Here is a 56121-nt window from a genome sequence, read left to right as displayed (position 1 = left end):
GGTCTTCACACCGAGGAGCCCCATGTCGATGTTGGACATCGCCGCGTAGTCGCCGCCGAGCTTGAAAAACTCGTACCAGGCGTCGCCCGCGGTAACCCAGGCGTCGGTGTTCTTGCGGAGGGCGTCCGGTACGACGTAGTAGCCGGTACCTTCGATCTGAGCCAAAGTCGTTCTCCGTTCAGCGGGGGCGCGAGGCCGCGAGGGCCTGCTGCCTGAGTTCCTGCGCGTGCTCCTCGGCGGCGACGATCGCCTCCAGCAGGCTCGCGCTCAACGCGGTGGCCGTGGTGTAAGGCAGGTTTTCGAGGTCGATCTCGATCCGCTCCAGCCGTCCGGTGCCGGAGACCTCGATGACGCCGAGGTCGTCGGGGATGTCGACCTCGATGGTCTGCGCCCGGACGTCCGCTAGCGCCCGCGTCCGCGCCGCGTCCTGCTCTTCGATCTCGCTGACCAGGTTCTCCAGCCTTTGCCTGCGGCTCACGCGGACACCTCCGGCAGGATCCCCACGAACTTTTCCCGGCCGGCGGCACCGGCCGCCGCGCGCGCGGCGGCGATGGCCTCGATCGTGTCCGGGCCGATGTTCTGCGGGTAGGCCTGACGCAGCGCGTCCGCACTGACGTCGAGGTCGGTCAGCCGTCCGTTCCCATCCACCTCGGCCTCGACGAGCCCACTGTCCGAACGACCAGAGAAACGTTCTTCGGCCTGTTCGGCGGCAAGACGTTCGAATTCCGCGGCCGTCGCCTCCCAGGCTTCCATTTCCGCAGCCGTTGGCGGCTCCCAGTCGTATCCGTTCATGCGGTGCATGTAAACACCGTTGACTTTGCCGGGCGGGAGTTTCAGGACATCGCCGGAAACATTGTGGCCCAGATCACTCGGACGGTCGCCTTCCGGCGGTACCGACCAGGAACGCGAGGCTGCGCTCGGCCTCCGCGACAGCGGAACCGCGCTCGACGTGGCCGTCGATCACGAGCGTGGCCAGCCCATGGAGCAGGCACCAGAGTGTGACGGCGAACCCGCCCGGATCGTTCCGCTCACCCACCCGATCGGCCAGCACCGCACAGGTCTCCCGATGCGCCTCGCCGAGTCCGGGATGCGCGGCGCGGTCACAGATCCCGGCGCCCGCCATCAGCCGGTACAACGCGGGATTCTCCAGCGCGAAACCGAGGTAGGAATGCCCGAGCGCGGTCACCGTACCGGCGCCGCAGCCCCGCAGGCAGTCCTGCAGTTCGGCGTGCCCCTCCAGCGCGACCGCCACCAGCAGCGCGTCCTTGTCGCGGAAATGCCGGTACGGCGCCGCGGTGGACGCGCCCACCTTCGCGACCGCGCCGCGCAGGCTCACCCCTTCCGGACCTCGCTCGACGAGGGCCTCCCGTGCGGCCAGGACGAGCGCCCGACGGAGGTCCCCGTGGTGATAGGAACGTTTGACGATCATGGCGGACCCCCCCAGCCCTTGATGCCACGCGAACGCCCCACCTTAGCCGAGGGCCGAAGGGCGCCATACCCGCGTCAGACGTGCCGAAGGGGCCCTTCACCGCATCTCATGAGGGGAAAGTCCCCTTCAGCTCACGGATGATCCGCGAGGTCCTTGGCCGCGACGTACCCGAAGGTCATCGCCGGGCCGATCGTCGACCCGGCACCCGCGTAACTGTTGCCCATCACCGCCGCGCTGGCGTTCCCGGCGGCATACAACCCGGAGATGACCGAGCCGTCCGCTCGCAGGACCCGCGCCCGCGCGTCGGTGCGCATGCCACCCTTGGTACCGAGGTCGCCCGGGACGATCTTGAACGCGTAGAACGGGGGTTCCCAGAGCGCGGCGAGGCACGAGTTCGGCAGGACGTACGGGTCGGTGTAGTAGTGGTCGTAGACACTGGCGCCCCGGCGGAAGTCACTGTCCACACCGGACAGTGACTGGCCGTTGAACCGGTTGACCGTGGCACGCAACGCCTGCGGCGGAACGCCGATCGCGGCGCCGAGCGCCTCCACGGTCCACGCCTTCTTGACCGCGCCCGCCGAGTACCACTCATCGGGAAGCGGCAGCAGCGGCGCGACGTCGCGGAAGAGATACCGGTTGCGGTAATGCTGATCGACGACCAGCCACGCCGGGATGGTGGGCGAACTCGGGTTCCGGTCGTACATCGTGTGCACGACGTCGCTGTACGGCGCCGCTTCGTTGACGAACCGTTTGCCCGCCGCGTCCACCATCAGTCCGCCGGGAAGCGTCCGCTCGGCGAGGCAGAAGTAGGGCTCGCCGGGCAGCGGGATCGCCGGGCCCCACCAGGCGTCGTCCATCAAGTCCAACGCCGCTCCGGCCCGTTTTCCGGCGAGGATCCCGTCGCCCGTGTTCGACCGGGCGCCGACCGTCCACTGTGTACCGATCGGCTGGCGCTGGTATTTCGCCCGCATGGCGGCGTTGTGCTCGAACCCGCCGGAACCGACGATGACGCCGCGCCGCGCTTTCACCACACCTGCCGCGACGGTCACACCGGTGACCTTCCCGTTCTCGATGACGAGATCGGTCAGAGGCGTGTTCAGCCAGACCGGGACACCGGCGCGCCGCAACCCGGCCCGCAGGCCGGCGGCCAGCGATTGCCCCATGGTGAGCGGTTTCTGTCCGGCGAGCGCGGCGGCCGTGCCGCGGGCGAGGCAGGTGGCGGCCACCGCGGCGCCCTTCGGGTTGACCGCGGCCAGCGCGAGCCATTTGTAGTCCGCGCTGAAGACGGCCATCCCCGCGGGCGTGGCGAGATAGGGCGGGTTCAGGTTGGCCAGTTCAGCGCCGAGGACGTTCCCGTCGAGTTGATCGGGTTCGATCGAGCGCCCGCCCGGCTTCCCGCCCGGCAGTTCCGGGTAGTAGTCGCTGTAGCCCTCCATCCACCGGAACCGCAGCGGGCTGTTGGCCATCACGAATGAGAGCATCGCCGGGCCGTTGGCGAGGAACGCCTGCTGTCGTGAGGCGGGGATCGACGGGCCGACCACGGCGGCCAAGTACCGTGCGGCCTCTTCCGGGGTGTCGCGGACGCCGGCCGCGGCGAGCACCGAGTTGCCAGGAATCCAGATCCCCGCCCCCGACCGGGCGGCCGAACCGCCGAACTTCGCCGCTTTCTCCAGCACGACACAGCTGAGCCCGCGTTTGGCCGCCGTCAGCGCGGCGGTCATCCCGGCCGCTCCCGCGCCAACCACGACGACGTCGTACTCGCCGATCACCGCGGCGTCGGCCGAAGCCGTTCCGGCGAACGGTAGTCCCGAAGCGAGCGCGATCCCGGCACCGGCGGCGGTACCGCGCAGAACCTGGCGCCGGGACAAGCGGGGGTCGGGACCCATGAATCCTCCTCGCGTGGGGACCGAGCGAGGTCATGTTCTCCAGCCGGGCACAAAAGTGAAACAAGTTCTACCCGCTTGGAGCAGGCGGGAACGGCCGCGCTCGGCCGGTCACCTCAACCGGCGCGGGCATTCAGCCCAGCGCGCGGACCAGGTCCAGTGCGCGACCGAGGGTGGCGAGCCGGTCGGCGACCGTCTCCCCCGCCGGGTACAGCCGGACCGTGTCGACCCCGGCGTCACGCCAGACACTCAGCCGTCGCGCCACCATCGGTTCGGTGCCGATCAGCGTCGTGCCGAGCACCATTTCGTCGGTCACCAGCGCGGCGGCGCCTTCCCGGTCGCCCGCCTGCCAGCGCTCCCGCACCGCCGCGGCGGCCTCGGCCCAGCCTTGCCTGCTGTAGGCGTTGTTGTAGAAGTTCGTCTTCGCCGAACCCATCCCACCGAGACTGAACGCGAGTTCGGCCTTGCGGCCCGCGACCATGCCACGCAACTCGTCCTCGTCCCGGGCGAACGCGACCTCGGCGCCTTGGCAGACTTCGAGGTCCGCCCTCGACCGGCCAGCCTTCGCGAGGCCGGCGTCGAGATGCGAGAAGTAGGCCCGCGCCCCCTCCGGGACGAAACTGGTGCCCAGCCAGCCGTCCGCGACCTCGCCGGTCAGCTCCAGCAGCTTCGGTGAGAGCGTGGCCAGGTGGATCGGGATGTCCGGATTCGGCGTCGTCGACAGCCGCATCGGCTTGGCATCACCCGGCAGCGGGATCTCGAACTCCTTGCCGGTGAACGAGATCTTCTCCCCCGCGAACGCCTGGCGGATGATCGCGACCGTTTCGCGCATCCGCGACAACGGGCGGGCGAACGGAACGCCGTGCAGCCCCTCGATCACCTGCGGCCCCGAGGCCCCGAGCCCGAGGGCGAACCGGCCGCCGGAAAGCTCCGAGAGCGTCAGCGCGGCCTGCGCGATCGCGACCGGGCTCCGCGTGCCGAGCTGGATGATCCCCGAGCCGAGCCGGAGCCGCTCGGTCCGCGCGGCGAGATAGCCGAGCACGGACGGCGCGTCCGATCCCCACGCCTCGGCGACCCAGCAGTCGTCGAGGCCGAGTTTTTCCGCCTCCAGCACGAAATCCAGCGTGTCCCGCCAGCCACGCGAGGCCTCGACCGTGGTCGCCGTCCGCATCACGCGCCTGCCGCCTCTGCCCGCTGCTTGATCGCGGCGAGGGTCCCGGTCATCGCGTTCTCGAATTCACGCAGCCGGACGAAGACGATCTTCTCCTCCTTGTCCGGCATCTGCTCGATCGCCAGCGAAAGGCCCGACCGGCCCGGCCCCAGCCGCATCCACTGCCGGAGCTTCGTACCGCCGTTCTCGGGTTCCAGCGTGAACCGCCACAACGCGGTCGGCGTCTCGGGATCATGGACCGCCCAGGTGAAGGCGCGCGGCGCCTCGCATTCGACGACGTGCGACGTCGTCTCCCATTCGCCGAGCGCGTCGTGCTTGCTGCGGCCGACGAACCGCCTGCCGACCGCGGCGTCACCGGCCGCGCCGTCGCACCATTCGGCCGACTGGAGTTCCTGGCTCATCTCCGGCATCAGCCGCACGTCCGAGACGATCGACCAGACGCGCTCCGGAACGGCATCGACCCAGACCTGGACCTCGACCGTCGGTTCGTCGGCGTATTTGGCGCCGGTCCACTCCATCGCGGCCACCTCTCCATCCTCGTGACCTCGATAGTTGCGTAGATGGACTTACGTTGTCAAACCTTGCTGTGTGGCGAAGCGGCGCACTACATCGGGACGATTCGCCAGCTTTGGCGGGTAGCCCGGCCCGAGCCGCGCCCGGGTGTTCTCCGCGGTGAGCGACCCGGCGCAGTGCGCGCAGACGACCTCCGCGTGCGTGTCATGCCCGCAGGCGTCGTGGTGGAGGGTGATGGGCGGTCCGGCCTCGCCGGAGAGCCAACGGTCACCCCAGCGCGTCATCGCGGCGAGCACACCGTAGAAATCGGCGCCCTTCTCGGTCAGCACGTAGTCGTAACGGACCGGATCGGCCTGGTAGGCCCGCTTCTCCAGCAACCCCTCACCGACCAGGCGGCGCAGCCGGTCGGCGAGGGTGTTCCGCGCGATGCCGAGTTCCTGCTGAAACTCGTCGAACCGGCGGATCCCGTAGAACGCCTCCCGCAGGACCAGCGGCGTCCACCAGTCGCCGAGCAGGTCCATGGTGCGCGCGATCGAACACGGCCACTGCGCGAACGAAGTCCGTTTCATGCCCGCGAGCCTACGCCCAGTGCAATTGATCCGGTCATTCCTCCACCTATTCTCCGGCGCTCAGGCGCTGGCACGAAATGTCGCGATCCGGTCAAGGAGATCCCGCGCGTTAATGTCATCCACTCGCCTACGCACGCATTCCGACAGCGGCCGCAAACGATCCCGCGTACGCGCGGAACGGATTCCGTTTGCGATCTCCATCGCGGCGAGGCCGACCTCCGCCGCGCGGTCGAGGTCGCCTTCCAGGGCGTGGTCGACGGCGAGCCAGATCATCGTCAGCGACCGGCTGCGCACCATGTCCGGGCCGTAGCCGTCGATGGCCTCGGCGAGCGCGGGGATGGCCTCCCGGCTGTGGCTGACGTCGACGAGCCTGGCGAGTTCGGTGCGCACCATGCCGATCATCGCGGCCATGTCATTGGCCGTGAAGAAGGCGGACCACGACGGGGCGGCGTCGCCCGAGAAACTGGCGAAGTGCTCCGGGGCAAGGGAAAGCTCGTCGAGCGCCTGGCGGACATCACCAAGCAACGCGTAGGCCCAAGCCTCGTTCGCCGACAGGATCGCCTGCGACAGCGGCGTTCCCGCCCGGCGTGCCGCGAGCTGCCCCTGAGCGAACTGGGCGAGCGCCTCCGCCGGAGAGCGGTGATGCAGGTACATCCGGCCGAGCCGGTAGTGGATGTTGGCGGCCAGGTCGTCGTTGTCCGCCTCCGCCGCGAGTTCGAGCGCACGACGAAAGTGCCGCTCCGCCCGGACGGGGCGGCCCGAGTCGAATTCCGTCCAGCCCACCAGGTTGTGCAGATCCGCGACCACGCCGGCCAGCCTCCGCGCCAGTGCCTCGGACATCATCCCCCGCCGCAGTGCCACACCGTAGGGTTCCAGCACCCGCAGAAGTTCGCGGCACGCCCCGCCACCCTCCCGGTAGTCGCGCGCGCGGAGCGTGCCGATGACGCCTTCGAGCCGATCGATGTCGGCCTGTCCGACGCGCATCGGGAGCCGCTCAATCACCGCGGCGTCCTTGGACCTTCGGCACAGCCGGTTCGGTCCCGTTGCCTGCCCGAGGCGTGGGCAGCACGCAGCCCTGGAGCTCCCGCCGCCGCGACGACCCGTGAACGGCCTCACGCCTCCGGAGCTCTTCCTTCGGAATGGTGACGGTGATTCGCACACCCATTACTCGATCTCCTCCCCGATCCGCAACGACCAAGCTCGTCGAGGTCCAGAACGGGGCCACGTCGGACTCCCGAATTTAGCGAACGACGCAGTGCCGATGCTAACCTCGAAGAATACCGATTCCATCCGCCGAATGGTTGGCTATTTTCATTCACCGGAATATGCACGTGCGGAATCTCTTTCTTTTGCACGGATGATCGCTTATCCCGCTTGCTCACCGCACGTACACGGCTGGAACCGTCCGTGAGCACATGAGACACAGCTCTCAGCCGAACGTGTGAAAGTTGTCGACTCGGGTCACGAAAAGGCTTCACATTGCGTTATCCATAGCTGAAGATCAACAGCAACCGAACGTAAGGGGCTGAAGCGTTGGACAAGGAAACTGACCTCATCCGGGGGACGATCGTCTTCGGTCTGCGCACTTTCGGTGCGGACCCACTCCCCGTCCAGGCCGATCTCGAGTACGACCCGGAAGACCCCTACGCCGTTGTGGTGGCCTACCACTCGGGCGGCGGGACGGTCCGCTGGATGTTCGGCCGTGACCTGCTCGCGGACGGCCTCCTCACCCCATCAGGTGAGGGCGACGTGATCATCAGCCCGGCAGACGACGCCTCGATCGTGATTTTCGCGCTCAGCGCGCCCGACGGCAGCGCGGTGCTCGAAGCTCCGGCGCAGGAGCTGGCCGAGTTCCTCGACCTCACCTACGACGTGGTGCCCGCCGGTTCCGAGCCGGAATGGTTCGACTTCGAGCAGGAACTCGGCAAGCTCGTCACCGAGTCCTGAGCGACCTGGACGAACGCTTCGACGGCTTCCCGGTCGTCATCGGCCCGCCGGACGACACAGTTCGGCGGGTGGCAGACCCGCGACGCGGCGATGGACCCCGTCGTCGCGGTGGCGCGCGAGACCGCAACTAGAGGACTAATCGCGGCGGTAACGGGCGCCTGGGTGGTCGTCACGAAACCGCACCTGACCGGGTTCCTGGATGCTCTCCCGCAGGGTCTCGCCTTCCGGCACCACGAGGTCGATCACCGACGGGTTCGAGGATCTCGATCAGCGAATAGCCGGAAAGGTCGATTCCGGTCCACCCGCCGAACAAGGTGAACGCGGCTTCGTCGGTCTCGGCGACGATCGGGGTCACGAGCGCGAAGAACTCGACGCTCTCGGATCGCGGCCGAATTACGCCGCCTGACGGCGGACGTCGGTCGAATGCCCATGATGAACACAGCTCGGCGTGTTTGGCGGCGAAGGAACACCGGTGTCCGCTGTGGCGACGGTTCGGCGAGGAACTCCTCGCCGATCTCATACCGGTTGTCGTACGTGATCTGCTGATCGAGGCCGAGTTCATCGCCGCACTGTCCTCGTGACCGCGGCCATCGCCGAAACCCGCGTCGACCCCGAGGGCGCCGATGCGCCTGATTGTCGGGATGGCCATGCCGAAAGCGCGGGCACGGACGAAAGGAAACCCAGCGGCGACCGGAACGGTCGGCGAGGTCTCACCAGCCGGGTGGCGGCGCCGCGCGACCGGTGCCGCCACCCGTACCGGATCAGCCGAGTTCGCGGAGACCAGGGACGACCTGTTCGGAGAACGAGCGCAGGAAGCGCTCCTGGTCGTGGCCGGGGCCGTGGAAGACGAGGTGGTTGAAGCCCGCCTCGACGTACGGCTTGATCTGCTCGACGGCGTCGGCCGGGTCGGACGTGACGATCCAGCGTTTCGCGACCTGCTCGATCGGCAGCGCGTCCGCGGCCTTCTCCATCTCGGCCGGGTCCTCGATGCCCGCCTTCTGCTCCGGCGTCAGGGAGAGCGGTGCCCAGAACCGGGTGTTCTCCAGCGCCTGCGCCGGATCCGGGTCGTAGGACAGCTTGATCTCGATCATCTTGTCGATGTCGCCGGTGCTCCGGCCGACCTGCTCCGCGCCTTCCGCGACCGCGGGCAGCAGCTTCTCGGTGTAGAGGTCCATGCCCTTGCCGCTGGTGCAGATGAAGCCGTCACCCTGCTTGCCGACGTACTTCGCCATCACCGGACCGCCGGCCGCGATGTAGATCGGCACGCCGCCCTCGGGACGGTCGTACACGGTCGCGTCGGTGGTCTGGTAGTACTCGCCTTCGAACGTGACACGCTCTTCTGACCACAGTTTGCGCATCAGTTCGATCGCCTCGCGCAGGCGCGCGAACCGTTCCTTGAACGCGGGCCATTCGATGCGGGCGACCGCTACCTCGTTGAGCGCCTCACCGCTGCCGACACCGAGCAGCACCCTGCCGGGGTACAGGCTGCCGAGGGTGCCGAACGCCTGCGCTACCACGGCCGGGTTGTAGCGGAAGGTCGCCGTCAGCACACTGGTGCCGAGAACGACCCGCTCGGTGCGCTCGCCGACCGCCGCCATCCACGCGAACGAGAACGGCGCGTGCCCGCCCTGGTGCCGCCATGGCTGGAAATGGTCGCTGACCATCACGCTGTCCAGCCCGACCTGTTCGGCGAGCACGGAGTACTCGACGAGGTCGCGCGGGCCGAACTGTTCGGCCGACGCCTTGTAACCGATCTTCAGTGCCATCCGGGTCACCGCCTGGGCTCTTGGGGTTGTTCCGCTCTTCACCTTGGCACAGAGTCGATCAGGTCCGCCCATGCCTCGACGAGGCGGAGGGTGTCAGGAACACCACTCGGATGACGGGAATGCGACCGCAACCAGAGGACTACTTGCGGCTCGGCGGAGCGCGCAGCAATTAGAGGACTACTTGCGGAACGTGGAAAGGCCCCGTACCCACCCTCGCCTTCCGGGACCGGCACGTGGTGATGAGCTGTGCCGTTTGCGCCGTCACCTGTGCGTCGTGCTGGGCGGAGTTGTGATCGGGGAGTCGAACCCCACGCTGCCCGCCACGTGCCAGGAGGTGAGCCGGTGAACCGCCGGCTCTCGGCTTGTGCCCGCTTCCCGGAGGGCTACCTGCTTTCCACGTTCAGTCCAGGAGGTCGGTCTCCCAGTTGGTGCGCTGGATTTCGACGTCGACCACCCGGATCTCCCCCGCGACCCGATCCGCGCGGGACCGCAGTTCCGCGACCGGGAGCGCGGAGAGATACCGGAGTTCCGAACGGAGCTGACGTCCGTAGCCGCCTTGGTTGCGGCCCGCCGCGGCGTCGGCGGCCGCGGTGAGGACGCCGTGCCGGAGCCGGAGGACGTCGCGGCGCGCGATCGCGTCGGTGATCGTGCCTTCCCCGAGCGGGGTCGCGGCGTTGGTCCGGTTGATCCGCTGGATCAACGATTCCAGTTCGCCCAGCGCGGTTTCGGCGTCGACGAGCAGGGCGGCCGCGTTCTCCGCGGGCTCCTCGCCCTCTTGGTGCCGCGCGTTGTCGACGATCCGGGCGCGCAACGCCTCCACCTTCTTCGTCGCGTCGGCGCGCAAAGCGAGCGCTTCGGCCAGTTTGATCCGGGACATGCCGGGAAGTATCGCCGAGATCGGCGGCCGAAGCATCCGGTTTTTCAGCCTGCCAGGGAATGCTTCCGGTAGTCCGCACCGGGCTCCGTGTACTCGAGCCCGTTCTCGTCCATGGCGTTGAAGACGGTGAACCGGCCGCGCGGGAAGACGAAGCCGAGTGCGACCATGCTCCCGGCCACGCCCTTGTACGTGGATTCGAGCAGTTCGACGTCCTGGAGCACCTGACCTTCCAAAGCGGACAGTTCGGGGTAGATGTCCTGCCGCCACCGGAGCGGGCTCGGTTCCGCCGGGTCTCCCCAGTCCCATTCGGACCTGCCGTACGGGTCGATCGTGTTCCAGGTCAGGGAAAGCTCGTCGAACTTCCAGTGCGTGACCTCCAGCCGCTCGTCACCGAAGTCCACCACGACAGGCGCGTCCTGGAGCCACTCGCCGTATTCGACATACCAGGTCAGGTAAACGCACTGGAGCCGCTTGCCCACCAGTGCGCGCAACCGGTCCCCGTGTGCCCTCCGGATCGTCTTGAGCCCGAAGAGCCACACGGGTTCGTAACCCTCGATGTCGAAGAAAGCCATCAGGCGAGTATGCCGGTGATCAGCAGGAACTCGGCACTGGTTTCCCGGCGAGCCGGTCGTTGACGTAGGCCAGCGCGCCGGGTGCGCCCTGTACCGCCACGGTGACGTGTTCGCCGACGGGGATCCGGTCGTACTTGATCTTCACCCCGGCCGCGCAGTACTTCGCGACCAGCTTGTCGACCGGCGGGATCGGTGTCAGTTCGTCGAAGATCCCTTGGTAGAAGTACGTCGGCGAGCCCGGCTTGTGCCCGCCCATGACGTTCTCGGCGATCACCTGTTTCACCGCCGGGACGTCGAGCAGTTCCGGCACGGTCACGTAGTCGGCCATGCGACGGAACGCCTGCCCGACACTGAACCGGTCGATGCACTGCTTCCCGACCTCGACGAAAGCCGCCTTGCCGCGCGCGTTGAGCAGGGTCTCGAGGTCGATCTCCGGATACGCCCGGCTGAGTCCGACGGCCGCTCCGATGTAGACACCCGACAGCGGCCCGCCGTCGATCTGCCGCGCGATGTATCCCATGTCGGCCGGGACCCCGCCCGCCGCGACACCGGCGAACTTCAGTTCCGGCGCGTACGACGGCTGGATCTCGTTGGCCCACTGGCTCGCCAGCGCACCACCGGAGTAGCCCATCAACGCCGTCGGTGTGGCCGCGCCGTTCAGCCGCGCGGGCGCGAAGCGTTGTGCCGCACGGATTCCGTCGAGGACACCGTGCGCGGTGTTGAGCCCGGCCGTCCACTGTGAATCGGGGCCCTCGTAGTCCGCGGTGACGACGGTGTGCCCGGCGGCGAGCAGCGGCACCATCAGGGCGAGTTCCTCGGCGGGCAGGGCCAGCCCGGTCCGGAGCACGTACGAAGGCGCGCAATCGGTGGTGAGACCGTCCTGCGCGGTCTGGTACGAAACGAGCTTGCGCGGCCCCGGCGGTGGGACGAGCGGCTGCAGGACGGTCGCGACGTCGGCGATCGGCCTGCCCCGGGTGTCGGTGGACTTGTACTTGACCTGCCAGGCCCGGATCGGCAGCGGCAGGGCGAGCGCCCGGACGATGACCGGCCGGGAGTCGAGCACGGTGCCCGGTGCGACGTCAGGGAACGGCGACGGCTGGGCGTAGAAGGGATCGTTCCGGGGATTCGGTGGCAAATCGGCGGCACGGACGGGTGGTGCGGCGACCACCAGGGTGGCGAGGGCGACGAAGGCCGCGGCCAGGACGGCCATGGCGCGGCGCACATCGACGGTGACTGCGAACACGGGACCTCCAACTCAATACCGAGCGGTATCGAGTTGCCTCCCTACCATATGAGCCAGATCACAGTCAATGTCCGGAGTTCGAGTTCAGCGGGTTGTACCCTCCGGATTTATGGCCGCTTCCCGTCCTCCGCGCACCCGCCCGAGCCGGGCCGAAACCCGGCGGCGCGTGCTCGACGCGGCGACCGCCGTGTTCGCCCGCCAAGGCATCGCGGGGACTTCGCTCAACGACATCGCGGCCGAAGCCGGGCTCACCAAAGGCGCCGTGTACTCGAATTTCAGCGGCCGCGACGACCTGGTGCTGACGATCATGGAAGAGCACATCGTCGACCGGATGGGCGCCGCCACCGCGGTCTTCGACGAGATCGCCGATCTGAAGGAGGCGACCGCCGAGGCGGGCGCGCGGTTGCTGAGCGGAATCGGCACCGACGCCACCTGGCACCGGCTGCTGCTGGAGTACTGGGGCCTGGCGATGCGGGATCCGGCGATCCACGCGGGTTTCGCGGAACGCCGGGCCCGGCTGCGGGAGGCCATCACCCGCGCGATCCGCAAGGCCGCCGGGGCGCACTCGGTGGAATTGCCGCTTCCGGCCGAACAACTCGCTGTGGTGATCCTCGCGCTGTCCAACGGCCTCGCCGTCGAGCGCGGGGTGGACGCCGACGCGGTCCCCGAAACGCTCTTCACCGACGTCCTGCGGCTCTTGATCACGCCGCGCCCCACCTGATCGGCGAACCTCGCCCTTCCGTGGCACCTTGAAGGGATGCGAACCCGGATGCTCGCCGTCGCCGTCGACTGCCGTGAAGCCGAAGCGCTGGCCGCGTTCTGGAAGGAAGCACTCGGCTTTCCCGAAACCGAGCGGTGGACGGACGGCCACGGAGTGACTTACGTCGAGCTGAAGAGCCCGGACGTCCCGAGTCTTCTCTTCCAGCCGGTGCCCGAGGAGAAGTCCGACAAGAACCGGCTGCACCTCGACATCGCTCCCGTCGAACTCGACCAGCGCGAAGAGGTCGCCCGGCTCGTGTCACTCGGCGCCAAGATCGTCGACGACCCCGAGGCGGACCCTTGGGTGGTCATGACCGATCCGGAAGGCAACGAGTTCTGCGTCCTCCCCCGGCGCTGAAGCGCCCGGTCCGGAGTGGACTCAGGCGGCCTTGTCGTCGGCTCGGGCCGCGGGCCGGGAGTGCAGCCCGAGCATCTCCAGCAGCATCCGGCAATCCGTCGCGTCGCGGGCGTTCGCGACCACCGCCTCGGTCGCCTTGCGCAGCACCACCGCGCGCACGGCCGTCGCCCCGCCTTCGACCAGTTCCCCTGCCGGGCGCAGTTCCTCGTACGGGTTCCCCATGACCCCACCTCCGTCTTCCCTGTCGTTGATACCCGATCCAGGCTGAGAAGACCCCCTGTCTTCGTGCGGTCCCGGTGGGTTTCTCCCTAGAATGGCGCCATTCGGACGAGCGGACGGAGCGGGGAACTGATCACCGAGTTACGCGGGGAGATCGTGATCCTGACCCCGGTCACCGAAGCCCACGTCCCGGAACTGCGCCGAATCCGCGGCACGGCCGAGGTCAGGGCGCGCTGGGGTTCGGTCGAAGACTCCCCCACCTGGCCGTTCGACGATCCCACGACGGCCCGCTTCACCGTCCTGGAGGAGGGTGTCGTCCGGGGTTTCGTCCAGTACGGCGAAGAGGACGATCCGATGTACCGGCACGCGTCGCTCGACCTCTTCCTCGACCCGGCGGCGCACGGCCGGGGGCTGGGCACGGACACCGTCCGCGCGATGGCCAGCCACCTGGTGCACGAACGCGGACATCACCGGCTGGTGATCGATCCCGCAGTGGACAACGACGCCGCGATCCGCTGCTACAAGTCCGTCGGCTTCCGGGAGGTCGGGGTGCTGCGCCGCTACGAACGCGACACCGAGGGCGACGGCTGGCACGACGGGCTGCTGATGGATTTGCTCGCCGAAGACCTCACGTAGCGCGTCAGGACGACTCCGATCAGCACCACCGCCATCCCGGCGAGCACCCGTGGGCCGAGTTCCTCGTCGAGCACGATCGCGCCCAGCGTGACCGAGACGACCGGCAGCAGGTAGCCGACGGTCGCCGCGGAGGTCGCGCCTTCGTCCTCGATGAGCCGGTAGTTGAGGTAGAAGGTAATGCCGGTGCCGAAGATCCCGAGAACGACGACGGCGACCAACGCGGTCACGTTCAGCGGCCCGGTCGGTGAGGCGTCGAACGGCAGCGCGAGCGCGCTCAGCACGGTGGCGGTCAGCAACTGCGCGGCGGAGAGCGCGATCGGGCCGCCCTGCCCGACGAGTTTCCGGCCCAGGTAAGCGAAAGCGATGGCGTAGCTGATGCCGGCACCGAGCAGGGCCAGCGTCCCCCAGCCGAGCAGGCCGCTCTTCTGCCAGGGCGCGAAGATCAGCAGGATGCCGGCGAAACCGAGGATCAGCCCGCCACCGCGGATCGCGGTGATCCGGCGTTCGCTGCCGATCCCGATGCCGATCAGCAACGACCACAACGGGGTCGTCGCGTTCATCACGCCGGCGATGCCGGAATCCACGGTCAGCTCACCGATGCCGAACAACGCGAACGGCAGGGCGTTGCAGAAGAAGGCGGCGACGAGGAGCCTGCCCCAGATCCGGCGCTCACGCGGAAGGCGTTGCCCGGCCCAGCGGCTCAGTACGAGAAGGACGGCCGCGCCGAGTGCGCAGCGGATGACGGTGACCTGGATGGGCGAGAGCCCGGCCAACGCGAGTTTGATCCAGAGGAACCCCGATCCCCACAACAGGGCGAGAACGCCCATCCGGACGAGGGTTCCTGGCGCGCCGATGCTCACTTCGTTCCTTTCGCCGGGCCGCTCGATACCTCTCCAAGCTGCCTCGGACGACTCATCAGGACAAGTGAAAAGATCTACACCGACGTTAAGCGGTCCTACATGTTCCGAAGGGTCACGGTCGTGGCCGCCGGGAAAAGACGACCACGACCGGCAAGCGAGGAGATCAATACTCGCCCGGTTGTTCGCAAGGCGGAACAGGGCCTGCTCACATTTCGCGGTCGCGCATGATCCACCTCCCTTTCGACTGGTGCGCCGGTGGGGAACGGGCGCGTTCTCGCACAGTTTGGGGGCTGTCTTCGCACCTCCGTATACCCGGTGGCCGTCTTGTGACCCATGTAATGGGAAGGTTGTCTCACGCGGAGCCGTTCCGCCCAGCGGCGGTTCGGCAGATGGCCCTGCCGGCCGTCGCGCCGTTGTGGCACGATCTGCCGCGGGCAGGGAGAAAGGTGCTTCTGGTGACCGAGAATTCCGGCTCGGCCAGATCCGGGGAGACCGGGAAAGCACGGGCGGAACCCAGGCCGGTTTCGACGGCCGCGTGGGCTTTCGGACGCGCGCTGCGCCAACGGCGGCAGGCCAAAGGACTGGCTTTGCGCGAGCTCCAGAAACTCGCCTATGTCGACAAGAGTCTCATCAGCCGGGCCGAACGCGGCCTGACCCCGCCGAGTGCTGAATTCGCCGAAGCCTGCGATCGCGCGCTGGAGGCGGGCGGGACGCTGATCGTGCTCGCCGAAGCCGCCCGCGCGGAACCGTACGTTCATCTTCCCCCGCCACCGAGTCATTTCGTCGGCCGCGAAGAGCACTTCGCCCTGCTCGACGAGAAAGCACTCGCCGGACCGGCCAAAGTGGTCTTCGTGGCCGGGCCGCCCGGAGTCGGCAAGACCGCGCTCGTGCTGAAATGGGCGAACCGGCGGCAGGAGGAGTTCGACGGCGTTCTCTGGTCGGATCTGCGTGGCTACGCGGCGGGCTCACCCGCGCAACCCGCGGACATCCTCGACGACCTCCTCCGCTGCGTCGGCGTCCGCCCCGACCGCATCCCCGCCGAGGACCACATGCGGCTCGCGCTCCTGCGCGGCCTGCTGCGCGGCCAGCGCACCCTCGTCGTGCTGGACAACGCCCTCGACTCGCACCAGGTGCGGCCGGTACTGCCCGGCACCCCCGACACCACCGTGCTGATCACCAGCAGGCGACGGCTTTCGGGACTGGTCGTCGGCAGCGGCGCGGTCCAGGTTTCCTTGGACCCGCTGGAAGAACTCGAAGCGACCCGGCTCATGGCAGACCTCATCGGCGACGAACGCGCGGCGAGCGACCCCGAAGGCGTCAACAGGCTCGTCCGGCTGTGCGCGGCACTACCGCTGGCGGTGAACATCGCCGCCGAACGGGTCGCCACGCATCCGCATCAGAGTGTCGGCGACCTCGCCCGCGAACTGGTCGCCGAGGGACGGCGGCTGGAACTGCTCGCGGTCGACGACGACGCCGTCGGGGTCCGGGCCACCTTCAGCTGGTCCTACCGCGCGCTCGAGGCCGACACCGCCCGCATGTTCCGGCTGCTCGGCCTCCACCCCGGCCCGCGGTTCACCGCGGACGCGGCGGCCGCGCTCGCCGGGCTGCCCGCACACGACGCGCGACGGCTCGTGGACAAACTCGTGCAGGCGCATCTCGTCCAGCAGGTCGGCGCTCAGTATTACCGGTTCCACGACCTGCTCCGCGTCTACGCCGCCGAAGAAGCCGCCTCCGAACAATGGCGGGAAGAGCGGCAGGCCGCGGTATCCCGGCTGACCCACTGGTACCTCTACGCGGCCAACGCGGCGAGCTGGACGCTGACGCCGGCCCGCGATCACCACATCGACCTCGGCCCCGCCCCCGAAGGTGTCGAGCCGATCCGGTTCGACACCTTCGACGAGGCCTACATCTGGTGCGCGTCGGAGATGCCGAGCATCACCGGCGTCGCGCGGCTGGCGCTGGACCACGGGCTGTACGAGATCGGCTGGCGGCTGCCGGTGGAGATGTTCGACTACCACCTGCTCGGCAGGCCGTGGCAGACGTGGATCTCCAGCCATGACGTCGCGATCGAGTCCGCGACGGCGGGCGGTGACCTCGGCGGGCTGGCGTGGTCGGCGATCAACCTCGCCGAGGCGCACCGGCGGCGCGGCGACCTCGACCGTGCGCACGAGCTGTACGGCCAGGCCGTCGACATCTCCGGCGAGATCGGCGAGAATCCGAGCCTTGGCTGGGCGCTGGTGGGGCTCGGCAATATCGCGCACGAACGGGAGGACTACGCCGAAGCCGTGCGGCTGATCGAACAGAGCGTGGCGGTGAACGCCCGGATCGGCTACCAGCTCGGTGAAGCGACCGCGCGGGTCCACCTCGGCCGCGCCTACCGCGACCTCGGTGAACGAGACCTCGCCCTCGACCACGGGCTTCGCGCCTTCGACGCGTATGCGAAGGACGCCGACCAGCACGGCATGGGCTTCGCGCTGGTGCCGCTCGCCAGGACCTGCCGCCGCTTCGGTGATCCGGAGCAGGCGCTCGGGTACTGCGAGCAGGCGCTCACCGCCTACCGGAACTGCGGCGACGTCTGGGGCCAGGCCGACGCGCTCGACGAACGCGGTTGCGCGCTGGCCGCGCAGGGGCGCACCGAAGAGGCCATGACGGTCTGGCGCGACGCGCTCCAGCTCGTCATGGACCTGGACGACCGAAAGGCGAGCGTGCTGCGCGGCCGCCTCGAAGGCGCCGCCTAGAGCGGGGAGCTGAAGGGGACTTTCCCCGCATGCGATGCGGTGAAAGCGCCCTTCACCGCATCGCATGCGGGCATGGTCCCCTTCAGCTCCCGCCGTCTAGAGCTTCACGGGCAGGTTGTGCAGGCCGCGGGTGATGGCGCTCGGCCACCACACGAGCCGGTCTTCGGGCACGGTCAGCGTCATCGACGGCGCGCGGGCGAACAGCGTCTCCAAAGCCGCGGACGCCTGCATCCGCGCGAGCGCGGCGCCGATGCAGATATGCGGGCCGAGCCCGAAGGCCACGTGCCGCACCGGCCGCTCGCCCGGGCGGAAGGCGAGCGGTTCGGGGTGGACCTCCGGGTCGCGATTGGCCGCCAGCAACGACAACAGGATCGGGTCGCCAGCCTCCATCCGCTGCCCGGCGAGTTCCATCGGCTCGGTGACGAAGCGCCAGCTGGTGTTCTGCAGCGGGGTGTCGCGGCGCAGGACCTCCTCGATGACGAGCGTCAGATGGGAGCCGTCGTCGCGGGCGCGGGCCGCCTCCTCGGGATGGGTGATGAGGGTCAGCGCGGTGGAGGCGATGAGACTGATCGTCGTCTCGTGCCCGGCGATCAGCGACAGGAACGCCGTCGCCGCGACCTCTTCTTCGGTGAGCTTGCCGTCGGCTTCCTGCGTGAGCAGGTCGCTGATCAGGTCCGCGCCGGGTTCGGCGCGTTTCCGGGCGACGACGTCGGCGAGCAGTTTGTCCAGGTCGTCGGTCGCCTTGAGCATCGACGGCATGTCGGTGACGTCGCCGGCGGCGACCACCAGCGCGGGCGGGCGGACCTCGTCCAGGAGGCTGTCCGGGATGCCGATCAGTTCGCAGATCGACCGGATTCCCAGCGGGTACGCGAAATCTTCGACGAGATCGCCCTCGCCGCGTTTCAGGATCGGGTCGAGCAGCTCGTTCGCGAGCTGATGTGTGCGGTCGCGCATGTGCTGCAATCGCCGCGGGCCGAACGCGCCGGCGCAGGCCTTGCGCAGCCGCGCGTGTTCGTCGCCCTCGACGTTGTTCATATGCCCGATGAGCGTCGGCCGGTGGTCGGCGGGCAACCCGAGATTGGCCTTGCGCCAGTGTTCCGCGGCCACGGACGGGCATTTGGACAGCCGGGGGTCGGCCATCGCGGAAACGACGTCCGCGTGCCGGGTCAGCAGCCAGGTCCAGGTGTCGCCGGGCAGCGGAAGCCGGAACGCCGGGGCGTTCACGCGCAACCATTCGTAGGCGGGCGACGGATCCCTGTCGAACTCCGGGCCGAACAGCACAGGGACCGCGGTGTCGTCGTATGCGGCATCGGACATACGAGCCACCCTGCCAGTTTGAGGCGGTTTCGCGTCCGGCGAACGCAGGTATTGGGCTGTCTCACGCGATCGTCAACGCGGTCCCCCTGTCACCCCCTTGTGGTGACCAGCAAGATCGAAGCGGGTGCGGTGCGTAACGGATGGAGGTGGCCCTCGTCAGCGAGTTGGGCAAGCAGGTCTCCGAGCGGCCCGGCGGTTCGCCACGGAGTTTCGCCGACACCGTCGGTCTCGCCGCCGCCCGCGTCTGGCGGCTTCGTGGCCGAGCCTCGAACACCCTGCGGCATCCGGCGGGGTGGGAACTGTGGCGCCTGCCGCCCGCGGCGGTCTTCTGGATGCTCGGCACCGAGATCGCGGTCGCGATCTGGGCCCTTTACAGCGCCTTCAAGGTCACTGTCACGACCACGGACCTCGTCCGCTTCGGCGTGATCGCGGGCTGTGCCGTCTGGTATCTCATCCAGACCCAGCATCCCGAGGAACAGCGGCGCGCCGACGACCGGCGCGGTGAGCACATCGACCAGACCGCCGTCTGGCTGGGCAGCGCGGCCGTCCTGCTGCCGCCGACGTTGTCGCTCGCGCTGCTGCTGATGGTGCGCGTGCAGCGGTACTCCATCGCGCACAAGGCGATGACGACGTTCCTCTTCACCACCGCCGCGCACGCCGCGTCCATGCTCGGCGTGCACACGATCACCGAACTGACGTCGCTGCACACCTGGCTCGCATCGGGCACGCTCCCCCAGCGAGCGGGCGACATCGTGTACGCCGCCGTCGCGCTGGTCGGCACCGCGCTCTGGTACTTCGGGTCGCAGACGCTTCTGATCAGCATCGCGCGCGGCCTGGCATGGGGCGGCTGGCGGCGGCAGAAGCTGGTCGGCAGCTGGGCGGACAACGCGGACTTCGTCTACGCGCTGCAACTCGCCGCGTGCACCACGATCCTCGGCGCGGTCAACATCGCGCTGGTGCCGCTGGTGATGATCGGCGTGGCGCTGCGCTCGACCCGGCTCTCGCAGGCGCTGGCGGACACGATCGCGCGCAGCCAGCGCGACCGGAAGACCGGGCTGCTGACCGAGGAGTCCTTCCACGCCCCGGCGGCGTTGCGGCTGCTGGAAGATCAGACCGACCGGCGGCCGACGGCGTTCCTGATGCTGGACCTCGACCACTTCAAGCAGTGGAACGACAAGTACGGGCATTCCGGCGGCGACATCGTGCTCGGCTGCGTCAGCGCGGTACTCCGGCAGAACACGCGCGCCTCCGACGTCGTCGGGCGCTGGGGCGGCGAGGAGTTCGCCGTACTGCTGCCGGACACCACGCGGGTGGAGGCCATGCGGATCGCCGAGCGGATCCGCGCGGCCGTCGCCGCCACCGCGATCACCGGCCTGACGGAACTCGCCAGCGGGCACGCCACCAACGAACCCCGTGCGGTGGGGCCGACCTACGGGTGCACCGTGTCGATCGGCGTCGGGCTCTCGCCGGAGAACTCCACGGACTACGGCGAGCTCTTCCGTGCGGCGGACTCGGCGATGTACGAGGCGAAGCGGGGTGGGCGGAACCGGGTCGTGCTGGCCCGTTCGGCTTTGGCGGTGAATCCTCCTTCACCGCGGGTTCCTGCGCCACCGTTGAGCCGGGCCGGGGACTCGCGGCGCGAGTGGTGAAGGACTGTCTTGAGTACGGGGCGATGGGGACTTTCGCCGCATGGCATGCGGGGAAAGCGTCCTTCACGCGGCGAGGTTGCGCTTCCCACGCCTTCACGCGCCGCCGTTGTGAGGTGACCGACTCGGTACCGGCGCCCCCAAACACCGATGTCACGTATGAGACGTAACCGTCCCATACGTGACATTCGGGGCACCTCGGACGACCCGCGTCAGCGGCGGGTCACGAGGCGAGTCTCGAGCAGGTCGTCGATCACCCTGGTCTCCACGACGGCCCGCCGCTCGAACGCGGAACCGCGCAGCGGCCACAGCGCGATCAGCACGACGCCCACCGCGGCCAGCGCGGCCAGCACCAGTGCGGCGACGAACTGGGCGGCGCCGTCGGTCGCCGTGCTCAGCACCGCGAACCCGATCAGCACGAGCGCCGTCGGCAGGACAGCGGCCATCGCCACGATCCAGGCGGGCGTGCGGCGCAGATCCCGGCGCAGGGTGGTCAGCCAGGCGGCGAGGAGGCAGGCGAACGACGCGCCCAGAAGGCAGGCGCCCGCGGTGTCGCTCAGCCGGTGCCAGCCCAGCGCGATGGTCGACGACGCGACCCAGGCGACGGCGACGCCGCCCATTCCGATGATCACCGGGCGGAACCGTTGGGGCAGAACGAAGGCGAGCGCCATCAGGATCGCCATGGCGGCGCTGACGTGTCCGCTCGGGAAGCTGTTGTGGGCCGGTCCGTAACCACCGTCGGGCAGCTCGGGGCGTTCGAGGACGTACAGCTTGAGCAGCTGCGCCGTGATGAGCGGAAGCACGAGGACGCTCAGCGCGGGGACGAGGAGGCCTGGTCTGCGGCGAAGCGACGCCAGGGCGACCAGGATGATCGCGGCGATGCCGAGCACGAGCACCATGTCCTGCTCCCGCAGCGGGCCCGCCCAGTCCATTGTGGACCACCGGCCGGACTGCGCGCTGCGGACGACGCCGTTCTCCGCGAGCTGCCCCGCCGACGTGTGCACGAAGAGCACGTACGTCACCACGAACGCGACGGCCAGTCCCAGTCCGGTGACGAGCTGGAACACGGCCCTGGACAGGGTGAGCCTGGTCTCGGCGTGCCGTCCCGGCTGCGGACGGTGGGTGTGGGCGGGCTTCGCTTCGTGGGTGAGTACGGCCATGCATCTCACTGTCCCCACGCCGTTTAGCGATGACGTCCGGACAATGTCATGGTTCTGCTACAAGATCGAGCCGAGTCGCACACGCGCGGAGATATCCGAATAATGACGACGTGGCAAGTGTCCTTTTGATCGAAGACGACGCGTCCGTCCGGGAGGGTCTGGAACTCGCGCTGCGCCGTCAGGCGCATACCGTCCACACCGCCGAAAGCGGTGAGCTCGGGCTGGAGAAGCTGCGGGTGTTCCAGCCCGACATCGTCGTGCTGGACCTCATGCTGCCCGGAATCGACGGCTTCGAGACCTGCCGCCGCATCCGCGCCGCCGGTGAGGTGCCGATCATCATGCTCACCGCCCGCAGCGACGATTTCGACATCGTGGCCGGGCTGGAGGCGGGCGCCGACGACTACGTGGCCAAGCCGATCGAGCCCCGCGTGCTCGACGCCCGCATCCGGGCGGTGCTGCGGCGCGCGGTGAGCGAGAAGCCCGCGAACGCCGACGACACCGCCGCCGAACGGCACGGCCGCCTGGTCATCGACCGGGCCGGGCTCGTGGTCACGAAGAACGGCGAGCCGGTCTCCCTCACTCCGACCGAGTTGAAACTGCTGCTGGAGCTGTCGCGCACGCCCGGACAGGTCTACAGCCGCCAGCAGATCCTTTCCGCCGTGTGGGATCACGACTACCTCGGCGACTCGCGGCTGGTCGACGCCTGTGTCCAGCGGTTGCGCGCGAAGATCGAAGACGTGCCCGCGAAACCCGACCACGTCCAGACCGTCCGCGGTTTCGGGTACCGGTTCGGCCGTTCATGAGGCTGCTCTCCGGGCTGCGGCCGCGACTCATCCTCGCCTTCGCGGCGATGACGATCATCGGGGCGGCGGCCGCGGCGGGGGCCAGCTACGTCTCGGCCCGCAACGCCATCCTCGAAGCGGTCCAGGACGCGGCGATGAACCAGCTCAAGGACCGGGTCGCCGCCTACGGCCGCCCGCTGTCCACGCCGCCGACCCAGGAGCAGCTCAACGACTTCGCCGGCAGCCTGCGGTTGAACGCCGTCGCGGTCTACCGGGACACGCGGTCGGTCAACGGACCCGATCTGACCACGTTCTCCCCCGAACTGAGGGAGACCGTCGCCAACGACGAGCGGATCCAGTTCCAGCGCCTTGACCGCGACGCCATCCCCGAGCTTCTGGTCGGTATGCCGGTGCTGGCACGGCAGCCGAACGGGTTGATGGGGCGCAGCGGGCTCCAGGTGTACTCGCTCACCTCCCTCGGCCAGCAGCAGCAAGCCATCGAAGAGCTCGCGAAGTACGCCTGGCAGATGGCCGCGCTGGCCCTCCCGCTCGCCGCCGCGCTCGCGTTGCTGGCCGCCAGGCAGGTCCTGCGGCCGGTACGGGCGCTCAACACCGCCGCGGCCCAGCTCGGCGAGGGCAGGCTCGACGTCCGGCTGCCCGCCAAAGGGTCCGACGAGCTGGCCGAACTGGTCACGACCTTCAACAACACGGCCGCCGAGCTGGAGCGCACGGTCGGCGAGCTGCGGGCCATGGAGGCCGATGCCCGCCGGTTCGTGGCCGACGTCTCGCACGAACTCCGCACCCCGCTCGCGGCGATGAACGCGGTCACCGACGTCCTGGACGAGGACGCGGAGGCATTGCCGCCGGACACCGCGGTCGCCGCGCGGCTGGTCTCCGGCGAGACCCGCAGGCTGACCCGGCTCGTGCAGGACCTGGTCGAGATCTCCCGGTTCGACGCGGGCCGCGCCGAACTCGTACTCGACGAATGGGATCTCGCGACGGCGATCCGCGACAGCCTCGACGCCCGGGGCTGGCGGGACGGTGAAGACCTGGTGACCGACCTGCCCGAGGGCGTCACCGCGCGAGTCGACCGGCGACGGCTCGACCTGATCGTGGCCAACCTCGTCGGCAACGCTTTCAGGCACGGCGCAGCCCCGATCGAAGTCCACCTGCGCGCCGAAGACGACGGCGTCACCCTGCGGGTCGACGACCACGGTCCGGGGATCGACCCCGAGGTCCTGCCGCACGTGTTCGACCGGTTCACCAAGGCGGACAGCTCCCGCGCCCGGTCCGAAGGCAGCGGGCTGGGCCTGGCGATCGCGTTGGAGAACGCCCGCCTGCACGGCGGTGACATCACGGCGGGCAACACCGGCCAGGGCGCCCGCTTCGTCCTGCGCCTACCGCATCGGGCCGAAGGAGGGACGCGATGAGGAAAACCCTTCTGACCGCCCTCGCCTCGGCGATGCTGGTGGCGGGCTGCGGCGTCCAGCCCACCGGCGTCATCCCGGCGGGACCGGGACCGTCGTTGCGCGCCACCTCGGGGCCGACGGTCGTCGGCGGGTTGACCTTGTACTTCGTCTCCGAGGGCCGGGTCATCCCGGTGACCCGGCCCAGCGAAGGCTTCATTTCCCCCGAAGGCGCGATCACGTTGCTGATGAAGGGACCGACGGAGCGGGAAGCCGCACAGGGACTCACCACGTTCATCCCGCCCGAGATGGGACGGGTCGAGGTGTACTCGGGCGACCCGGCGTCGATGGTGCTGCCGTTCAGCATGCGAAAACTGTCCAACCAAGCCATCAACCAGCTGATCTGCACCACGCTCGCGGCTGCGACGGCGATTGGACGGGCTGCACGCTCCCAGGGAGTGAACGTGACCTCGCCGGACGGGCAGATGTACTTCCAATCCTGCAAAGCGGACTGAACTCGTCACTCACAGTGGTCATATTAAAGCGCTTCTTGTGTCTGTACGGCTGTGAGCCCTGTTTGGTTCACCGATCAAGGTAACTGTGGGCGAGCACACTCGTGCGTGACATTGCCGTGTCCTTTTCGTAATGTTGCCCGGAGCTCGCGGCCCCCGACGCGAGTTCCCGTCCCCGAATTGGTGAGTGATCAGAGAAATGGCCGGCAGACATCGCAAAACCCATGCCCCGAAGTGGAAGCTCCCCGCGGGTATCGCGGCGGCGGTCGCCACGGCGCTCCCGGCGTCGATGTGGCTGACCACCGTGGGTTCCCCCGACGTCGAAGCGGCCAGTGCCGCGCTCGCGCTGCAGGCTCCCCCGGTCTCCAGCGTGACTCCCCCGCCGTCGGCCAGCAGCACCCCGCCCTCCAGCACGACCACCCCGCCCCCCTCGACCACCGCGGCTCCCCCGAAGCCGACGACGTCGAGCAAGGCCCCCGCCCCGGTGAAGAAGACCGTGCCCGCGGCGACGGCGTCGTGTTCGACCAGCCTCGCCGGCACCAAGCCACACGTGGCCCAGGTCGGCAACCACGTCAAGGCGAAGTTCGGCGTCAAGGACGTCGGCGGCGTCGCCGGCCGCGCGAACGCCAGTGACCACCCCTCCGGCCTCGCGCTGGACTTCATGGTGGACACCGCCACCGGCAACGCCATCGCCGACTACCTCCTGGCGAACCAGAAAGACTTCGGCGTCGCCTACGTCATCTGGCGTCAGCGCTACAACGACGGCAGCGGCTGGGACACCATGGAGGATCGCGGCGGCGCGACCGCCAACCACATGGACCACGTCCACGTGTCGTTCTCCAAGAGCGCCAAGGTCAACGTCAGCTGTTAACGACGTCGAGCGGACCGCTCGCCGGGCTGGACCACAGGCCGTCCCATGACCTCTTCCACGCCTTTGACGGCGAGCCGGTCCGCTCGCTCGTTCTCCGGGTGCCCGGCGTGGCCCTTGACCCAATGCCATTCGACGTCGTGCTGTGAAGCGGCTTCGTCGAGACGGCGCCACAGATCGGCGTTCTTGACCGGCGTCTTGGCCGAGGTCATCCAGCCGTTGTTCTTCCAGTTCCGCACCCAGCTGGTGATGCCGTTCCGGACATACGTGCTGTCGGTGTAGAGGTTCACCGTGACCCGGCGTTTCAGGCTTTCCAGCGCTTCGATGGGCGCCGTCAGTTCCATGCGGTTGTTGGTGGTCGGCCCGGCTTCCCCGCCGTAGATCTCCTTCTCGACGTCGCCGTACCGCAGCACCGCTCCCCAGCCGCCGGGGCCGGGATTCCCGCTGCACGCGCCATCGGTGTAGATCTCGACTGCTGCTTCCGCCACCGGGACACCCTAGCGATTGGACGGGCTCAGTCCGGCAGCAGTGGCACCCACGGCTCCTCGGCCTGCCCGAGGTGGACCGCCCGCGTGATGGACTTCGCGCCGAAGCGGTCCCGGACGGTGTCGAGTGTCGAATCGAGCGCGTCCCTCGGCTTCGCCCCGAACGGCAAGGCCAGCTGAATCGCGTCGTCCTTCGTCAGGTTCGTCAGCGCGAGACCGATCAGCGTGAGCCCGCGTTCGTCGATCAGCGGCCGTGCCGCGGCGAGCAGGTCGCGCGCCGCCGCGACGATCGCGCCGGTCTGTTCGGTCGCCTCCAGCAGGGTGTGCGAGCGCGTGGCCTTGGTGAAGTCGGCGAACCGCATCCGCAGCACGACCGTCCGGCACACGCGATGCGCCGCGCGCAGCCGCCGGGCGAGGCGATCGGCCAGCGCCAGCAGCATCGCGTCGAGTTCGGCCGTCGTCCGCGGCCTGCTGCCGAGCGCGCGCTGCGCCCCGATCGACCGGCGACGACGACCGGTCTGCACCCGCCGAGGGTCATCGTTGTGGGACAAGGCATGCAGGTGGGCTCCGACGCCGCGGCCGAGCATCCGGACGAGTTCCTTCTCCCCGAACCCTTCCATCTGCCCGACCGTCGTCACGCCGCGCTCGCGCAGCTTCCGCGCGGTCACCTTGCCCACACCCCACAGCCGCTCGACCGGCAGCGGGTGCAGGAACTCCAGTTCCCCGTCGTGCGGCACGACGAGCAGCCCGTCGGGTTTGGCGACACCGCTGGCCACCTTGGCGAGGAACTTCGTCCTGGCGACGCCGACCGTGATCGGCAGGCCGACCTGCTCCAGGACGTCCTTCCGCAGTTTCGCGGCGATCTGACTCGGCGTGCCCGCGATCCTCAGCAGCCCGCCGACGTCGAGGAACGCCTCGTCGATCGAGATGTCCTCCACCAGCGGTGTCGTGTTGCCGAAGACCTCGAAGACCGCCTTGCTCGCCTCCGAATACGCGTGCATCCGCGGCGGGACCACGATCGCGTCCGGGCACAGCCGCCGCGCCTGGCCGCCGCCCATCGCCGTGCGGACGCCGAACGCCTTGGCCTCGTAACTGGCCGCCAGCACGACACCGCCGCCGACGATGACCGGCCGCCCGCGCAGGCTCGGGTCGTCACGCTGCTCGACCGACGCGTAGAACGAGTCCAGGTCGGCGTGCAGGATGGGGCCCTCGATCGTCATAGAACACATGTTCGCATTTGGCGGCCTACCAGCCAAGACCCCCCGCTTCAGTCGAACGGTGGACCAGGCTGGGACGCGGTCGTTTCACCCGACCGACGAACGCGCGCGGCGAGGACCGACACGCGTGCGGAGGAAATCCGTCACCGAGCGCCCGCCGGTGAGACACCAGATCGCGATGACCGGGTCGCAGATGGCGCAGCCGAACGAGGAATCGTCCAGGAACGGGATGATCGGGGCGCCCTTGAGGTGGTGCACGACGTCCCAGGCGGTGTGCAGCAGCCAGCCGATGCCGATGAACGTCCATGACTCGAGGCCGCGGTACGCCACGTAGGCCATCACCGCGGTGAAGACCGGTTCCCAGATGCCGAGCCCGCCACCGCTGGCGTAGGCCGCGCCGGCGCCCGCGATCATGATCGCGTTGAAGCGGCGGCGGCGCGGTTCGTGGATGAGCGACATCAGGACGACGTAGGTGAGGCCGACCAGGATCGGCGCGATGATCGTCATGCCTCGACGCTAGAACCGGACGGCGCCCGCCCCCAGTGGCGTGAACGCCGCCTTCCAACGGGATCTCGCCACGCGCGCGCTAGATTGCGGATATGCACACCGTCGCCGTGCTCGCGCTGGACCAGGTGATCCCGTTCGACCTGTCGACACCCATCGAGGTCTTCACCAGGACCCGGCTACCGGACGGGAGCGCCGGGTACCGGGTGCTCGTCTGCGCCGAACACCCGGACGTCGACGCCGTCCACTTCACCCTGCGCGCGCCGTGGGGCCTGGAGGCCCTGCGCGAGGCCGACACGATCATCGTCCCTGGCACCGCCGAACCGACGCTGCCGGTGCCGGAAGCCGTCCGCGACGCGCTCACCTCGGCCGCGGCGAAAGGCACCCGGATCGCTTCGATCTGTTCCGGCACCTTCATCCTCGCCGCCGCGGGACTGCTCGACGGCCTCCGCGCCACCACCCACTGGATCGCCGCGGACCTGCTCGCCGAGACCCACCCGGCGATCGACGTCGACCCGGACGTGCTCTACGTCGACAACGGGCAGATCCTGACGTCGGCGGGCGCCGCCGCGGGTCTTGACCTGTGCCTGCACCTGATCCGCCGCGACCACGGCTCCGCGATCGCGGCCGACGCCGCCCGCCTTTCGGTGATGGCACTGGAACGCGAGGGCGGTCAGGCGCAGTTCATCGCGCTGCGGCATCCACCGGCTCCCCGTGGCGCGGCGCTGGAACCCACTTTGCTTTGGATGCAGGAAAACCTCGCGCGCGACCTCAGCCTCGCCGACATCGCCGCACGCGCCGGCCTGAGCACCCGCACGCTGATCCGGCACTTCCGCGAACAGACCGGGACGACGCCTTTGCAGTGGCTGCACCGGACGCGGATCCGGCAGGCGCAGCATCTGCTGGAGACCACCCAGGACGCCGTCGAGCGGATCGGCGCCGAGGTCGGTTTCGGTTCGCCCACCTCGTTCCGTGACCGGTTCAAGCGCACGACCGGCGTCAGCCCGGTCACCTATCGACGCGCTTTCCGTTGAGCGGGAACGGTTCTTGCCGGTAGCCGGGCTTCACGGCGGCAGGCTCACGCTGTCCGGAATCTTGTCGTGGGACCAGTACGACACCGTGTACAGGGTCGAGACCGGCGGCGTGCTCCGGCTCTGGCGTATCCGATCCTGTGCGTGCTCTTGTCGGTACTGGGCAGAAGCTCGTACTACTCGGCACCGTTTCTGTTGCTGCCTGCGTTGGCTCGACCGGACTCGGCAACGGACACGGGCTGGTCTCGACGGTCGCCGAGGTTCGGTCACAGTTCCCGGGTTGGGGTGTTGCCGAAAAACGACAACGAGCCGACAGTGGCCGCAAGAGCCCTGACTGTCGACCATCGTCGCCAGTGAAGCCAAGTGACCATCGATACCGGGGAACCCGACCACATCCGACTCGTGCAGTCACCAAAGCACGCCCCTGAAGGCCATTGCCGAAAATCGGCAATGAGCCGTTTCGAGTAACGGTTCGCGACGCTGTGTGATCTTGGGGTCAGGCCGGGCAGCGTCCGCATGTGAGCGAGGGACCCCTGCTACGAAGTGGTCTTCTTACAGATCAACTTCACAGAGGTCCCGCGTCGATGAGTGTTACATACACGGCTGCCCTGGAGGTATCCGAGGACAGTGTTCTGTTCCTGTCCGGTTTGCCGCACGCAGAGCGTGTCCGGCGTGGTACCCGCGAGTAGTGCACCTACAAGCAGGCAGTGCTGGTGCTGCGCTGGTTTCTCGATGACACCCGAATGTCTGCTCTGGCAAGGGATAACGGCATCGCACTGTCGACCGCGTACGAGTACCGCGACGAGAGCGTCGAGGTACTCGCCGTGCGCCGACCGTCGCCGCGTGGGGCATTGCCGGCGGCCAAGGCAGCTGGTCACTCGCATATGCTCGTGGACGGCACGCTGATCTATACCGACCGGATCTCCACACCTGGCCCCACATCCGGGGTGGACTTGTGGTGGTCGGGCAAGCATCACCATCACGGTGGGAACATCCAGGTCGTCTCCGCTCCGGACGGGTGGCCACTATGGACCTCGAACGTGCGGCCCGGTCGCGAGCACGACACCAGCGCCGCCCGCGCCGATCCCGACCTACCGGCCGGGATCACCGATTGGATCAGCGACGGCGCCCACGCACTGGCCGATCTAGGTTACGAAGGCGAACCCGAAACCTTCACGATTCCATTCAAGAAGCCAAAAAACGGGGAACTCACCGTCCACGAGCAGGCCTGCAACGCCCTCCGCGGCGCTCTGCGCTGTCTCGGCGAACGAGCTGACTCGCTACTCGAAACCACCTACAAAACCCTCCGCCGCTACCGCGGCCGCCCCAGGCGCCTCAGCGACATCGCCGCCGCCGCACTGATCCTGCTCCACCACGAACACGGCCACACCACATGACCACCACCATTGTCACGCAACGCAACACGACGTTGCGCGGAAGGCCTCAATGGCCGACAGCGCCGCAAAATCCAAAAGTGTCGGTGGTCGGTTGTACGGTTTTGTCCGTGGATACTCACAACGCCACTGTGGCGCTTCTCGAGGACCTAACCGATCCGAGTATTTTGGAGGATATCAACACTTCTGTTGGGTCCCTGGATGACAGGGATTCCGTCGCTGTCGCGCAGGCCGCGTCCGAGGGCATCGCACGCCTGGAAGCGATCCGGTTCCGCGCCTTGGCCCAACTGAATCGCCACCGGGACGGAGCGAGAAGCGTGACACAGGAAATCGCCTTCGTCTGTCCTTTGTGGACAATAACGCCGCCGCGATGGTCGCCGCCGCCGACGCGTTGACCACCCGCCTGCCCCGCACCCTGGACCTCACGGACCAAGGAAAGGTAAGTGGCTTCGGGGCGATGAAGGTCGCCGCGGCCACGGCGTGGCTGTCCGACGAGAACGCTCTCGCCGCTGATGCTTTGCTGGAAAATCGCCTGCCGGGGAAAAACTCTGACCAGATCCGGAAGGCGGCGGGTCATGCGGCGACAACGGTCGACCGTGAGGGTGAGGACAAGCGGTGCGAGCACCACCGCGGAGGCCGCCGGCTCGCGGTGCGGCAGGGCGAGACAGGGGTGGCGTCGATCGAGATCGAAGACGGCCCCGTCGAGAAGGTCAATGCCGCTTACCGTCGGATCGACCGTCAAGCGCGGGCACTCAAGACTGGCGACGACACCCGCACCCTCGACCAATTGCGCGCCGACGTCGCCCTCGACCTCCTGCTCAGCGGTGACGGCGGGACGAGCGAACGCACGGAGGTGTTTCTCTACATGGACCTGTTCACCTACCTCGACCTCAACAACGACCCCGCGGAGATGGCCGAACAAGGCCACATCCCCGCCTCACTCGCCCGGCATATCGCGACCGGCCCGAACACCGTCCTGCGCCGCATCATCACCGACCCACTGTCGGGACAGGTCACCGACCTCGCCCGAACCCGATACCGGCCCACCGCGGGCCTCGACGAATACGTCCGAGTGCGTGACCGCGAATGCCGAAGAGCCGGCTGCCACCGCCCCGCCCAAGCTTGCGACCTCGACCATTCCGTGCCTTGGCACTTCGGCGGCAACACCGACGCCGCCGACCTCATCAGCTTCTGCCGCCGCGACCACCGACTCAAAGACGAACCAGGCTGGACCTACCATCTCGCGCCCGACGGCACCCTGACAATCATCACGCCGACCGGACAGACCTACGACAGCACGCCTCCACCACTCCACGAACCCCGCCCGAAAGCACTCCAGACCGAAAATCCGCCACCGTTCTGATGGCAGTACCGGGAAACGGCCACACCGTCGGCGGAGCGGACCTCGACAACGGACCTCAACGGCAACGGCCCATCACCAGAAACCGGCCACCTGGTGTCCGACCCGAACAGGTCGCACCACCGCTGAGGTAACGCCACCATTCCGAGCCACTACCGAGAAACGGCGCTATCACGCGAGCAAACCTCGGCGCAGGACCAACGATGGCGCTCCCGCCACCGCTGCGACCCGTTACCGGAAACGACCACCTGCCGCCCCTGTAAGTGGACTCCGAGGTCGACGCCCTCACATCGTCACGACCCAGCAGGCAAGCTGCCGCGACCGTTCTGAGCCATTCCCGAAAACGACCACGCTTTTATCGCGGGAGACAGACCTCGGCACGGACCGGCGACAGCGGCCGACATCGCCGTGCCCAGCGACGCTTGACATCTACCCGCACACCCCGCCGACAAGCCGCCACCGAACCGCTGTTGCCGAAAAACGACCACCTGCTGCCCCCGCCCGAGCGGGGTCTCAGGGGCGACGATCTCGCATCGTCAAGACCCTGCCGACAAGCTGCCGACACCCTGTCGAGCCGTCACCGAAAAACGGCCACAGCCCCAGACCCCGTCCGCCGACCCCGGTGAAACCGGCGTGAACACCTGGTGACACGTCGCGAACCCGGCTACCGAGCCCAGCCCTCGATTGTCCACTTCATCACGTCATTCGGGCCCCCGACTAGGTGTTCCAGGACACTTTTTGGCGGGTTCCTACAACACCCGGCCCTCGGCATGCGTCACCGACGACATTCTCGTACCGGCCGGTAAGAGGCAGGCTGTAAGGCAGGTACAGGAGACTGTCCCGCGCGTGATCCGCGGGCCGTCACCTGTTGTGCTGCGTACTTGGGAGGCTCAGTCGGTGTTCAGTCGTGTCGCCATCGTCAACCGCGGAGAAGCCGCGATGCGGCTCATCCATGCCGCCCGCGAGCTTTCGGCGGAGACCGGACAGCGGATCGAGACCGTCGCTCTCTACACGGATGCGGACCGGTCGGCGACGTTCGTGCGGGAAGCCGACATCAGCTACAACCTGGGGCCGGCGTCGGCGCGGCCGTACCTCGACTTCGCCGTGCTGGAGCGGGCGCTGACCGAGACCGGGGCCGACGCGGCCTGGGTCGGCTGGGGCTTCGTGGCCGAGGATCCGGCGTTCGCCGAGCTGTGTGAGCGGCTGGGCATCACCTTCATCGGCCCGAGCGCGGACGCGATGCGCAAGCTCGGTGACAAGATCGGCGCGAAGCTGATCGCCGAGGAGGTCGGCGTCCCGGTCGCGCCTTGGAGCCGCGGCGCCGTCGCGGATCTCGACGCCGCCATCAAGGCCGCCGAGGAGATCGGCTATCCGCTGATGCTCAAGGCGACCGCCGGCGGTGGCGGCCGCGGTATCCGGGTCATCACTTCCGCCGACGAACTCAAGGACGCCTACGAGCGCACCAGCCTGGAGGCCGAGCGCGCTTTCGGCAGCGGCGTCGTGTTCCTGGAGCGCCTGGTCACCGGCGCCCGGCACGTCGAGGTCCAGGTCATCGCCGACGGTCAGGGCACCGCGTGGGCGCTCGGCGTCCGCGACTGCTCCGTGCAGCGCCGCAACCAGAAGATCATCGAGGAGTCCGCCTCCCCGGTGCTGAGCCCCGAGCAGGCCGACGAGCTCAAGCGGTCCGCCGAGCGGCTCGCGCTCGCGGTCGACTACTGCGGTGCCGGAACGGTCGAGTTCCTCTATCACCCCGGCGACAAGCTGTTCGCTTTCCTCGAGGTCAACACCCGCCTGCAGGTCGAGCACCCGATCACCGAGTCGACCACCGGCATGGACCTGGTCAAGGCCCAGCTGCACGTCGCTTCCGGCGGCAAGCTCGAAGGCCCCCAGCCCGCCGAGTCGGGTCACGCCATCGAGGCGCGGCTCAACGCCGAGGATCCGGACCGCGACTTCGCGCCGTCGCCCGGCCGCATCGCGCGCCTGACCCTGCCGACCGGTCCCGGCATCCGCGTCGACACCGGGGTCAGCGAAGGCGACACGATCCCGGCCGACTTCGACTCGATGATCGCGAAGATCATCGCCTACGGCCGCGACCGCGACGAGGCGCTCGGCAGGCTGCGCCGCGCGATGGCGCAGACCACGGTCATCATCGAGGGCGGCGCGACCAACAAGAGCTTCGTCCTCGACCTGCTCGACCAGCCCGAGGTGATCGACGCCCATGCCGACACCGGCTGGATCGACCGAGTCCGCGGCGAAGGCAAGCTGGTCACCCACCGCCATTCGGCGATCGCGCTCGCGGCCGCCGCGATCGAGGCCTACGAGGATGAAGAAGCCGTTGAGCGCCAACGGCTTTTCTCCACCGCGCACGGCGGCCGCCCGCAGGTCCAGCACGAGAGCGGCCGTCCGCTCGACCTCAAGCTGCGTGGCGCCGCGTACCGCGTGAGCGTGGCCAGGATCGGCCACCGCCGGTTCCGCGTCGGCATCTGGGCGGGCGACGGCGACATCCACCCCGCCGACGTCGAGGTCGACCGCTTCGACGAGCACACCGGCCAGCTCACCGTCAACGGCACCCGTTTCCGCCTGGTCACCGGCACGCACGGGCCGATTCACCTGGTCGAGGTCGACGGCGTCACCCACCGCATCAGCCGCGACGAGGGCGGCGTCGTCCGCTCCCCCGCGCCCGCGCTCGTCGTCGCGACACCGCTCGAAGTCGGCGCGGAGGTCGAGGCAGGCGCTCCCATCCTGGTGCTGGAGAGCATGAAGATGGAGACGGTGCTTCGCGCGCCCTTCCGCGCGAAGCTGCGTGAGTGCGTCGTCTCGGTCGGTAGCCAGGTCGAGACCGGCGCCCCCATGCTGCGGCTCGAACCGCTGGCGGAGGAAGGCGACGAGGTCGCCGAGGACACCGGCAGCGTCGAGATCGAACTCCCCGTGGAGCCGGACGGCGCGTCGGCGCCGCAGCGGATCACGCGGGGACAGCAGGATCTGCGCAGCCTCCTGCTCGGCTTCGACGTCGACCCGCACGACGAGCGCCGCACGCTCAGCGCGTACCTGGCCGCCCGGGCCGAGGTGGAAGCCAACGGCGACCGCCCGCTGGAGGGCGAGGTCGACCTGCTGACCGTGTTCGCCGACCTGTCCGAGCTGATGCGCAACAAGCCGATGCGCGAGGACGCCAAGACGGACACCCGGGTGCACAGCGCCCGCGAGTTCTTCCACGCCTACCTGCAGAGTCTCGACGTCGAACGCGCCGGACTGTCGGAGTCGTTCCAGAACAAGCTCAAGAAGGTTCTGGCGCACTACGGCATCGATGACCTGGAGCGCACGCCGGAGCTGGAGGAGGCGGTGTTCCGCATCTTCCTCGCCCAGCAGCGGACCGCTTCCGACGTCGCGATCGTCACCGCGCTGCTACGGCGGTGGCTCACCGAACCGCAGCCTTTCGAAGCGATGCGCGAACCGGCAGGCAAGGCGCTGGAGCAGCTCATCGCCGCCACCCAGCTCCGCTTCCCGGTGGTCGGTGACCTCGCCCGCAGCGTGGTGTTCCGCTGGTTCGCCCAGCCGCTGCTCCGCCGCACCCGCGCCGAGGTCTACAGCGAGGTCCGCAAGCATCTGCGCCACCTCGACCGGCACCCGGACTCGCCGGACCGCGCCGACCGGATCGCGAGCATGCTGGCCAGCGCGCAACCGCTGGTCCGCCTGCTCGGGCAGCGGATCGGGCGCACCGGCACCGATCACACCCCGCTGCTCGAGGTGCTGAGCCGCCGCTACTACGGCAACCGCACGTTCACCGGCGTCCAGCAGGTCACGGTCGACGGCTGCACCTTCGTCACCGGTGACTACGCCGACGAGAACGAGCGGTTCCACATGGCCACCACCGCCGTCGACCGCGCCGGGCTGCCCGGCGCGATCAAGGCGGTCGCCGATCTCGCCGCCGAGCTGCCCGCCGACACCGACGTCGAGGCGGATCTCTATCTGACCTGGGACGACGAGTCCGCCGACGACGACACGATGGCGGCCGGGCTGCGCGAGGTCCTCATGTCCGCGTCGCTGCCGAGCCGGATCCGGCGCGTCACCACCACGGTCGCGGGGCACGGCGGAGCGGTGACGCACCACCACTTCACCTTCCGCCCGTCCTCGACCGGCTTCTCCGAAGAACGGCTGATCCGCGGCCTCCACCCGCTGATCGCCCAGCGAATGCAGTTGCAGCGGCTGGCGAACTTCGACCTCACCCGGCTCCCGTCCGGCGACGAGGACGTCTACCTGTTCAAGTGCGTCTCGCCGATGAACCCGTCCGACCAGCGGCTGGTCGCGCTCGCCCAGGTCCGTGACCTGACCCCGTTGCGGGACAACGACGGCAAGCTGCTGGCCCTGCCCGCGGTCGAAGGCACGCTGGCGGGCTGCCTCGACGCGATCCGTGAGGTGCAGGCGAAACTGCCGCCGAAGAAGCGCTTCGACACCAACCGGATCATGCTGTATGTGTGGCCGACCAGTGAGCTCACCGGCGAGGAGCTGAACACGGTCGCGCAGCGCGTGCAGCCGTCCACGGCAGGCGCGGGTCTCGAAGAGGTCCAGTTCCTCGGCAGGCAGCGCGACCGCAAGACCGGCGATGTCACCGAGGTCGCCGTGCGGATCGGCTACGACGTCAGTGGCGGTGTGCAGATGTCGCTGACCGAGCCGACGACCGAGCCGATCCTGCCGCTCGACGACTACCGCCAGAACGTCCTGCGGGCCCGGCGCCGCGACACGGTGTACCCGTACGAGCTGACCGAGATGCTCGGCTCGTTCACCGAGTACGACATGGACGACAGCAACACCCTCGTCCCGGTCGACCGGCCCAAGGGGCGCAACAAGGCGGCGATCGTCGCCGGTGTGGTCACCACGCGGACCGCGCGTTACCCGGAGGGCATCAAGCGTGTCGTTCTGCTCGGCGACCCGACGAAGGCACTCGGCGCGCTGTCGGAACCGGAGTGCTCGCGGGTGATCGCGGCGCTCGACCTCGCCGAGCGGCTGCGGGTCCCGCTGGAGTGGTACGCGCTCTCGGCAGGCGCCCGGATCTCGATGGAGTCCGGCACCGAGAACATGGACTGGGTCGCGGCCGCGCTCAAGCGGATCGTGCACTTCACCCAGGACGGCGGCGAGATCAACATCGTCGTGGCCGGGATCAACGTCGGCGCCCAGCCGTACTGGAACGCCGAAGCGACGATGCTCATGCACACCAAGGGAATCCTGGTGATGACACCGGATTCCGCGATGGTGCTGACCGGCAAGCAGTCGCTCGACTTCTCCGGTGGTGTCTCGGCCGAAGACAACTTCGGCATCGGTGGTTACGACCGTGTCATGGGCCCGAACGGCCAGGCGCAGTACTGGGCGCCGAACCTCGCCGCGGCGCGCGACGTGCTGATGTCGCACTACGACCACACCTATGTGGCGCCGGAGGAATCCGGGCCGCGCAAGGCGATCACCAACGACCCCGTCGACCGGGACGTGTCGCCGTTCCCGCACGCGGCCGTCGACAGTGACTTCACCACGGTCGGGCAGATCTTCTCGCGTGAGGCCAACCCCGACCGCAAGAAGCCGTTCGACATCCGCACCGTGATGCGCGCGCTCTCCGACCAGGATCACCCGGTGCTGGAGCGCTGGCCGGGCATGGCCGACGCGGAGACCGCGGCCGTGCAGGACGTGCACCTCGGCGGACGGCCGGTGTGCCTGCTGGGCATCGAGTCGCGTTCGGTGCCTCGCCGCGGCTTCCCGCCCACCGACGGCCCGGACACCTACACCGCGGGCACCTTGTTCCCGCGGTCGTCGAAGAAGGCGGCGCGGGCCATCAACGCGGCCAGCGGCAACCGGCCGCTGGTGGTGCTGGCGAACCTGTCCGGATTCGACGGTTCGCCGGAGTCGATGCGGAAACTGCAGCTGGAGTACGGCGCGGAGATCGGCCGGGCGATCGTCAACTTCGAAGGTCCGATCGTGTTCACCGTGATCTCGCGGTACCACGGCGGCGCGTTCGTGGTCTTCTCGAAGGCGCTGAACCCGAACATGACCGTACTGGCGCTGGAGGGCTCGTTCGCCTCCGTGCTCGGCGGCGCGCCCGCCGCGGCGGTCGTGTTCGCCGGTGAGGTCAACGCACGGACCGCGGCGGACCAGCGGGTGCGGACGCTGTCGGAGAAGCTCAGCGGGGCGACCGGCGCCGAACGTGCCGCGCTGGCCGCGGAACTGGCCGACGTCCGGGCGTCGGTGCGGGCCGAGAAACTGGGCGCGGTCGCGGCCGAGTTCGACGGCGTGCACAGCATCGAACGCGCGGTGAAGGTCGGTTCGGTGGACGCGATCATCAGCGCCGCCGAGATGCGGCCACGCATCATCGAAGCGATCGAGCGAGGCCTGGCGAAGAAGTAGTACTTAAGCGCTATGAACGGTCCGTTACTTGCAAAATTTGCAAGTAACGGACCGTTCATAGCATTCCTGGGTCAGGGCTTCGCATCGTCAGGAGGCGGCTCCCCGAAGTCCTCCGGAGCGATCTTGTCCAAAGCCGCCCGGAACTCCTCGACCTCGCGGTCCTGCTCGACCGGGTCCGACGGCACCGACGGCAGTTCCGCGTCGGGCCCGGAGCCCACGATCTCGACCCGCACCGAGGCGACCTCCAACACCGAGTCGGCCACCTCGATCACGACGCCGGCGCGCAACCCGATCGCGACCGCGTCGCTCGGCCGGGCCGAGACGCGGATGCCGGAATCGAGCACCAGGTCGGCGAAGAAGATGCCGTCCCGCAGCGCGGTGACCTCGACCCCGGTGACCCGGTGACCGAACGACTCGACCACCTTGCCGATCAGTTCGATCGTGCCGGGCCGGGGCAACCGGATCTTCTCCTGCGCGAGCGCCACGGCGCTCGCCTCGGGGCCGCCGATCGTGATCGCCAGCCAGCGGCGTTCGCCGTGGCGCTCCCGCAGCAACATCACCGGTGCCGATTCCGGAGCCAGGACTGCCATCCCCTCGACGTCCATCGGGATCATGCGCGGTACCTCATTCCCTCGGTCGGGCGGTGTCGTCGTCCGCCAGCGCCTTGTCCGCGGCCATTTCCGACAGGGCGGGCTGGTCGCGACGCTGGAACGGTGTCGAGTGCCCCTCGGCGCGCAGCCGGGAGACCATGTGGGGGTAGTGCAGTTCGAACGCGGGCCGTTCGGACCGGATCCTCGGCAGATCGAGGAAGTTGTGCCGGGGAGGCGGGCAGGACGTCGCCCACTCCAGGGAATTCCCGTGGCCCCACGGGTCGTCGACGTCGACGACCTCCCCGAACCGATAGCTGCGGACGACGTTCCAGAGGAACGGCAGCACCGACACGCCGAGCAGGAACGCGCCGATCGTGGAAATCGTGTTGAGCGTGGTGAATCCGTCCGAGGTGAGGTAGTCGGCGTAGCGGCGCGGCATGCCTTCGTTGCCGAGCCAGTGCTGGACGAGGAACGTCGTGTGGAAGCCGATGAACGTGGTCCAGAAATGCCATTTCGCGAGCCGCTCGTCAAGCATCCGGCCGGTCATCTTGGGGAACCAGAAGTAGATCCCGGCGAAGGTGGCGAACACGATGGTGCCGAACAGCACGTAGTGGAAGTGCGCGACCACGAAATAGCTGTCGTGCACGTGGAAGTCGATCGGCGGCGCGGCGAGGATGATCCCGGTCAGCCCGCCGAGCAGGAACGTCACCATGAACCCGACCGACCACAGCATCGGCGACTCGAAGGTCAGCTGTCCCTTCCACATCGTGCCGATCCAGTTGAAGAACTTGATCCCGGTCGGCACCGCGATGAGGAACGTCATGATCGAGAAGAACGGGAGCAGGACGGCGCCGGTGGCGAACATGTGGTGCGCCCACACCGCGATCGACAGCGCGGTGATCGCGATCGTCGCGAACACCATGGTCTTGTAGCCGAACAACGGTTTCCGGCTGAACACCGGGATGATCTCGGTCACGATGCCGAAATACGGCAACGCGACGATGTAGACCTCCGGATGGCCGAAGAACCAGAACAGGTGCTGCCACAGGATCACCCCGCCGTTGGCAGGGTCGAAGACGTGGGCGCCCAGCCGTCTGTCGGCTTCCAGCGCGAACAGCGCGGCGGTGAGGATCGGGAACGCGATCAGGATCAGGATCGTGGTGAAGAGGATGTTCCAGGTGAACAACGGCAGCCGCCACATGGTCATCCCGGGCGCGCGCAGGCAGAGGATCGTCGTGATCATGTTGACCGCGCCGAGAATCGTCCCCAGTCCGGACACGATCAGGCCCATGATCCACAGATCGGCACCGACCCCTGGTGCGTGCGCGGCGGCGGAGAGCGGGGTGTAGGCCGTCCAGCCGAAGTCGGGTGCTCCGCCCGGCGTGACGAACGACGTGAGCGTCATCGTGGCACCGAAGAGATACAGCCAGTAGGAAAACGCGTTCAGTCGCGGGAACGCGACGTCCGGTGACCCGATCTGCAGCGGCAGGATGTAGTTGGCGAAGGCGAACAGGTTCGGTGTCGCGTACAGCAACAGCATGATCGTGCCGTGCATGGTGAACAACTGGTTGTACTGCTCCTGCGAGAGGAACTGCAATCCCGGCCTGCCGAGTTCGCCGCGCATCAGCAGCGCCATGAACCCGCCGATGAGGAAGAACGCGAACGAGGTACCCAGATAGAGCAGGCCGATCGTCTTGTGATCGGTGGTGCGGACGACGTTGAGGAACACGCTGCCCTTGGGGGCGCGGCTCCTCCCGCCGAACCGGACGGCTTGCGGTTTGTGCGTTGTCCTCACCGCGGTCACGACGACTCCCAGCATGGCGGCACGCTCTCGGAAAGCTGATACCCCTCCAGGAGAGTCCCTACACGCGGCGTTTTCAAGAGGCTGAAGGGGACCATCCCCGCGTCTGATGAGGTGAAAACGCCCTTCACCGCGTGCGACACGGGCAAGGTCGCTTCAGCCGGCGAGTAGACGCTCCAGGTGGTCCGCCGCCGCGGCCCCACCCGCTTCCTGGAACGACGTAACCACCTTCTCGGCCGCCGACCGATACGCCGGATCGCGTGCCGGCAGGGCTATCTGACGCACCCGTGGCACCACAAGCACCGTGTCCCCCACTTGCCCCACGGCACAGTGCGGCGCGAAGTTCCGGGCGGCGTCGGGTGTTCGCGGTCCCGAGGGTGACGAACACCGTCGGCAGCGCGGGGTCGAGCCGGTCCCACGGGGAGTCGCTGGTGGGCGTGCGGCCGCCGATCGACGGTCCGACCAGCCGGATTGGCGATGATTCGCCCTCTCGTCGGTATCACGCGCGATTGACGAGCCGTTCACGGGGAAACGCGAAGGGACTCACCGGGATTTCGCATTCCGGACCGCCAGTGCCAGCAGCGCCGCGGCCGGACCGGCGAGCCGTCGCCCGGCAGGCCACACCGCGCGCAGTTCCCGGCCGAAGTCGACCCCCTCGACCGCCACCGGGACGAGCCTGCGGTCGGCGACGTCTCTGGCGACGTCGAGTTCGCTGATCACCGCCGGACCGGCGCCCGCGATCACCGCGTTGCGGACCGCGGAAGCGGACCCCAGTTCCAGCAACGGTTTCGCCGGACCGACGCCGGCCTTGCGCAAGGCCGTGTCGACGGTTTCCCTGGTCCCGGAACCCGGTTCGCGGACGACCAGCGGGGTGATCGCCAGTTCGGCCGCGGTCAGCGGGCGGCGCCTGCGTGCCCACGGATGGCTTCCGGCCACGACGAGGGCCAGGCGGTCGGTGGCGACCCGCTTCGACGAAAGGCCGGGCAGCGCGCCGGGAGACTCGACGAAGCCGAGGTCGACCTTGCCCTCCCTGGCCAGTTCGGCTGCCTGGTCGGAGTTCGTGACCTCCAACCCGAGGTACAGCCCCGGATTCTCCCGTTTGAGCTCGCCGATCCAGCCCGGCACCAGATGTTCGGCCAGCGTCATGCTCGCAGCGACGCGGAGTTGCGCCTCGTGCTGGGTGCGCAGCGCCTCCGCGCCGTCGAGGAGACCGTCCAATTCGGACAGCACGCGATGCGCCCAGCCCGCGATGACCCGGCCGTCGGGAGTGAGCGCCGACCCCCGCCGCGTCCGGTCGACCAGCACCAGTCCGAGCCGTCGCTCTACTGTGGACAGTCGTTTGCTCGCCGACGGTTGCGCGATCCCGAGCCTGGTGGCGGCCTGCCCGATACTGCCGAGTTCGTCCACGAGCACGAGCAGGCGCAGGGAGTCCAGATCGGGTGTGGTCATAGCCGAAGTCTATGACCTACCCCCCGCGTTCCCGGCTACCGAGGCCACCCCGTCCGGACGAAGCTCGAATCATGAGCACCACGCACGCGAGACCGACGAAGCCTTACTTGACCGCATTGGCCATCACCGGCGCCGGAGTCACCGTCGCCTACCTGGCAGGCACCGCGTTCCCCGTCGTCAGCGCGCTCACCTTCGCCGTCGTGCTCGGCATCCTCACCGGCTCGCTGCCCGCGCTGCCGGACGAGACCCGGAAAGCGGTCTCCGGCGTCACCAAGAAGCTGCTTCGCGCCGGTGTCGTGCTGCTGGGTCTGCAGCTCTCGCTCCCCTCGGTGCTGGCGCTCGGCCCCGGCACCTTGCTCGCCGTCGTGCTCACGGTGGGCATCACGTTCCTCGGCACGATCGGCCTCGGCAGGCTCCTCGGCGTACCGCGTGGCCTGGCGATGCTGGTCGCGACCGGGTTCTCGATCTGCGGCGCCTCGGCCATCGCCGCCATGGAAGGCGTCGTCAAACGGAAGGACTCGGACGTCGCGACCGCCGTCGCGCTGGTGACCCTCTACGGCGGGCTCGCCATCGCAACCATCCCGCTGTTCGGCGGCTGGCTGGGCCTGGACGCGGTCCGGATCGGTGAATGGGCCGGGCTCAGCGTGCACGAGGTCGCGCAGGTCGTCGCCGCGGCCACCCCCGCGGGCAGCGCCGCCGTCGCGGTCGCCATCGTGATCAAGCTCAGCCGCGTGGTCCTGCTGGCCCCGATGGTCGCGGCGGTCGGCGTGCGTGAACGCCACCGTCCCGCTGATGGGAAGCGGCCGCCGCTGGTCCCGCTCTTCGTCCTCGGCTTCCTCGCGATGGCCGCCGTGCGCAGCACCGGGATCGTGCCGGATTTCGCGCTCGACCTCGCCAAGATCGCCTGCACGCTGCTGCTGGCCGGGGCGCTGTTCGGGCTCGGCTGCGCGGTGCGGATCGGCACGCTGATCCGCACCGGCGGGCGAGCCCTGCTTCTCGGCCTGCTCTCCACGCTGCTGGTCGGGACCACCGCACTGGTCACGCTGGCCGTGCTCGGCTGAGGACAGCCGCCGCGAGCAGCGCGACCACCCCGCCGGCGACCATCACGGCCGGGACGGAGACCGAGTCGACGACGATCCCGCCGAGCAGCGCGCCCGCCGAAAGGGTCGCCTGGAACGACGAAGTGAACAGCACCGAAGCCGCTTCGGGCGCCTGTGGTGCCGCCTTCGCGAACCACGTCCCCGAACAGACCGGGACCGCTCCGTAGGCGAAACCCCAGATCACCAGCAGCGCGAGCGCGCCCGCTTTCGAACCACCAAGAAAGGGCAACGCCAGTGCCGCGACGCCGATCAAACCGGCGGCGGTGAGGAACGTCAGCCGGAGATCGCGGGCGATCGCCGCGCCGGCGACGAAATTGCCCGCGATCCCGGCGGTGCCGTAGACGAGCAGGAAGACGGTGACCAGCTCCGGGCTCACCCGCGTCACCTGGCGCAGGAGCGGCGTGATGTAGGTGTAGGTCCCGAAATGGGCGAGCACGACCAGCACCGTGACGAGCAGGCCGAGCCGGGTCGCCCGCCCGCGCGTCATCTCGCGCAGGACGTCGAGCCGGGTGGGGCCCGCCGACGGCAGCGGAGGCAGTGAGAAGGCCAGTGCGGCGAGGACGCCGATCGTGAAGACGGTCATCACGGCGAACGCCGCTCGCCAGCCGAACAGTTCGCCGACGAACGTCCCCGCCGGGACGCCCAGCACGGAGCCCAGCGGCACGGCCGAGAAGATCACCGCGGTCGCCGTGCCCGCCCGTTCGGGGCCGACCAGCCGCACGGCGAGCCCGGAGCCGATCGCCCAGAACGCGCCGATCACCAACCCGACCAGGACACGCGAGACCAGCACCGCCCAGAAGGCCGGTGCGGTCGCGGCGAGGACGTCGGCCAATGCCAGCACCACCATCAGGGCGCACAGCAGGCCCCGCCGGTCGAGCCGCCCGGCGGCGACGGTGACGGCCGGGGCGGCCAGCGCGGCGAGGAAACCGGGCAGGGTCATGGTCAGGCCCGCCGTCCCCGGCGTGATCCGGAAGTCCTCGCCGATCGGGGTCAGGAGGCCGATCGGCAGGATCTCCGTGGTGACGAGGGAGAAGATCCCCAGTGTCACCGCGAGGACGGCGAGCCATCCCTTCAGCGGGGTCCGGGCGGTGGTGTCGAGGGTCGGGGCGGTCATGTGCCCCAGCCCAGCACCGCGCGGACCCCGCGGTCTGGCGGAATCGCGACGTGGATGTGGAGCTGGGCGCGGGGCTGAAGGGGACTATCCCCGCATCAGATGAGACGAAAGCGTCCTTCACCGCGTCGCATGAGGCGAAGGGCCCCTTCAGCCCGCGCCGATGCGAGCCGAAGTGGGCTAAGTCCGGGACCGCTGGGTCACCACGATGCAGGCGACCACGATCAGCGCCGTCACCGGCGCGGCCGCCGGAAGGTGCTCACCGAGCAGCAGGACCGCCCAGATCAGTGTCAGCAACGGCTGGGCCAGCTGCAGCTGACTCGCCCGCACGACACCGATCTCGGCCATTCCGCGGTACCAGACGAAGAAACCGCCGAACTGCGAGATGAGCGCGACGTACAGCAGGCCGGTGATCGCCTCGCCGCCGAGGTGCAGTGGTTCGGTCGCCGCGCCGAACACGGTGAGCGCGGCGGTGACCGGCAGCGCGAGGACGAGCGCCCAGGCGATCACCTGCCAGCCTGGCATTTCCCTGGCCAGCCTGCCGCCTTCGGCGTACCCGAACGCGCACAGCACGAGCGCGGCGAACAGGAACAGGTCCGCTGTGGACAGTCCACCACCGCTCTGGCTCACGGTGAACACCACCACCGCGAGCGCGCCCACCGCGGCGGCGAGCCAGAACCGGCGGGAGGGCCGGTGCCCGGTGAGCTTCGACGAGACGACGGCGGTGGCCAGCGGCAGCATCCCGACCACCACCGCGGAATGCGCCGTCGACGAGGTCTGCAGGGCGAGTGTGGTCAGGGTGGGGAACCCGAGGACACAGCCGATCGCGACCACGGCCAGACCGCGCCACTGCGCACGCTTCGGCAACGGGACCCGGAACGCGCGGAGAATAGCGGCGGCGACCAGCGCGGCCAGCACGCAACGCGCGCCGGTGGCGGTCCACGGGCCGAAGCCCTTGAGCGTCCAGACGGTGGCGGGGAACGTGAACGAGAAAGCGAAGACACCCAGCGCCGCCAGCACCGTCCCAGAGTGGACCGCTACTGCCCGATCCGCGATAGCGCTATCATCCAGTCTCATGTCCGATGGTAGCAGCGTCGCCAACCTGGTAACACAGCTGCGTTCCGAGCTTGAGCGCTATCCAATCGAAGGAAAGCTCCCGTCCAGCCGCGAGCTTGTCCGGCAGCTGAAGGTGAGCCCTGTGACGGTGTCGCGCGCCATCGCCGCACTGGCCGCCGAAGGCCTGGTGATCACCCGTCCCGGCGCCGGCGTCTTCCGCGCCCCGCCGCCGCGCGAGGTGGCGGTGTCCGGTGACGTTTCTTGGCAGGAAGTGGCACTGAGTTCGCAGACCGGTATCCGCGCGATCGACGCGACCGGGGTGCTCGCCGCGCTGAGCGATCCGCCGTCGGGAGTCATCGACCTCAACGGTGGCTACACCCATCCCAGCCTGCAACCGGAACGCGAACTCGCGGCGGCGTCGGCCCGCGCGGGACGCCGACCCGGCGCGTGGACCAGGCCGCCGATCTGCGGCCTGCCCGAACTACGGGCCTGGTTCGCCCGCGATATCGGCAGCCCGGTGAACGTCGAGAACGTGCTGGTCACCGCAGGCGGTCAAAGCGCGCTGACCACGGCGTTGCGCGCGCTCGGCGCCCCTGGCGCGCCGGTGCTGGTGGAATCCCCGACGTACCCGGGAATGCTGGCCATCGCGAGGGCTTCGGGGCTGCGGCCGGTCCCGGTGCCGACCGACCGCGACGGCGTCCGGCCCGAACTGCTCGCGGACGCCTTCCGCGACACCGGCGCCCGGCTTTTCGTCTGTCAGCCAGCGTTCCAGAACCCGACCGGCGCGGTCCTGTGCGCCGAACGCCGGGCCGGGGTCCTGCGGATCGTCCGTGACGCGGGTGCTTTCGTCATCGAGGACGACTTCGCGCGGCTGATGGCGCACCCCGGAAGCCCCGCTCCCCCGCCGCCGCTGGTGGCCGACGATCCCGACGGTGTCGTGGTGCACATCCGGTCGCTCACGAAACCGGCGTCGCCGAGCCTGCGGATCAGCGCGCTGGCCGCCCGCGGCCCGGCGTTGGAGCGGCTGCGCGGCCTCCACGCCGTCGAGAGCTTCTTCGTCCCCCGGCCACTGCAGGAGACCGCGCTGGAGCTGGTGAGCTCTCCCGCCTGGGCCCGCCATCTGCGGACACTCGCCGCCGCCTTGCGGGAACGCCGCGGCGTCGCCGTCTCCGCGCTGCGGGAATTCCTGCCGTCCTGGAGCACCGTCCCGGTCCCGACCGGTGGCTATCACCTGTGGCAACCGTTGCCGGGTTTCGCCGACGAAGTAACGCTGACCAGCGCTGCTTTCCGCGCCGGAGTAGCGGTCACTCCCGGCAGGCTCTACTTCGCGGCCGAGGCGCCGGGACCCTATCTGCGCCTGAGCTACGTCAGCGCCGCGACCGGCACGCAGGTGCGGGACGGCATCCGGCGTCTTTCCCAGGCATACCAAGAGATCTCGGGCTAGGCCGCCCGAGCGGCCCGTTATATGTGCTCGTACCATCGCGCACGGAGGCGAATAACAGGCATGACACAGCCGGCGGCGGTGCCGCACGAGTCACCCGGCAGGCTCTGGGAACTCCTCGACGACGGCCAGCGCAAGGCGCTGCGCGCCGAGGCCGAGCTGCGCCGGTACCCGGCCGGGACGGTGATCATCCGCGAGGGCGACCGGTCGGACTGGGTCCTGATCCTGATGACCGGGCGGGTCAAGATCACGTCCGTGTCCACCGGCGGTTACGACGCCGTTCTGGCCGTCCGCGACCCGGGCGACATCATCGGTGAGATGGCGTCGATGGACGGCAGCCTGCGCTCGGCAACGGCGGTCGCCGTCGAGCCGGTCACCGGGCTGTGGCTGTCCGCGCGAGCGTTCAACTCCGTGCTCCGCGACTACCCCGGCATCTCCGTGGTCCTGCTCCGGATCATCACCTCCCGGCTGCGCTACGCCAACTCGCGCCGCACCGAATTCGGCGACAGCACCGCCGCCGAACGCATCGCCGCGATCCTGGTCGATCTCGCCGAGCGGTACGGCGTCCCCGTCCCCGACGGGACCCTGATCGCGCTGCGGATCAGCCAGCGCGACCTGGCGGGACTCGCGTCCGCGTCACGGGAAGCCGTCGCGCGGACACTGCGGACCTTGCGTACCGACGGGTTGCTCAGCACTGGACGGCAACGGCTGGTCGTCCGGAGCCTGAAGGACCTCAGGCAGCTGGCACCCGACGACCACTGAGCCGCCACGGCAGACCGAAGTGCCGCTCCACGCGTGCCCGGGTGGCGGAGAACAGTGTCCGTACGCGCGGCTCGCTTTCCGGGCGGACCAGGCTGGTGAGCGCCCGCCGTCATGCGGCGATCCCGGCAGTCCGGCGGCGGAGCAGGGTGCGGTGCTTCTCCACCCGCACGCCGAAGCGGGTGAGCACGTCGTGCACGGCCGGATCGCCGGGATCGAACAGGACGCGGTCACGGGACAGCCTGCACAGTTCGGCGGCCAACGGGTCGGCGAGGTGACGGTGAACCTTGAGGATCGCCAGGGAGACAAGACCGGTCCGATCCTTGTTCCAGCCGACGACATCGACCCGCTCCGGTGCCCTCCGGATCCGTCGGACGGCCCATGCGACGGACCCCGCGATGCCCTGACACAGCATCTCCAGCAGCCGAACCGGTACCAGCACCAGCCCGAACAGCAGAGAGAACGGGAACTCGACGAGCGCCCGCAGGCCGACCACCTTGTTCACGGGTCCGTCCTCGGGCAAGTCCTTGAGATACAGCGTCCAGTCCGCGGTCATCTTGTAGTGCCGGTAGCCACCGGTGAGCATCGCGAACGGTTGAACCCACCGGTGCCACGGCGCGAAACGGTGAATGATCTCCCACTTACGCCCCTCGGGATCGATCACCTTCATTCGGCCCTCCCCTTCCCGATGTCGCGCCGTGGCCGGCTGTAGAGACTCTGACAGGGAACGGTCTCTCGTTCTGCGTCACCTGACACAGAACGCGAAACCGGGTTGTACGCGCCTTGTACGACCGGGAAGGACCCTGATGCCCCGTCATCCGGAATCGAATCCAGGACGGAGTACTCCCGTGAAGATCTCTCGCGTCGCACAGGGCCTGTTCGCGGCCCTCGTCGCCATCGCGGCGGTCGGCGCCTCCCCCGCCACCTCACTCGCCGCGCCCGCCGCTGTCGGAAACACGGTGGTGTACAAAGAGAAAACAGAAGGTTACGACTGCTTCAGAATCCCCGCCGTCGTCAAGGCGAACAACGGCGAACTGCTCGCGTTCGCCGAGGCCCGCAAGGGCGGCGCCACCTTTTGCAACGACAGCGGCGACATCGACCTCGTTGTGAAACGCTCGGCCGACAACGGGAAGAGCTGGAGCGCCTCGAAGGTCGTCATCGAAGGTTTCGGCGACACCAAAGGAAATCCGTCGCCGATCGTGATCCCGTCCACCGGCCGGATCGTGCTGCTGTCGGTGATGGAATGCGTCAAGAACCCCGACTGCAACCGGATTCCGCGCGTCTCGATCAGCGACGACCACGGCAAGACGTGGACCGCCCCCAAGGTGCTCACCACGCAGCTCGGCTTCAGCGCCGCGCCGGCCTGGCTCGCGACCGGCCCGTCACACGGCATCGTGCTGACCCGCGGCGCGCACGCCGGCCGGATCGTCGCCGGGATGAACTACAGCAACGGGGGCACGCACAGCGGCACGCTGATCTACAGCGACGACCAGGGCGTCACCTGGAAGCGCGGCGCCACCGATACCCCGGCGACGTCGGCCGCGCTGATCCCACAGGAGATCAGCGTCACCGAACTGCTCGACGGCCGGGTTTACGCCGCGGCGCGCAACCAGGCTAACAACGGCAACAAGTGCCTCGCCGGTGGAGCGAAGAACCGCGCGTACGCCATCAGTTCCGACGGCGGCGCGAGCTTCTCGACGAAGTTCACCTTCGAGGAGGACTTGATCACCCCGGTCGTGCAGGCCTCGATTGTGAGGATGACCGCCACCGACAAGGCAGGCAAGTACAACCGGATCCTGTTCGCCGCTCCGTCGGTCTGCGACCGCCGCAAGGAACTCGTCGTGCGGTCGTCGTTCGACGAGGGTGCGAACTGGCAGGGCAACTCCGCCGGAACGCTGGTGTGGAGCGGCGACGCCGCGTACTCCGACATGGTCCAGCTGTCCTCGGGTTCGGTCGGCGTGCTGTACGAAGCGGGCCCGGCGGGGAACGCCAACGAGACCATCCGCTTCTCGACCGTCACCGAGACGACGCTCGGCGCCCCGGTGTGCGGCAGCGGATACGGCGTGATCGACTCGGCCCCGCTCGGGACGGCGGGCACGGTTTACCTGTCCTACAACGCTTCCAACGGACAGAACTGTGTCAGCACGATGAAGAGCGCGGCCGCGGGCACCGCGACGGCGACGTCGGCCTACCTCGAGGTCCAGGGATCGTCCCGGATCACCGACTCCGGGTCGTTCTCGTGGTTCGCCGGGCCGGTGCGGGCGGCCGCGGTGGACAAATGCGTGAAGTGGGGCGGTTCCGCGGGTGGGACGAAGTACGACAGCCCGTCGGAGCACTGCGGCTGAGCGTGGTCTCGTGAATGAAGCCCAGTGCGAAGTCCGTGAAGGACTCCTTGAGGGACCCAGAGTCCCTCAAGGAGTCCTTCACGGACCTACCACCCCCGACGAGGCGTCATTTCGGTGGTCGTAGCCGTGGAGACAGCTTCGTGAGCGCCAGCTTCTCCAGCTGCGCCGAAATCTCCGCGAGCCCGGCGTCGAATCGGACCAGGTCGACTCCACGCTCGGTCAGATCGTCGCGGACGTGCTTCTCGACCTTCGCCCAGTCGTTGCGGTACTGGGTGGCGAGTTCCTTCCACGGCACACCGGCCAGTTCTCCGGCGAGACCACGGTCGTAACCGAGCAGGCCGCGCTCCATCAGGTACGCGATCCCCGGATAGCCGAGGTATCCCTGCCAGTACGAGCCGTTGTCGTTGGCCGTGATCGAACCCGCGGCCGGATCGTGGCGCACGTCGTAGGTCTTGGCCTTGTCCGACGACGCGACGCGGGCCGTGTCACCGTCGATCTCGACCCGCCCGTCCGCCACCGCGCCGAGCGCCTCGTAGAACTTGATGACCGGCGACGGTTTCCATTCCGCGGCCACTCAGCCCTCCAGCCTTTCGAGCAGGACGACGTCCACCGTGTCGCCCTCCGCCTTGCCGATCGTCTTGCGCACTTCGGCCTTCACCGGCAGCTTGTGGGTGCCGTCACCCAGCGCCATGAACGAACTCCGGAACGGATGCCCGTCGATCGTCCCGCGTACCTTGACCAACCCCCTGGTCCCGAAGAACTCGGCGGACCCGGGCATGACCACGTACGTCCAGCCGCCCTTCTCCGGGCTCTTGAGCAGTGTCGCGGTGAACCGTTTGTCCATGGGGACACCCTATGACAGGGCACCGACGAAACCGGCGCGTCAGAGAGTGACGCGGATACGCACGCGGCGGCCGACGTCGCGTGCCCAAGCCCGGATCGACGGCCAATCGCGGAAGTCGCCCGCCCAGGGGCCCGCGGCCATGATCTTCCAGAACAGGCCGCTCGCGGTGGCCGGAGTGAGCCTGCCGCCGAAGGTGGCCGTGCGCTCGGCGTCGATCCGCGCGGCCAGCACGGCGACCCCCGCGGGCAGGCTGACGTGTTTGCCCGCGGCGAGCGGCCCGCAAGGCCCGCTGTGGAACAGCCAGACCGGACGACTCCGGAGCGCCTCCTCGTGCTCGGTGAGCAGGCGCACCGCCTCCGGACGCCATCGCCGATGGTGCAGCGCGCTCCCGACGATCACCGCGCCGTACGATTCGACGTCTTCGACCTCGGTGGCGTCCAGCAAATCGGCCGTCAGGCCGCTTTCCCGCAGTTCGGCGACGATCACCTCGGCGATCTCCCTTGTCCCGCCGGATTTCCCGGCGTGGGCGACGAGCACTGCGGTCATCTCCCCATTGTCCGCGCGGCCGCAACCCGTGCCGCCGCCCGGCTCGTCGACACGCCGCATTCGGCTCACCTCTTCACCCGTCGGGGGCGTTACCCAGGAGGCAGGAAGGCCGGTCTCGCGGCCGGATCGGGTTCGTCGTAGTAGCGGTGGAACACCGCCGTCTGCCCACCGGACAACGGTGGGACGATCCAGCTCCACTCCGCCTGGCAGCGGCGACCCGCGCGTTCTTCCTTGGCGATATGCGTGAGGAACCGCCACGATTCGGTGTGGTGGTCGGCGACGGTCACGCCCGCCGCGTCGAAGGAGTGCTGGACAGCCAGCGTCAGTTCGACGAGCGCGCGGTCACGCCACAGGGTGCGCTCCGACGCCGTCGACAGGCCCATCAGGTCCGCGATTACCGGAAGCAGGTCGTAGCGGTCGGTGTCGGCCAGGTTGCGCGCACCGACCTCGGTGGAGAGGTACCAGCCGTTGAACGGCGCCGCGGGGTAGGTGATCCCGCCGATCACCAGGCGCATGTTGCTGATCGCCGGTACCGCGTGCCAGCGCAGGCCGAGCCCGGCGAACCACCGGTGGTCGGGATGCGACAGCGGGACCTCCAGCACGGCGTCCGAAGGCAGCCGGAACAGGCGCCGCTCCCCCGGCTCGGACTCGATGAGCAGCGGCAGCACGTCGAAGGAACCCTTGCGCTCGGGCGGGCGCCAGCCGTGTTCCTTGACGATCTCGGTGAAGTCGGCATGGCGCGGATCGCCCAGCACCGAGCCGTCGCCGAGCCGATGACCGGCGTAGCGGATGAGCTGGTCGTTGTGGATCTTCGGGCCGGGCCCGGCCGGACCGTCCGGGGCGAAAACGGTGATGGTCGACCGGATCTGGCCGCTCCTGGTCGCCTCACGCAAGTGAGTGACGCACTCGTCGGCGATGGCGGCGGCGCCGATGACGTCACGGCGGTCCCGGACCTTCAGCCCCTGCCAGTACAGCCTGCCGATGCACCGCGCGGAGTTCCGCCAGGCCACCCTGGCGCCGAACTCTACCTCCGCCGTGGTGTGCCGGTACGTGCCGGTCTCGTGGATCTCGGCGCGGACCTGGTCGAGCCGCTCACTCAGCCGCGCCTCGCCGCCGCCCGTCTCGTCGTGGAAGAGCCGGAGGAAGTCCTCCGCCTCGGTCACGTCCACGCTCCGTTCCCGCGGCCTCGCTTCCGAAGGCAAGCCGGGGATATCCGTCACCCGCATGGAGGCGGTCGACACCTCGGCCTCCCACTCTCCGAATTCGACGCCGGGGCCGGCGGCGGGAACGATCACCATTCCTCCTGCACTTCGAAAATGCCCGGAGAGTCATGCCTGATCGGCGAGATGGCCGGGTCCGGACCAGACGGAAGACGATACCCCACAAAAACACCAACACTATCCACCGAACGACAGAAGCCTCGTCTAGACGACGTTTTCGCAGGTAGAATGCATAGTGGTGACAATATTTGGAATTAAGTCCGAGTTCGCAGAAGATTCACAGAATCACCCTCAGCGAAACGATCACGCTTAACCAAGATCCCTTTGTGATCGTTTTACATATCCACTTCATCACTCTTTCGAGTGCACCTCCCTACCTGCTCTTCTGCTCTTTCCCCGGACCGGTGTATTGGCCCGCTCCCGCCGTCGCTAGAGTGCTGGGAACTCCGGCGGAAAGGAAAAACGTGGTCGACAGGCGGATCCCGGTCATCCTGGTCGCCGGCTTCCTCGGTTCCGGGAAGACCACCCTGCTCAACCACCTGCTGGCCAATCGCCAAGGTGCGCGCATCGGTGTCATCGTCAACGACTTCGGGAGCATCGCGGTCGACGCGATGGCCGTTTCCGGGCAGGTCGACACGATGATGTCCTTCGGCAACGGCTGCCTGTGCTGCGCCGTCGACGCGAGCGGCCTCGACGCCATGCTCGCCAAACTGTCCGAGGCCGAGGCAGGCATCGACGTCATCGTGATCGAGGCCAGCGGGCTCGCCGAACCGCGTGACCTCATCCGCCTGATGATCGCCAGCGAGAACCCCGTCATCGCTTACGGCGGCCTGGTCGAACTCGTCGACGCGGCCGAGTTCGAGGCGGCCAGGCGACGCCACCCGGAACTGGACGAACACCTCGGGTTCGCCGACCTGGTCGTGCTCAACAAGACCGACCGGGCCGACGAGGACACCCTGGCCAAGCTGCGCGGCACGATCGACGAGATCGCGCCCGGCACGCCGGTGATCGCGACCTCCCACGGCCGGATCGACCCCACGCTGTTCTTCGACGCCCGGCCGCGTGACCGCGCCGGGCAACTGTCGTTCGACGACCTCCGCGAGGAGGAGCACGACCACGAGCACCATTTCCACACCGCGTACGACAGCGTCGCCTTCACCGCCGAGCGGCCGCTGGACCCGCGACGGCTGATGGACTTTCTCGAACAGCGTCCCGGCGGGCTCTACCGGATCAAGGGTTTCCTCGACTTCGGCCCGAACGGCCCGCGCTCCCGGTTCGGCCTGCATACGGTGGGCTCGTTCGTCCAGGTGGAACGGTCGGCGTGGCCGTCGGGCCTGCCGCGCCGGAGCGAACTGGTGCTGATCGGCTCGGGGATCGACACCGACGCCGTCACCGCGCGCCTCGAAGAGTGCGTCGCGGACGATCCCGAGGTCGTCGACGAGCGGGGCATGCTGCGGGTCCTGCGGTTCGTCCAGGACGACCGCGTTTAGTCCTCTAGTTGCGGTAGTTGCGCGCGCAACTACCGCAACTAGAGGACTAAACGCGGACTATCCGGCGCGCAAGCTCTTAGTCTTTCGACTCTTTTTGTTCCTTTTTGGCCCTGCTCGGCGCGACCCGGGGCGGCTCGTTCGGCATTTTCGGGTACACGGGCGGCCAAGGCGCGTCCATGAGCCCGTTCTCCATGTCCTTCTCCGACATTTCCAGCAGCGACTCGATCGACTGCGGTTTCGTTTCCGCCCAAGGGTCTCCGCGTTCGGCGAAGCGAGCGGGCACGGTGGACAGGGTGAGCTTGTCGGGCTCGACGGTCTCCAGTTCGTCCCAGCCGATCGGCGTCGACACCTGCCCGCCGACCCGCGGCCGCACGCACCACGCGCCGAACACCGTCTTGTGCGGTGCGTTCTGGTTGAAGTCGACGAACACCCGGGAGCCCCGCTCTTCCTTCCACCACTGCGCCGTCATCTCCTCCGGGTGGCGCCGCTCCAGTTCGCGGGCGAGCGCGACGGCGGCCGCGCGGACCTCGTAGCCGTCCCACTTCGGTTCCAGCGGCACGTAAAGATGCAAACCGCGCGAGCCCGACGTCTTCAGCTGCGCGGTGATGCCGAGTTCTGCGAGCAACGCCTTCGTCAGGACAGCGCCGTGCCGCAGCTCCGGGAAACCGATGCCGGGCGAAGGATCGAGGTCGACGCGCAACTGATCGCTGATGTCCGGCGCGTCGGCCCGGTTCGGCCAGACATGGAAACCGAGGCAGCCCTGGTTCACCGCCCAGATGACGTGCGCGAGGTCCTTCGCCACGAGCGCGTCCGAAGTGGTCCCGTTCGGGGTGGACACCACCGTCGTGGTCAGCCACTCGGGCGCGTTCTTCGGGACCCTCTTCTGGAACCATGACTTCCCGCCCGCACCGTCGGGATAGCGCTCCAGCAGCAAGGGCCGCCCGCCGAGCTGCGCCAGCAGCGGCACCGAAACCGCGCGGTAGTACTCGACGAGGTCCAATTTGGTCTCGCCGTTCTCCGGGAAGTAGACCTTGCCCGGACTGGACACCGTGAATTCGACACCGTCGAGGTCCAGCGTCACCGGTTCCGACTTCATGCTTCCCCCAGCTCGGTGAACAGCGTGGCCAGCTCGGCGGGCGGTACCTCGTCGAGCTGCGCGTAGGTGCAGGACGCCGGTTCGCGGTCGGGGCGGAAGCGCACGAGCCTGCCGCCATGGCGGAACCGCGTGCCCTCGACGTGTTCGTAGCGGACCTCGGCGACCCATTCGATGCGGACCGGCTCCCAGCTCAGGTCCTTCTGCGGCGCCCACCGGCTGCCCGCGCCGGGCATCCGGCCGCCCGCCTCCTCATGGGCCTCGACCCACTCCCGCCAGGGGTGCTTCTCCAGCGCGTTCTCCCGCAGCGGCGCGAGTTCGTCCACCAGCTCACGACGCCTCGCGGCGGTGAAGCTGCTGGCCACGCCCACGTGGTGCAGGACGCCCTCGTCGTTGTAGAGCCCCAGCAGCAGCGACCCGACGCCGACACCGTCCTTGTGCCACCGGAACCCGACGACGACGCAGTCCGCGGTGCGCTGGTGCTTGACCTTCCACATCACCCGCTTGTCCTGTTCGTACGGCGCGTCGGCTGGTTTGGCCATCACGCCGTCGAAACCCGCGCCTTCGAACCGGGTGAACCAGTCCTGGGCGACGTCGGGATCCTCGGACAACGGGGTGAGGTGCACCCGGGCGAACTTCGTGTCGACGACGCTTTCGAGCAGCTTCCGCCGCTCCTCGAACGGTTCCGGTGTCAGATCCCGGTCGTCGTGGGCGAGCAGGTCGAACACCACGAAACTCGTCGGCGTCTCCGCGGCCAGTTTGTTCACCCTGGACGCCGCCGGGTGCAGCCGCAGCTGGAGCTTCTCGAAGTCGAGACCGCCTTCGGTGACCAGCACGATCTCGCCGTCGACGACACAGCGCTCGGGCAGCGCCTCCTTGAGCAGATCGACCAGTTCGGGGAAATACCTCGTCAGTGGTCTGTCGTTGCGCGAGCCGAGGACCACCTCGTCACCGTCACGGAAGACCACGCAGCGGAAGCCGTCCCACTTCGGCTCGTACAGCAGCCCAGGCGTGCGCGGCAGTTCGTGCACGGCTTTGGCCAGCATCGGCTTCACGGGCGGCATCACGGGCAGTTCCACGAGATGATCCTAGGCCTGACCACCGACGAAAGCGCGACGTCAGAGCTCCGCCAGCAGGAGTCCGCTGCGTGGTTTCGGCGTGAAATAGGTGGCCTTCCTCGGCATCCGCAGTCCGGCCGCGTGCACGGCGAGCACCTCCGCGTACGGGACCGGGGCCAGCAGCAGGACGGCGTCCACGTCTTCGGGCACCGGGGTGCCCGGCAGCAGCGGCCGCACGTGCGCTCCTTCCGGATCGACACCGAGCGCCCCACGGAGCAGGTCCTGCTCGACGACGGCGTGGTCGAGTCCCGCCCTGCCGAGTGCCACCCGGAACGCCGATTCCCCCGCCAGCACGGTCACCTCCCCGGCTTCGGCCGGCGGCTCCGGCGGGCCGGGGAGGACGTCGAAGCCCGCCTCCGTCCACCGCCGGACCAGCGTGGCCGCGTCGAGCCCGGTGCCGGTGAGCACCCGGTGGATGGGTCCGATCCGCAGTCCCGGTCCCCCGGTGACCAGTGCCAGCAGCGCGCCGCGTCCCGACGCCGCGGCGGCCGCGACCCGGTGATTGCCGTCCGCGACCAGGAGATCCATCTCGTCCAAGGCGGCCAGCAG

The 56121-nt window shown here is 68.7% G+C and carries 53 protein-coding genes and 2 pseudogenes (2 of these 55 only partly in view); 21 read left to right on the top strand and 34 right to left on the bottom strand.

The window, feature by feature from the left end:
- The 9 genes from ACM6LR_RS21810 to ACM6LR_RS21770 all read right to left on the bottom strand — a co-directional run.
- A protein-coding gene (locus ACM6LR_RS21810) for a hypothetical protein (protein WP_414937837.1) crosses the window boundary here: on the bottom strand, positions 1-165 show its 5' end (the start). The gene continues 186 nt to the left of window position 1, outside the view; 165 of the gene's 351 nt are visible here — the first part of the coding sequence; it begins with the start codon at positions 163-165; its stop codon lies off the left edge, out of view.
- A 13-nt stretch (positions 166-178) separates the two neighbouring features.
- Positions 179-478, bottom strand: coding sequence for a hypothetical protein (locus ACM6LR_RS21805; RefSeq protein ID WP_414937836.1), 300 nt, complete (start codon positions 476-478; stop codon positions 179-181).
- Positions 475-792, bottom strand: a complete 318-nt coding sequence (locus tag ACM6LR_RS21800; RefSeq protein WP_414937835.1) for a YbaB/EbfC family nucleoid-associated protein — start codon at positions 790-792, stop codon at positions 475-477. The genes ACM6LR_RS21805 and ACM6LR_RS21800 overlap by 4 nt, the downstream gene beginning before the upstream one ends.
- A 73-nt stretch (positions 793-865) precedes the next feature.
- Complete coding sequence (locus tag ACM6LR_RS21795; protein ID WP_414944393.1) at positions 866-1429, bottom strand: TetR/AcrR family transcriptional regulator; 564 nt, start codon at positions 1427-1429, stop codon at positions 866-868.
- A gap of 131 nt (positions 1430-1560) precedes the next feature.
- Complete coding sequence (gene kstD, locus ACM6LR_RS21790; protein ID WP_414944392.1) at positions 1561-3315, bottom strand: 3-oxosteroid 1-dehydrogenase; 1755 nt, start codon at positions 3313-3315, stop codon at positions 1561-1563.
- A 130-nt stretch (positions 3316-3445) separates the two neighbouring features.
- Entirely contained in the window at positions 3446-4483 is a 1038-nt protein-coding gene (locus ACM6LR_RS21785; protein ID WP_414937832.1) for an LLM class flavin-dependent oxidoreductase, read from the bottom strand.
- On the bottom strand, positions 4483-5001 hold the full coding sequence (locus ACM6LR_RS21780; protein ID WP_414937972.1) for an SRPBCC family protein: 519 nt from the start codon (positions 4999-5001) through the stop codon (positions 4483-4485). Before ACM6LR_RS21780 ends, ACM6LR_RS21785 begins: the two co-directional genes overlap by 1 nt.
- Positions 5002-5049: 48 nt before the next feature.
- On the bottom strand, positions 5050-5565 hold the full coding sequence (locus ACM6LR_RS21775) for a winged helix-turn-helix transcriptional regulator (protein WP_414937831.1): 516 nt from the start codon (positions 5563-5565) through the stop codon (positions 5050-5052).
- Between the two features lie 60 nt (positions 5566-5625).
- Positions 5626-6549 (bottom strand): hypothetical protein, encoded by a 924-nt coding sequence (locus ACM6LR_RS21770; RefSeq protein ID WP_414937971.1) that lies wholly within the window; start codon positions 6547-6549, stop codon positions 5626-5628.
- Positions 6550-7098: 549 nt separating this feature from the next.
- On the opposite strand from ACM6LR_RS21770, the gene ACM6LR_RS21765 reads away from it, so the two are divergent.
- From ACM6LR_RS21765 to ACM6LR_RS21755, 3 genes are all read left to right on the top strand, one after another.
- A complete protein-coding gene (locus tag ACM6LR_RS21765; protein WP_414937830.1) occupies positions 7099-7512 on the top strand; it encodes an SsgA family sporulation/cell division regulator in 414 nt (137 codons plus the stop codon).
- A 199-nt stretch (positions 7513-7711) separates the two neighbouring features.
- Complete coding sequence (locus ACM6LR_RS21760) at positions 7712-7918, top strand: hypothetical protein (RefSeq protein WP_414937829.1); 207 nt, start codon at positions 7712-7714, stop codon at positions 7916-7918.
- 46 nt (positions 7919-7964) lie between these two features.
- On the top strand, positions 7965-8093 hold the full coding sequence (locus ACM6LR_RS21755; protein WP_414944391.1) for a hypothetical protein: 129 nt from the start codon (positions 7965-7967) through the stop codon (positions 8091-8093).
- 180 nt (positions 8094-8273) lie between these two features.
- On the opposite strand, the gene fgd is transcribed toward ACM6LR_RS21755, so the two are convergent.
- From fgd to ACM6LR_RS21735, 4 genes are all read right to left on the bottom strand, one after another.
- A complete protein-coding gene (fgd, locus tag ACM6LR_RS21750) occupies positions 8274-9278 on the bottom strand; it encodes a glucose-6-phosphate dehydrogenase (coenzyme-F420) (protein WP_414937828.1) in 1005 nt (334 codons plus the stop codon).
- A gap of 400 nt (positions 9279-9678) precedes the next feature.
- Positions 9679-10155, bottom strand: coding sequence for a DIP1984 family protein (locus ACM6LR_RS21745; protein WP_414937827.1), 477 nt, complete (start codon positions 10153-10155; stop codon positions 9679-9681).
- Positions 10156-10199: 44 nt separating this feature from the next.
- Positions 10200-10727: a hypothetical protein gene (locus ACM6LR_RS21740; protein ID WP_414937826.1), complete on the bottom strand. Its 528-nt coding sequence runs from the start codon at positions 10725-10727 to the stop codon at positions 10200-10202.
- Positions 10728-10746: 19 nt separating this feature from the next.
- Positions 10747-11970: a lipase family protein gene (locus ACM6LR_RS21735; RefSeq protein ID WP_414937825.1), complete on the bottom strand. Its 1224-nt coding sequence runs from the start codon at positions 11968-11970 to the stop codon at positions 10747-10749.
- Between the two features lie 109 nt (positions 11971-12079).
- Between ACM6LR_RS21735 and ACM6LR_RS21730 the strand changes: the two genes are divergently transcribed.
- Both ACM6LR_RS21730 and ACM6LR_RS21725 read left to right on the top strand, forming a co-directional pair.
- Positions 12080-12691 (top strand): TetR/AcrR family transcriptional regulator, encoded by a 612-nt coding sequence (locus ACM6LR_RS21730; RefSeq protein WP_414944390.1) that lies wholly within the window; start codon positions 12080-12082, stop codon positions 12689-12691.
- Positions 12692-12727: 36 nt separating this feature from the next.
- A complete protein-coding gene (locus ACM6LR_RS21725; RefSeq protein WP_414937823.1) occupies positions 12728-13087 on the top strand; it encodes a VOC family protein in 360 nt (119 codons plus the stop codon).
- 21 nt (positions 13088-13108) lie between these two features.
- Here the strand turns inward: ACM6LR_RS21725 and ACM6LR_RS21720 are convergent, their stop codons facing one another.
- Entirely contained in the window at positions 13109-13309 is a 201-nt protein-coding gene (locus ACM6LR_RS21720; protein WP_414937822.1) for a hypothetical protein, read from the bottom strand.
- A gap of 153 nt (positions 13310-13462) precedes the next feature.
- On the opposite strand from ACM6LR_RS21720, the gene ACM6LR_RS21715 reads away from it, so the two are divergent.
- Positions 13463-13942: a GNAT family N-acetyltransferase gene (locus ACM6LR_RS21715; protein ID WP_414937821.1), complete on the top strand. Its 480-nt coding sequence runs from the start codon at positions 13463-13465 to the stop codon at positions 13940-13942.
- Here the strand turns inward: ACM6LR_RS21715 and ACM6LR_RS21710 are convergent.
- On the bottom strand, positions 13867-14802 hold the full coding sequence (locus tag ACM6LR_RS21710; protein ID WP_414937820.1) for a DMT family transporter: 936 nt from the start codon (positions 14800-14802) through the stop codon (positions 13867-13869). The genes ACM6LR_RS21715 and ACM6LR_RS21710 overlap by 76 nt on opposite strands.
- A 455-nt stretch (positions 14803-15257) precedes the next feature.
- Here ACM6LR_RS21710 and ACM6LR_RS21705 point away from each other — a divergent pair, with 455 nt between their 5' ends.
- Positions 15258-17540 carry an ATP-binding protein gene (locus tag ACM6LR_RS21705; protein WP_414937819.1) on the top strand — a complete coding sequence of 761 codons (2283 nt, stop codon included), beginning with the start codon at positions 15258-15260 and terminating at the stop codon, positions 17538-17540.
- A gap of 96 nt (positions 17541-17636) precedes the next feature.
- Here the strand turns inward: ACM6LR_RS21705 and ACM6LR_RS21700 are convergent, their stop codons facing one another.
- Complete coding sequence (locus ACM6LR_RS21700; RefSeq protein WP_414937818.1) at positions 17637-18857, bottom strand: cytochrome P450 family protein; 1221 nt, start codon at positions 18855-18857, stop codon at positions 17637-17639.
- Positions 18858-18997: 140 nt separating this feature from the next.
- Here ACM6LR_RS21700 and ACM6LR_RS21695 point away from each other — a divergent pair, with 140 nt between their 5' ends.
- Entirely contained in the window at positions 18998-20506 is a 1509-nt protein-coding gene (locus tag ACM6LR_RS21695) for a GGDEF domain-containing protein (protein WP_414937817.1), read from the top strand.
- Between the two features lie 209 nt (positions 20507-20715).
- Here ACM6LR_RS21695 and ACM6LR_RS21690 read toward each other — a convergent pair whose 3' ends face one another.
- Positions 20716-21663, bottom strand: coding sequence for a phosphatase PAP2 family protein (locus tag ACM6LR_RS21690; RefSeq protein ID WP_414937816.1), 948 nt, complete (start codon positions 21661-21663; stop codon positions 20716-20718).
- Between the two features lie 110 nt (positions 21664-21773).
- On the opposite strand from ACM6LR_RS21690, the gene ACM6LR_RS21685 reads away from it, so the two are divergent.
- From ACM6LR_RS21685 to ACM6LR_RS21670, 4 genes are all read left to right on the top strand, one after another.
- On the top strand, positions 21774-22466 hold the full coding sequence (locus ACM6LR_RS21685; RefSeq protein WP_414937815.1) for a response regulator: 693 nt from the start codon (positions 21774-21776) through the stop codon (positions 22464-22466).
- Positions 22463-23875, top strand: a complete 1413-nt coding sequence (locus tag ACM6LR_RS21680; protein WP_414944389.1) for an ATP-binding protein — start codon at positions 22463-22465, stop codon at positions 23873-23875. Before ACM6LR_RS21685 ends, ACM6LR_RS21680 begins: the two co-directional genes overlap by 4 nt.
- Positions 23872-24366 (top strand): hypothetical protein, encoded by a 495-nt coding sequence (locus ACM6LR_RS21675; RefSeq protein WP_414937813.1) that lies wholly within the window; start codon positions 23872-23874, stop codon positions 24364-24366. The genes ACM6LR_RS21680 and ACM6LR_RS21675 overlap by 4 nt, the downstream gene beginning before the upstream one ends.
- A 196-nt stretch (positions 24367-24562) precedes the next feature.
- Positions 24563-25234, top strand: coding sequence for a hypothetical protein (locus ACM6LR_RS21670; RefSeq protein ID WP_414937812.1), 672 nt, complete (start codon positions 24563-24565; stop codon positions 25232-25234).
- Here the strand turns inward: ACM6LR_RS21670 and rnhA are convergent.
- The 3 genes from rnhA to ACM6LR_RS21655 form a co-directional block, all read right to left on the bottom strand.
- Complete coding sequence (rnhA, locus tag ACM6LR_RS21665) at positions 25231-25719, bottom strand: ribonuclease HI (RefSeq protein WP_414944388.1); 489 nt, start codon at positions 25717-25719, stop codon at positions 25231-25233. The genes ACM6LR_RS21670 and rnhA overlap by 4 nt on opposite strands.
- 26 nt (positions 25720-25745) lie before the next feature.
- Complete coding sequence (gene dinB / locus ACM6LR_RS21660; protein ID WP_414944387.1) at positions 25746-26936, bottom strand: DNA polymerase IV; 1191 nt, start codon at positions 26934-26936, stop codon at positions 25746-25748.
- Positions 26937-27020: 84 nt separating this feature from the next.
- The gene (locus ACM6LR_RS21655) at positions 27021-27440 is read right to left on the bottom strand and encodes a DUF6010 family protein (RefSeq protein WP_414937809.1); all 420 of its coding nucleotides are present in this window, start codon (positions 27438-27440) and stop codon (positions 27021-27023) included.
- A 92-nt stretch (positions 27441-27532) separates the two neighbouring features.
- On the opposite strand from ACM6LR_RS21655, the gene ACM6LR_RS21650 reads away from it, so the two are divergent.
- From ACM6LR_RS21650 to ACM6LR_RS21635, 4 genes and pseudogenes are all read left to right on the top strand, one after another.
- The gene (locus ACM6LR_RS21650) at positions 27533-28471 is read left to right on the top strand and encodes a GlxA family transcriptional regulator (RefSeq protein ID WP_414937808.1); all 939 of its coding nucleotides are present in this window, start codon (positions 27533-27535) and stop codon (positions 28469-28471) included.
- Positions 28472-29052: 581 nt separating this feature from the next.
- Positions 29053-29865 (top strand): annotated as a pseudogene (locus tag ACM6LR_RS21645) (transposase family protein).
- 164 nt (positions 29866-30029) lie between these two features.
- Positions 30030-31225, top strand: a pseudogene (locus ACM6LR_RS21640) (DUF222 domain-containing protein).
- An 894-nt stretch (positions 31226-32119) separates the two neighbouring features.
- Entirely contained in the window at positions 32120-37609 is a 5490-nt protein-coding gene (locus tag ACM6LR_RS21635) for a biotin carboxylase N-terminal domain-containing protein (RefSeq protein WP_414937807.1), read from the top strand.
- Positions 37610-37680: 71 nt separating this feature from the next.
- Here the strand turns inward: ACM6LR_RS21635 and ACM6LR_RS21630 are convergent, their stop codons facing one another.
- From ACM6LR_RS21630 to ACM6LR_RS21615, 4 genes are all read right to left on the bottom strand, one after another.
- A complete protein-coding gene (locus ACM6LR_RS21630) occupies positions 37681-38223 on the bottom strand; it encodes a bifunctional nuclease family protein (RefSeq protein ID WP_414937806.1) in 543 nt (180 codons plus the stop codon).
- 10 nt (positions 38224-38233) lie between these two features.
- Positions 38234-40018, bottom strand: coding sequence for a cytochrome c oxidase subunit I (gene ctaD / locus ACM6LR_RS21625; protein ID WP_414937805.1), 1785 nt, complete (start codon positions 40016-40018; stop codon positions 38234-38236).
- Positions 40019-40156: 138 nt separating this feature from the next.
- Entirely contained in the window at positions 40157-40285 is a 129-nt protein-coding gene (locus tag ACM6LR_RS21620; RefSeq protein ID WP_414937804.1) for a hypothetical protein, read from the bottom strand.
- 258 nt (positions 40286-40543) lie between these two features.
- Positions 40544-41449, bottom strand: coding sequence for a LysR family transcriptional regulator (locus tag ACM6LR_RS21615; RefSeq protein ID WP_414937803.1), 906 nt, complete (start codon positions 41447-41449; stop codon positions 40544-40546).
- A gap of 71 nt (positions 41450-41520) precedes the next feature.
- On the opposite strand from ACM6LR_RS21615, the gene ACM6LR_RS21610 reads away from it, so the two are divergent.
- Entirely contained in the window at positions 41521-42510 is a 990-nt protein-coding gene (locus ACM6LR_RS21610; protein WP_414937802.1) for a YeiH family protein, read from the top strand.
- Here ACM6LR_RS21610 and ACM6LR_RS21605 read toward each other — a convergent pair.
- Together ACM6LR_RS21605 and ACM6LR_RS21600 are read right to left on the bottom strand one after the other, a co-directional pair.
- The gene (locus ACM6LR_RS21605; RefSeq protein ID WP_414937801.1) at positions 42488-43663 is read right to left on the bottom strand and encodes an MFS transporter; all 1176 of its coding nucleotides are present in this window, start codon (positions 43661-43663) and stop codon (positions 42488-42490) included. The genes ACM6LR_RS21610 and ACM6LR_RS21605 overlap by 23 nt on opposite strands.
- 177 nt (positions 43664-43840) lie before the next feature.
- The gene (locus ACM6LR_RS21600) at positions 43841-44680 is read right to left on the bottom strand and encodes a DMT family transporter (RefSeq protein ID WP_414937800.1); all 840 of its coding nucleotides are present in this window, start codon (positions 44678-44680) and stop codon (positions 43841-43843) included.
- A gap of 55 nt (positions 44681-44735) precedes the next feature.
- On the opposite strand from ACM6LR_RS21600, the gene ACM6LR_RS21595 reads away from it, so the two are divergent.
- Both ACM6LR_RS21595 and ACM6LR_RS21590 read left to right on the top strand, forming a co-directional pair.
- Positions 44736-46160: a PLP-dependent aminotransferase family protein gene (locus tag ACM6LR_RS21595; protein ID WP_414944386.1), complete on the top strand. Its 1425-nt coding sequence runs from the start codon at positions 44736-44738 to the stop codon at positions 46158-46160.
- Between the two features lie 60 nt (positions 46161-46220).
- Complete coding sequence (locus ACM6LR_RS21590; protein ID WP_414937798.1) at positions 46221-46919, top strand: Crp/Fnr family transcriptional regulator; 699 nt, start codon at positions 46221-46223, stop codon at positions 46917-46919.
- A 109-nt stretch (positions 46920-47028) separates the two neighbouring features.
- On the opposite strand, the gene ACM6LR_RS21585 is transcribed toward ACM6LR_RS21590, so the two are convergent.
- Positions 47029-47586, bottom strand: a complete 558-nt coding sequence (locus ACM6LR_RS21585) for a hypothetical protein (RefSeq protein WP_414937797.1) — start codon at positions 47584-47586, stop codon at positions 47029-47031.
- Positions 47587-47764: 178 nt separating this feature from the next.
- Here ACM6LR_RS21585 and ACM6LR_RS21580 point away from each other — a divergent pair, with 178 nt between their 5' ends.
- Positions 47765-49261: a sialidase family protein gene (locus tag ACM6LR_RS21580; protein ID WP_414944385.1), complete on the top strand. Its 1497-nt coding sequence runs from the start codon at positions 47765-47767 to the stop codon at positions 49259-49261.
- A gap of 106 nt (positions 49262-49367) precedes the next feature.
- Here the strand turns inward: ACM6LR_RS21580 and ACM6LR_RS21575 are convergent, their stop codons facing one another.
- The 4 genes from ACM6LR_RS21575 to ACM6LR_RS21560 form a co-directional block, all read right to left on the bottom strand.
- Positions 49368-49835: a hypothetical protein gene (locus ACM6LR_RS21575; protein WP_414937795.1), complete on the bottom strand. Its 468-nt coding sequence runs from the start codon at positions 49833-49835 to the stop codon at positions 49368-49370.
- A complete protein-coding gene (locus ACM6LR_RS21570; protein ID WP_414937794.1) occupies positions 49836-50105 on the bottom strand; it encodes a DUF1905 domain-containing protein in 270 nt (89 codons plus the stop codon).
- Between the two features lie 39 nt (positions 50106-50144).
- Complete coding sequence (locus ACM6LR_RS21565) at positions 50145-50651, bottom strand: flavodoxin domain-containing protein (RefSeq protein WP_414937970.1); 507 nt, start codon at positions 50649-50651, stop codon at positions 50145-50147.
- Between the two features lie 89 nt (positions 50652-50740).
- Positions 50741-51949: a nitric oxide synthase oxygenase gene (locus ACM6LR_RS21560; protein ID WP_414937793.1), complete on the bottom strand. Its 1209-nt coding sequence runs from the start codon at positions 51947-51949 to the stop codon at positions 50741-50743.
- A gap of 386 nt (positions 51950-52335) precedes the next feature.
- On the opposite strand from ACM6LR_RS21560, the gene ACM6LR_RS21555 reads away from it, so the two are divergent.
- Positions 52336-53361, top strand: coding sequence for a CobW family GTP-binding protein (locus ACM6LR_RS21555; protein ID WP_414937792.1), 1026 nt, complete (start codon positions 52336-52338; stop codon positions 53359-53361).
- 76 nt (positions 53362-53437) lie between these two features.
- On the opposite strand, the gene ligD is transcribed toward ACM6LR_RS21555, so the two are convergent.
- The 3 genes in view from ligD to ACM6LR_RS21540 are tightly spaced (at most 39 nt apart) and all read right to left on the bottom strand, a layout consistent with a single transcriptional unit that may run on beyond the window.
- Positions 53438-54457: a non-homologous end-joining DNA ligase gene (gene ligD / locus ACM6LR_RS21550; protein WP_414937791.1), complete on the bottom strand. Its 1020-nt coding sequence runs from the start codon at positions 54455-54457 to the stop codon at positions 53438-53440.
- Positions 54454-55533 carry an ATP-dependent DNA ligase gene (locus ACM6LR_RS21545; protein ID WP_414937790.1) on the bottom strand — a complete coding sequence of 360 codons (1080 nt, stop codon included), beginning with the start codon at positions 55531-55533 and terminating at the stop codon, positions 54454-54456. The genes ligD and ACM6LR_RS21545 overlap by 4 nt, the downstream gene beginning before the upstream one ends.
- A gap of 39 nt (positions 55534-55572) precedes the next feature.
- Positions 55573-56121, bottom strand: partial view of a DUF1015 family protein gene (locus ACM6LR_RS21540; protein WP_414937789.1) — the 3' end only. The gene runs 603 nt beyond the window's last position; 549 of the gene's 1152 nt are visible here — the last part of the coding sequence; the start codon falls outside the window, past its right edge; it ends in the stop codon at positions 55573-55575.

Source organism: Amycolatopsis sp. cmx-11-32 (assembly GCF_047608695.1).
Taxonomy (GTDB): domain Bacteria; phylum Actinomycetota; class Actinomycetes; order Mycobacteriales; family Pseudonocardiaceae; genus Amycolatopsis.
The sequence above is the reverse complement of the archived record's forward strand: the minus strand, read 5'-3'. Positions and strand labels throughout refer to the sequence as shown.

Excerpts from the sequence above, each read along its gene's own strand:
- ACM6LR_RS21795 (WP_414944393.1), bottom strand. The coding sequence starts at position 1,429 with ATGATCGTCAAACGTTCCTATCACCACGGGGACCTCCGTCGGGCGCTC.
- ACM6LR_RS21585 (WP_414937797.1), bottom strand. The coding sequence starts at position 47,586 with ATGAAGGTGATCGATCCCGAGGGGCGTAAGTGGGAGATCATTCACCGT.
- ACM6LR_RS21650 (WP_414937808.1), top strand. The coding sequence starts at position 27,533 with ATGCACACCGTCGCCGTGCTCGCGCTGGACCAGGTGATCCCGTTCGAC.
- ligD (WP_414937791.1), bottom strand. The coding sequence starts at position 54,457 with ATGAAGTCGGAACCGGTGACGCTGGACCTCGACGGTGTCGAATTCACG.
- ACM6LR_RS21770 (WP_414937971.1), bottom strand. The coding sequence starts at position 6,549 with ATGCGCGTCGGACAGGCCGACATCGATCGGCTCGAAGGCGTCATCGGC.
- ACM6LR_RS21680 (WP_414944389.1), top strand. The coding sequence starts at position 22,463 with ATGAGGCTGCTCTCCGGGCTGCGGCCGCGACTCATCCTCGCCTTCGCG.
- ACM6LR_RS21670 (WP_414937812.1), top strand. The coding sequence starts at position 24,563 with ATGGCCGGCAGACATCGCAAAACCCATGCCCCGAAGTGGAAGCTCCCC.
- ACM6LR_RS21565 (WP_414937970.1), bottom strand. The coding sequence starts at position 50,651 with ATGACCGCAGTGCTCGTCGCCCACGCCGGGAAATCCGGCGGGACAAGG.
- ACM6LR_RS21590 (WP_414937798.1), top strand. The coding sequence starts at position 46,221 with ATGACACAGCCGGCGGCGGTGCCGCACGAGTCACCCGGCAGGCTCTGG.
- ACM6LR_RS21725 (WP_414937823.1), top strand. The coding sequence starts at position 12,728 with ATGCGAACCCGGATGCTCGCCGTCGCCGTCGACTGCCGTGAAGCCGAA.
- kstD (WP_414944392.1), bottom strand. The coding sequence starts at position 3,315 with ATGGGTCCCGACCCCCGCTTGTCCCGGCGCCAGGTTCTGCGCGGTACC.
- ACM6LR_RS21615 (WP_414937803.1), bottom strand. The coding sequence starts at position 41,449 with ATGACCACACCCGATCTGGACTCCCTGCGCCTGCTCGTGCTCGTGGAC.
- ACM6LR_RS21730 (WP_414944390.1), top strand. The coding sequence starts at position 12,080 with ATGGCCGCTTCCCGTCCTCCGCGCACCCGCCCGAGCCGGGCCGAAACC.
- ACM6LR_RS21610 (WP_414937802.1), top strand. The coding sequence starts at position 41,521 with ATGAGCACCACGCACGCGAGACCGACGAAGCCTTACTTGACCGCATTG.
- ACM6LR_RS21605 (WP_414937801.1), bottom strand. The coding sequence starts at position 43,663 with ATGACCGCCCCGACCCTCGACACCACCGCCCGGACCCCGCTGAAGGGA.
- ACM6LR_RS21595 (WP_414944386.1), top strand. The coding sequence starts at position 44,736 with ATGTCCGATGGTAGCAGCGTCGCCAACCTGGTAACACAGCTGCGTTCC.
- dinB (WP_414944387.1), bottom strand. The coding sequence starts at position 26,936 with ATGACGATCGAGGGCCCCATCCTGCACGCCGACCTGGACTCGTTCTAC.
- ACM6LR_RS21655 (WP_414937809.1), bottom strand. The coding sequence starts at position 27,440 with ATGACGATCATCGCGCCGATCCTGGTCGGCCTCACCTACGTCGTCCTG.
- ACM6LR_RS21745 (WP_414937827.1), bottom strand. The coding sequence starts at position 10,155 with ATGTCCCGGATCAAACTGGCCGAAGCGCTCGCTTTGCGCGCCGACGCG.
- ACM6LR_RS21700 (WP_414937818.1), bottom strand. The coding sequence starts at position 18,857 with ATGTCCGATGCCGCATACGACGACACCGCGGTCCCTGTGCTGTTCGGC.
- ACM6LR_RS21675 (WP_414937813.1), top strand. The coding sequence starts at position 23,872 with ATGAGGAAAACCCTTCTGACCGCCCTCGCCTCGGCGATGCTGGTGGCG.
- ACM6LR_RS21630 (WP_414937806.1), bottom strand. The coding sequence starts at position 38,223 with ATGATCCCGATGGACGTCGAGGGGATGGCAGTCCTGGCTCCGGAATCG.
- ACM6LR_RS21690 (WP_414937816.1), bottom strand. The coding sequence starts at position 21,663 with ATGGCCGTACTCACCCACGAAGCGAAGCCCGCCCACACCCACCGTCCG.
- ACM6LR_RS21570 (WP_414937794.1), bottom strand. The coding sequence starts at position 50,105 with ATGGACAAACGGTTCACCGCGACACTGCTCAAGAGCCCGGAGAAGGGC.
- ACM6LR_RS21560 (WP_414937793.1), bottom strand. The coding sequence starts at position 51,949 with ATGGTGATCGTTCCCGCCGCCGGCCCCGGCGTCGAATTCGGAGAGTGG.
- ACM6LR_RS21780 (WP_414937972.1), bottom strand. The coding sequence starts at position 5,001 with ATGGAGTGGACCGGCGCCAAATACGCCGACGAACCGACGGTCGAGGTC.
- ACM6LR_RS21740 (WP_414937826.1), bottom strand. The coding sequence starts at position 10,727 with ATGGCTTTCTTCGACATCGAGGGTTACGAACCCGTGTGGCTCTTCGGG.
- fgd (WP_414937828.1), bottom strand. The coding sequence starts at position 9,278 with ATGGCACTGAAGATCGGTTACAAGGCGTCGGCCGAACAGTTCGGCCCG.
- ACM6LR_RS21800 (WP_414937835.1), bottom strand. The coding sequence starts at position 792 with ATGAACGGATACGACTGGGAGCCGCCAACGGCTGCGGAAATGGAAGCC.
- ctaD (WP_414937805.1), bottom strand. The coding sequence starts at position 40,018 with ATGCTGGGAGTCGTCGTGACCGCGGTGAGGACAACGCACAAACCGCAA.
- ACM6LR_RS21695 (WP_414937817.1), top strand. The coding sequence starts at position 18,998 with ATGGAGGTGGCCCTCGTCAGCGAGTTGGGCAAGCAGGTCTCCGAGCGG.
- ACM6LR_RS21785 (WP_414937832.1), bottom strand. The coding sequence starts at position 4,483 with ATGCGGACGGCGACCACGGTCGAGGCCTCGCGTGGCTGGCGGGACACG.
- ACM6LR_RS21775 (WP_414937831.1), bottom strand. The coding sequence starts at position 5,565 with ATGAAACGGACTTCGTTCGCGCAGTGGCCGTGTTCGATCGCGCGCACC.
- ACM6LR_RS21760 (WP_414937829.1), top strand. The coding sequence starts at position 7,712 with ATGCTCTCCCGCAGGGTCTCGCCTTCCGGCACCACGAGGTCGATCACC.
- ACM6LR_RS21720 (WP_414937822.1), bottom strand. The coding sequence starts at position 13,309 with ATGGGGAACCCGTACGAGGAACTGCGCCCGGCAGGGGAACTGGTCGAA.